Origin of the sequence: Pelagihabitans pacificus (assembly GCF_009371985.2) — a bacterium.
GTDB classification, from domain to species: Bacteria; Bacteroidota; Bacteroidia; order Flavobacteriales; family Flavobacteriaceae; genus Pelagihabitans; species Pelagihabitans pacificus.
The window spans coordinates 288,358-346,028 of the sequence record NZ_VIKU02000004.1 but is presented as its reverse complement, the minus strand read 5'-3'; the positions used below and the strand labels follow the sequence as shown (position 1 = coordinate 346,028).

The 57,671-nt window shown below is 45.0% G+C and carries 49 protein-coding genes (2 of these 49 only partly in view); 46 read left to right on the top strand and 3 right to left on the bottom strand.

Features of this window, described 5'->3' with window-relative positions; all coding sequences use genetic code 11:
- From FK220_RS14640 to FK220_RS14620, 5 genes are all read left to right on the top strand, one after another.
- Window positions 1-1,076 carry the end of a SusC/RagA family TonB-linked outer membrane protein gene (locus tag FK220_RS14640; RefSeq protein ID WP_152575086.1) on the top strand. 2,038 nt of this gene lie to the left of the window's left edge, so the window shows 1,076 of its 3,114 coding nt (coding positions 2,039-3,114); its start codon lies beyond the left edge, outside the window; its stop codon occupies window positions 1,074-1,076.
- Window positions 1,077-1,104: 28 nt separating this feature from the next.
- Complete coding sequence (locus tag FK220_RS14635) at window positions 1,105-2,634, top strand: RagB/SusD family nutrient uptake outer membrane protein (RefSeq protein ID WP_152575085.1); 1,530 nt, start codon at window positions 1,105-1,107, stop codon at window positions 2,632-2,634.
- A 305-nt stretch (window positions 2,635-2,939) separates the two neighbouring features.
- Complete coding sequence (locus FK220_RS14630; protein WP_166204935.1) at window positions 2,940-6,440, top strand: VCBS repeat-containing protein; 3,501 nt, start codon at window positions 2,940-2,942, stop codon at window positions 6,438-6,440.
- Between the two features lie 2 nt (window positions 6,441-6,442).
- Complete coding sequence (locus tag FK220_RS14625; RefSeq protein WP_166204933.1) at window positions 6,443-9,949, top strand: VCBS repeat-containing protein; 3,507 nt, start codon at window positions 6,443-6,445, stop codon at window positions 9,947-9,949.
- Complete coding sequence (locus tag FK220_RS14620) at window positions 9,933-11,261, top strand: vanadium-dependent haloperoxidase (RefSeq protein ID WP_238719037.1); 1,329 nt, start codon at window positions 9,933-9,935, stop codon at window positions 11,259-11,261. The genes FK220_RS14625 and FK220_RS14620 overlap by 17 nt, the downstream gene beginning before the upstream one ends.
- Window position 11,262: 1 nt before the next feature.
- Here the strand turns inward: FK220_RS14620 and FK220_RS14615 are convergent, their stop codons facing one another.
- Window positions 11,263-12,276: a GntR family transcriptional regulator gene (locus tag FK220_RS14615; RefSeq protein WP_152575081.1), complete on the bottom strand. Its 1,014-nt coding sequence runs from the start codon at window positions 12,274-12,276 to the stop codon at window positions 11,263-11,265.
- A 444-nt stretch (window positions 12,277-12,720) separates the two neighbouring features.
- Window positions 12,721-13,053: a single-stranded DNA-binding protein gene (locus tag FK220_RS14610; protein ID WP_152575080.1), complete on the bottom strand. Its 333-nt coding sequence runs from the start codon at window positions 13,051-13,053 to the stop codon at window positions 12,721-12,723.
- Window positions 13,054-13,618: 565 nt separating this feature from the next.
- Between FK220_RS14610 and FK220_RS14605 the strand changes: the two genes are divergently transcribed.
- The 3 genes from FK220_RS14605 (at window position 13,619) to FK220_RS14595 (ending at window position 16,556) form a co-directional block, all read left to right on the top strand.
- On the top strand, window positions 13,619-13,930 hold the full coding sequence (locus FK220_RS14605) for a hypothetical protein (protein ID WP_152575079.1): 312 nt from the start codon (window positions 13,619-13,621) through the stop codon (window positions 13,928-13,930).
- 632 nt (window positions 13,931-14,562) lie between these two features.
- Window positions 14,563-15,855: a serine hydrolase domain-containing protein gene (locus FK220_RS14600; RefSeq protein ID WP_152575078.1), complete on the top strand. Its 1,293-nt coding sequence runs from the start codon at window positions 14,563-14,565 to the stop codon at window positions 15,853-15,855.
- 95 nt (window positions 15,856-15,950) lie between these two features.
- The gene (locus FK220_RS14595; RefSeq protein WP_152575077.1) at window positions 15,951-16,556 is read left to right on the top strand and encodes a hypothetical protein; all 606 of its coding nucleotides are present in this window, start codon (window positions 15,951-15,953) and stop codon (window positions 16,554-16,556) included.
- Window positions 16,557-16,628: 72 nt separating this feature from the next.
- On the opposite strand, the gene FK220_RS14590 is transcribed toward FK220_RS14595, so the two are convergent.
- On the bottom strand, window positions 16,629-17,882 hold the full coding sequence (locus tag FK220_RS14590) for an NAD(P)/FAD-dependent oxidoreductase (RefSeq protein WP_152575076.1): 1,254 nt from the start codon (window positions 17,880-17,882) through the stop codon (window positions 16,629-16,631).
- Window positions 17,883-18,070: 188 nt separating this feature from the next.
- Here FK220_RS14590 and FK220_RS14585 point away from each other — a divergent pair, with 188 nt between their 5' ends.
- From FK220_RS14585 to FK220_RS14400, 38 genes are all read left to right on the top strand, one after another.
- Window positions 18,071-19,606 carry an HAL/PAL/TAL family ammonia-lyase gene (locus FK220_RS14585; protein ID WP_152575075.1) on the top strand — a complete coding sequence of 512 codons (1,536 nt, stop codon included), beginning with the start codon at window positions 18,071-18,073 and terminating at the stop codon, window positions 19,604-19,606.
- On the top strand, window positions 19,603-20,733 hold the full coding sequence (locus FK220_RS14580; protein ID WP_152575074.1) for a WG repeat-containing protein: 1,131 nt from the start codon (window positions 19,603-19,605) through the stop codon (window positions 20,731-20,733). Before FK220_RS14585 ends, FK220_RS14580 begins: the two co-directional genes overlap by 4 nt.
- A gap of 26 nt (window positions 20,734-20,759) precedes the next feature.
- Window positions 20,760-21,512: a 3-oxoacyl-ACP reductase FabG gene (gene fabG / locus FK220_RS14575; RefSeq protein WP_152575073.1), complete on the top strand. Its 753-nt coding sequence runs from the start codon at window positions 20,760-20,762 to the stop codon at window positions 21,510-21,512.
- Between the two features lie 17 nt (window positions 21,513-21,529).
- Window positions 21,530-22,756, top strand: a complete 1,227-nt coding sequence (locus FK220_RS14570; RefSeq protein WP_152575072.1) for a beta-ketoacyl-[acyl-carrier-protein] synthase family protein — start codon at window positions 21,530-21,532, stop codon at window positions 22,754-22,756.
- Between the two features lie 2 nt (window positions 22,757-22,758).
- Window positions 22,759-23,001, top strand: coding sequence for an acyl carrier protein (locus FK220_RS14565; protein ID WP_152575071.1), 243 nt, complete (start codon window positions 22,759-22,761; stop codon window positions 22,999-23,001).
- Between the two features lie 22 nt (window positions 23,002-23,023).
- Window positions 23,024-23,911 carry an LpxL/LpxP family acyltransferase gene (locus FK220_RS14560; RefSeq protein WP_152575070.1) on the top strand — a complete coding sequence of 296 codons (888 nt, stop codon included), beginning with the start codon at window positions 23,024-23,026 and terminating at the stop codon, window positions 23,909-23,911.
- Window positions 23,908-24,828 carry an NADPH-dependent FMN reductase family protein gene (locus FK220_RS14555; RefSeq protein WP_152575069.1) on the top strand — a complete coding sequence of 307 codons (921 nt, stop codon included), beginning with the start codon at window positions 23,908-23,910 and terminating at the stop codon, window positions 24,826-24,828. The genes FK220_RS14560 and FK220_RS14555 overlap by 4 nt, the downstream gene beginning before the upstream one ends.
- A gap of 97 nt (window positions 24,829-24,925) precedes the next feature.
- Window positions 24,926-26,059, top strand: coding sequence for a beta-ketoacyl-ACP synthase III (locus FK220_RS14550; RefSeq protein WP_152575068.1), 1,134 nt, complete (start codon window positions 24,926-24,928; stop codon window positions 26,057-26,059).
- On the top strand, window positions 26,060-26,497 hold the full coding sequence (locus FK220_RS14545) for a hypothetical protein (protein WP_152575067.1): 438 nt from the start codon (window positions 26,060-26,062) through the stop codon (window positions 26,495-26,497). It abuts the gene before it with no gap.
- A gap of 63 nt (window positions 26,498-26,560) precedes the next feature.
- Window positions 26,561-26,956, top strand: coding sequence for an ABC transporter permease (locus FK220_RS14540; protein ID WP_152575066.1), 396 nt, complete (start codon window positions 26,561-26,563; stop codon window positions 26,954-26,956).
- 19 nt (window positions 26,957-26,975) lie between these two features.
- Entirely contained in the window at window positions 26,976-27,386 is a 411-nt protein-coding gene (locus FK220_RS14535) for a hypothetical protein (RefSeq protein WP_152575065.1), read from the top strand.
- Entirely contained in the window at window positions 27,383-28,378 is a 996-nt protein-coding gene (locus FK220_RS14530; RefSeq protein ID WP_152575064.1) for a BtrH N-terminal domain-containing protein, read from the top strand. The genes FK220_RS14535 and FK220_RS14530 overlap by 4 nt, the downstream gene beginning before the upstream one ends.
- Before the next feature lie 53 nt (window positions 28,379-28,431).
- Window positions 28,432-29,175 carry an ABC transporter ATP-binding protein gene (locus FK220_RS14525; RefSeq protein ID WP_152575063.1) on the top strand — a complete coding sequence of 248 codons (744 nt, stop codon included), beginning with the start codon at window positions 28,432-28,434 and terminating at the stop codon, window positions 29,173-29,175.
- A complete protein-coding gene (locus FK220_RS14520) occupies window positions 29,168-30,436 on the top strand; it encodes an ABC transporter permease (protein ID WP_152575062.1) in 1,269 nt (422 codons plus the stop codon). Before FK220_RS14525 ends, FK220_RS14520 begins: the two co-directional genes overlap by 8 nt.
- Window positions 30,426-30,863: an acyl-CoA thioesterase gene (locus tag FK220_RS14515; protein WP_238719036.1), complete on the top strand. Its 438-nt coding sequence runs from the start codon at window positions 30,426-30,428 to the stop codon at window positions 30,861-30,863. Before FK220_RS14520 ends, FK220_RS14515 begins: the two co-directional genes overlap by 11 nt.
- Complete coding sequence (locus tag FK220_RS14510; RefSeq protein WP_152575060.1) at window positions 30,856-32,007, top strand: beta-ketoacyl-[acyl-carrier-protein] synthase family protein; 1,152 nt, start codon at window positions 30,856-30,858, stop codon at window positions 32,005-32,007. Before FK220_RS14515 ends, FK220_RS14510 begins: the two co-directional genes overlap by 8 nt.
- Window positions 32,004-32,609: a 3-oxoacyl-ACP synthase gene (locus tag FK220_RS14505; RefSeq protein WP_152575059.1), complete on the top strand. Its 606-nt coding sequence runs from the start codon at window positions 32,004-32,006 to the stop codon at window positions 32,607-32,609. Before FK220_RS14510 ends, FK220_RS14505 begins: the two co-directional genes overlap by 4 nt.
- Complete coding sequence (locus FK220_RS14500; protein WP_152575058.1) at window positions 32,606-32,863, top strand: phosphopantetheine-binding protein; 258 nt, start codon at window positions 32,606-32,608, stop codon at window positions 32,861-32,863. Before FK220_RS14505 ends, FK220_RS14500 begins: the two co-directional genes overlap by 4 nt.
- 158 nt (window positions 32,864-33,021) lie before the next feature.
- Window positions 33,022-34,221 (top strand): beta-ketoacyl-[acyl-carrier-protein] synthase family protein, encoded by a 1,200-nt coding sequence (locus tag FK220_RS14495; protein ID WP_152575057.1) that lies wholly within the window; start codon window positions 33,022-33,024, stop codon window positions 34,219-34,221.
- On the top strand, window positions 34,221-35,285 hold the full coding sequence (locus FK220_RS14490; RefSeq protein WP_152575056.1) for a beta-ketoacyl synthase N-terminal-like domain-containing protein: 1,065 nt from the start codon (window positions 34,221-34,223) through the stop codon (window positions 35,283-35,285). The genes FK220_RS14495 and FK220_RS14490 overlap by 1 nt, the downstream gene beginning before the upstream one ends.
- Window positions 35,279-36,055, top strand: coding sequence for a polysaccharide deacetylase family protein (locus FK220_RS14485; RefSeq protein WP_152575055.1), 777 nt, complete (start codon window positions 35,279-35,281; stop codon window positions 36,053-36,055). Before FK220_RS14490 ends, FK220_RS14485 begins: the two co-directional genes overlap by 7 nt.
- Entirely contained in the window at window positions 36,048-36,713 is a 666-nt protein-coding gene (locus FK220_RS14480; RefSeq protein ID WP_238719035.1) for a LolA family protein, read from the top strand. Before FK220_RS14485 ends, FK220_RS14480 begins: the two co-directional genes overlap by 8 nt.
- Window positions 36,694-37,299: a hypothetical protein gene (locus tag FK220_RS14475; RefSeq protein ID WP_152575054.1), complete on the top strand. Its 606-nt coding sequence runs from the start codon at window positions 36,694-36,696 to the stop codon at window positions 37,297-37,299. The genes FK220_RS14480 and FK220_RS14475 overlap by 20 nt, the downstream gene beginning before the upstream one ends.
- A gap of 16 nt (window positions 37,300-37,315) precedes the next feature.
- Window positions 37,316-37,684: a hotdog family protein gene (locus FK220_RS14470; protein WP_152575053.1), complete on the top strand. Its 369-nt coding sequence runs from the start codon at window positions 37,316-37,318 to the stop codon at window positions 37,682-37,684.
- A complete protein-coding gene (locus tag FK220_RS14465) occupies window positions 37,684-38,184 on the top strand; it encodes a hypothetical protein (protein WP_152575052.1) in 501 nt (166 codons plus the stop codon). The genes FK220_RS14470 and FK220_RS14465 overlap by 1 nt, the downstream gene beginning before the upstream one ends.
- A 188-nt stretch (window positions 38,185-38,372) precedes the next feature.
- Window positions 38,373-39,536, top strand: coding sequence for a DUF2062 domain-containing protein (locus FK220_RS14460; RefSeq protein ID WP_152575051.1), 1,164 nt, complete (start codon window positions 38,373-38,375; stop codon window positions 39,534-39,536).
- A complete protein-coding gene (locus FK220_RS14455; RefSeq protein WP_166204931.1) occupies window positions 39,529-43,215 on the top strand; it encodes a 1-acyl-sn-glycerol-3-phosphate acyltransferase in 3,687 nt (1,228 codons plus the stop codon). The genes FK220_RS14460 and FK220_RS14455 overlap by 8 nt, the downstream gene beginning before the upstream one ends.
- A 5-nt stretch (window positions 43,216-43,220) precedes the next feature.
- Window positions 43,221-44,030: a sulfurtransferase gene (locus FK220_RS14450; RefSeq protein ID WP_152575049.1), complete on the top strand. Its 810-nt coding sequence runs from the start codon at window positions 43,221-43,223 to the stop codon at window positions 44,028-44,030.
- Window positions 44,031-44,102: 72 nt separating this feature from the next.
- Entirely contained in the window at window positions 44,103-45,650 is a 1,548-nt protein-coding gene (locus tag FK220_RS14445; RefSeq protein WP_152575048.1) for a phytoene desaturase family protein, read from the top strand.
- A gap of 109 nt (window positions 45,651-45,759) precedes the next feature.
- Window positions 45,760-46,629: a cupin-like domain-containing protein gene (locus FK220_RS14440; protein ID WP_152575047.1), complete on the top strand. Its 870-nt coding sequence runs from the start codon at window positions 45,760-45,762 to the stop codon at window positions 46,627-46,629.
- Between the two features lie 84 nt (window positions 46,630-46,713).
- Window positions 46,714-48,390: a C45 family autoproteolytic acyltransferase/hydolase gene (locus FK220_RS14435; protein ID WP_152575046.1), complete on the top strand. Its 1,677-nt coding sequence runs from the start codon at window positions 46,714-46,716 to the stop codon at window positions 48,388-48,390.
- The gene (locus FK220_RS14430; RefSeq protein ID WP_238719034.1) at window positions 48,387-49,679 is read left to right on the top strand and encodes a phenylacetate--CoA ligase family protein; all 1,293 of its coding nucleotides are present in this window, start codon (window positions 48,387-48,389) and stop codon (window positions 49,677-49,679) included. The genes FK220_RS14435 and FK220_RS14430 overlap by 4 nt, the downstream gene beginning before the upstream one ends.
- An 85-nt stretch (window positions 49,680-49,764) precedes the next feature.
- Entirely contained in the window at window positions 49,765-51,057 is a 1,293-nt protein-coding gene (locus FK220_RS14425) for a Zn-dependent hydrolase (RefSeq protein WP_152575045.1), read from the top strand.
- Window positions 51,058-51,063: 6 nt separating this feature from the next.
- A complete protein-coding gene (locus FK220_RS14420) occupies window positions 51,064-51,507 on the top strand; it encodes an SRPBCC family protein (protein WP_152575044.1) in 444 nt (147 codons plus the stop codon).
- A gap of 67 nt (window positions 51,508-51,574) precedes the next feature.
- The gene (locus tag FK220_RS14415) at window positions 51,575-53,128 is read left to right on the top strand and encodes a M20/M25/M40 family metallo-hydrolase (RefSeq protein WP_152575043.1); all 1,554 of its coding nucleotides are present in this window, start codon (window positions 51,575-51,577) and stop codon (window positions 53,126-53,128) included.
- A gap of 27 nt (window positions 53,129-53,155) precedes the next feature.
- Window positions 53,156-54,154 carry an aromatic ring-hydroxylating oxygenase subunit alpha gene (locus tag FK220_RS14410; protein WP_152575042.1) on the top strand — a complete coding sequence of 333 codons (999 nt, stop codon included), beginning with the start codon at window positions 53,156-53,158 and terminating at the stop codon, window positions 54,152-54,154.
- A 41-nt stretch (window positions 54,155-54,195) separates the two neighbouring features.
- On the top strand, window positions 54,196-57,339 hold the full coding sequence (locus FK220_RS14405) for a VPS10 domain-containing protein (RefSeq protein WP_152575041.1): 3,144 nt from the start codon (window positions 54,196-54,198) through the stop codon (window positions 57,337-57,339).
- A gap of 102 nt (window positions 57,340-57,441) precedes the next feature.
- Window positions 57,442-57,671, top strand: partial view of a pentapeptide repeat-containing protein gene (locus FK220_RS14400; RefSeq protein ID WP_152575040.1) — the 5' end (the start) only. It continues 343 nt past the right edge of the window; 230 of the gene's 573 nt are visible here — the first part of the coding sequence; the start codon lies at window positions 57,442-57,444; its stop codon lies off the right edge, out of view.

Sequence of the window (57,671 nt, the reverse complement as noted above, 5' to 3'; positions counted from 1 at the left end):
CGAACCGTGCTATCGGCTGGGAGACCTCGAAACAAATTGATATTGGCCTTGACTTTAGCTTGCTAAAAGGTAAAATTACAGGGGTTTTTGATTACTACAAGAAAACCAATGAGAACGCATTGGTTCAACTTCCGTTACCTTTTACCAGCGGGTTTTTCCTTCCGGCACCTACGAACGCCGGAGAAATCACCAACTCTGGTATTGAATTGGCTCTCAATTACCAAAATAAAATTGGGGATCATTTTGAGTATGGAATCGGTGCTAACTTGACGACCGTAAAAAATACGGTCCAAAGTCTCGGTCCGGTAGAGCAGATTATTGCGGGTGTCGGGGGTGCCCAATCACACAGAACGATCGTTGGGGAGAGTTTGGGTCATTTTTTTGGCTACAAGACCGATGGCCTCTATCAAAATGATGCGGAAGTGGCCGCCGCCTTGCCTGATGCCAATGGAACACCTTCCCCAGGTGATATCAGATTTGTAGATATCAATGGGGATGGTCAGGTGAATGCCGATGACCGAACTTTCTTGGGTAGTCCGTATCCTGGTTTTTTCTATGGTGTCAATTTGCAGGCCAAATACAAAGGTTTCGATTTTTCAGTGTTGTTGAGAGGTGTCGGAGATCGTCAAATTTATAACTCCTCCAGAATTACTTTGGAAGGCATGGTAGGCACCAACAATTTCAGTACCCAGGTGGTAAACAGATGGAATGGGGAAGGCTCTACAAACTCAAGTTCCAACCCACGGCTGGCTCCCGGAGATCCAAATCAAAACAATCGACTTTCCGATAGATTTATCGAAGATGCCGACTATTTGAGAATTCAAAACATTCAGTTGGGATATACGCTACCTCAAGATCGGCTGCAAAGCTGGACAGGGGGTTTTATCTCAAACATGCGCTTTTTCGTAAGTGCCCAAAACTTGGCTACCTTCACGGGATATTCGGGATTTGACCCAGAGGTCGGTAGGGCGCAGAGCTTCCAAAAGGGAAACAACCCGCTTGCAACAGGTCAGGACGACGGGCAGGCACCGCTGCCAAGAATTGTCCAACTCGGATGGTCGGTTAGTTTTAAGTAAAATTGTTATATTAAAAGAAAAAGGTATTATGAAAGCAAAAATTTTAATTCTTACAGCAATCCTCTCCTTGGTGACGTTCTCATGCAGCGATGAATTGGACCTACAGCCTTTGGACAGTATCACAGTGGAGTCATTTTATAAAACCAGGGGTGATTTTGACGGGGCTATGTTTGCTGCCTATTCGTCTATCCAAGATTTCTGGGGCACCAGTACCGAAACGCTATCCGAAAGAGGTGAGTTTTGGAAGTTATCGATGGTCATTACCGATGATGTTGCCGCCGACCCCGTGACCGCGGCCGGCGACCAAATATCCCTTGATATCGATAATTTGCAATTGAGGGCTGCGGATACCCCCTATGCAGCGGTTTATACACAGATTTATGAGGGGATTTACCGGACAAATCTGGTATTGGGAAATTTGGATGCCGAAAATGAGTTGACCGCCGAGGACAAAACGGTTCTGGAAGCAGAGGCGAAATTTTTGAGAGCTTGGTTTCACTTTCAAGCACTCAAAATGTTCGGCACCCCGCCTATTGCCGATAAAGTATTGACGGATATCAATGATCTTGCATTGCCCAATGCAACGCAGGAAGCCCTTTACGACTTCATATTGGCAGATTTTAACACCGCGGCCTCGGGTTTACCAGAGTCTTGGGATTCGAGCAATACCGGTAGGGCCACTTCTTGGGCGGCGAAATCATTTATTGGCAAGGTGAACGTTTTTAGGGAAGACTACCAAGCCGCGATTACGGCTTTTGAAGACGTGGTCAACAATGGACCATATAGTCTGGTACCCAGCTACGAAGATGTCTTTGCCTTTACCAATGAAAACAATTCCGAATCTATTTTTGAGGTACAATATGGTGGACCACAATCGGATGACAACCTTTGGGTTTTTGATGATACACATTCGGAGAATTTCAAAGCTTCCCAAGGCACAGGTAGGGGATGGTATTGGGATGCTGGTAATGGAGCGCCGGGCGGTAAATTAGGCTGGTGGGCACCTACGCAGGATTTGGTAGATGCTTTTGAGGAGGGTGATGAAAGACTCAGTACCATCCTCTATCAAGATGGGGATACCTATTTTACCACTTTCACTTCACTACCCTACGACATTACTTGGTCATCTACCAACTATACCCTCAAGAAATACCGAGGCGAAGTAAATATCGACCCCGCTAACCATGCGCCCAATCAACAGGCCGATTTTAACAACGAGCGCTGGTTCCGCTTCGCAGAATTGAAATTATTATACGCTGAGGCTTTAATCCTTGGTGGCGGGGATTTGGGGCTCGCAAGAACCCAAATTGATGACATCAGGCAAAGGGCCGGTCTTGCTCCCACCACTGCGGCCGATGGGGACTTATTGATGGCCATGATGCAGGAAAAAAGGGTGGAACTGGCCTTGGAACCGCATCGATGGTTCGATATCGTACGTTGGAATTTGGGCGCCACCATTTTCGGCAGTGCTTGGAACGACAACTATAACGTATTCCCGTTTCCTCAATCCGAAGTAGACCGCTCCGGAGGGCTATTGACCCAAAATCCCGGATACTAGAAAACGAACTAGGGGCCTTCGTCCGCCGTCCGTGTGTCGCCATAGCCTTAGCGGAGGCACAAACGGCTACGTGAAGGAGTGACAAGCCCACGAGGTATTAAAAGGAATTAACATAGATTCCGACCCAGGCCTGGCCTGACACCTGTCGTAGGGACGTCGGAGCATTTAAATCTCGTTTATCGAGTAAAATTTTGTAGTTTGTTAAGGGGTCTAATAGACCGTTGGGAATCCAATCTTTTATGAGATTGGATTCCTTTTCTTTAACATGTAGTTGTTATATTCGTTTTATGCTCCAAACCAGAATAATGAGGCGACGACCATTTCATTTTCTTATACCCCTTGCACTAACCCTGGTAGGCTGTAAACATATTGCGGATACTTCGTTCAAGGAAATGTCACCATCGACTACAGGGGTAGATTTCAGTAATACCCTTGTTCTAGGGGGCAATCCCTCAGTGCTCGAGTTCGAGTACATGTATAACGGAGCAGGAGTCGCCGTCGCAGATTTTGACCAAGATGGCTTGCAAGACCTATATTTTACGGGAAATATGGTCAGTAACCGTATGTATCGCAATCTGGGTGACTGGAAATTTGAGGATGTTACCAAATCGGCCAGGGTCGGGTCCGAAAACTGGTCGAACGGTGTTTCCATCGTAGATATTAACCAAGATGGTTATCCCGATATCTATGTATGCAAGGGTGGGCATCGCGGTTCAACCGGAGCCGAACGTGCCAACCTCCTCTTTATCAACAACGGAAACAAAGGGGGGCGACTTGGCTTTACCGAAGCTGCCAAGGAATGGGGCCTTGCAGACGAAAGTTATTCGGTGCAAGCGGCTTTCTTCGACTACGACGGCGACGGTGACCTGGACATGTACCTTTTGAGCAATGCCTTGGTCGATTTCAATCGCAATACCCCCAGACCCAAAGACCGCACCGGGAAAGCCCCCTCTGCCGACAAACTTTTCCGTAACAATGGCGATAACACCTTCACCGATGTTTCCAAGGAAGCAGGAATTTTAATCGAAGGGTTCGGTCTAGGGGTCGAAATATGCGATATGAATACAGATGGTTGGCCCGATGTATATGTTTCCAATGATTTTCTAACGGATGACCTTCTCTATATCAATCAAAAAGACGGGACTTTCTCGAACGAGGCCTCGTCTTACTTTAGACACCTGACTTTTAATGGAATGGGCAACGACATTGCCGACATCAACAATGATGGCCATCCGGATGTCGTGGTCTTGGACATGCTTCCGCCCGATAACAAACGCTGGAAGCTCACCATGATGGGCAATAATTACGACGAATTCCAAAACAGTATTTCCGATGGATATCAGCCCCAATACATCCGCAATACCCTTCAGTTGAACAATGGAAACGGTTCCTTCAGCGAAATAGGGCAAATCGCAGGAATTTCAGCGACCGAATGGAGCTGGAGTCCTCTTTTGGCCGACTACGATAACGATGGCCTCAACGATCTTTTTGTGACCAATGGCTATCGCCAGGACATTACCAATCTCGACTTTATGGTCTATGGCAACAATGTACTCACGATGGGAACGGAAGAAGCAAATAGGGAACAACGATTGAACGAGTTGAACAAACTACCAGGAATCAAGATACATAATTTCATGTTCAAAAATAAGGGGGACCTAAGCTTTGAGGACATCACCGAGGAAAGCGGATTCTCAAAACCCACCTATTCCAATGGCGCCGTTTATGCCGATCTGGACAATGACGGGGATTTAGACCTGATCATCAACAATATCGATGACCCGGCCGGTCTCTACCAAAATACCGCGGAAGGTGGAAACGACAACTACATCCGATTCCGTTTCGAAGGAAAAATGCCTAATAGGCAAGGGATAGGAAGTCAAGTGGAAATCTTTTACCAAGGAAAACGACAGAAAAAATACTATACCCCTTACCGTGGTTATTTGTCGACCGTGGAGCAGGCACTTCATTTTGGCCTGGGAGCCACCGCCCGGATAGACAGTCTAAAGGTCATTTGGCCAGATGGAAAAAAGCAAAAAATAGGTCCTTTACGGGTTAATCAAGAGCTGGTTCTGCGTTACCAGGATGCACGAACTGCCCCGAACATAGCCGAACCGACCCGAATGACCACGCTGTTTCACGCGTTGGACAGTATTGGACTCGATATCGCCCATGTTGAAAACGAATTTGTCGATTATAAAATTCAACCCCTTCTACCACACATGCATTCCCGCAATGGCCCGGGTATAGCGGTCGCGGATGTAAACAATGACGGTTTGGAAGACATGTACGTAGGGGGCGCAAGAGGGCAGTCTGGCAGCATTTTACTACAACGACCCAATGGCTCATTTGAACAGAATGCAATGGCCGAAACCGAGACCGAAGATATGGGCACCCTATTTTTCGATGCCGATAACGATGGCGATCAGGACTTATATGTGGTCAGCGGGGGTTCGTCCCTTCCGAATAACGATTCGTTATACCGAGATCGGTTCTATCAAAATAGCGGCTCAGGAATATTCGTTTTGTCGGATGCGCTTCCAAAATCGTTTGTAAGTGGTTCGGTGGTCGCCGCATCGGATTACGATAAGGATGGCGATCTCGACCTGTTCGTGGGGGGTCGCATACGGCCAGGGGCATATCCCCTGCCGTCTGCAAGCTGCCTTCTAAAAAACCATAGTGCTGACGGCACGATTAAATTTGAGGCCGATCCGCAGCCCGTTGACCTTGAATTTGACGAACTCGGCATGGTTACCGATGCCATTTGGACCGACTTTAACAACGATACATGGCAAGACCTAATCGTTATTGGGGAGTTTATGAAAATTCACCTATTTGAAAACAAACAGGGAATACTGAATGAGATTACAGATCAAACCGGCCTTGAACATACTACTGGATGGTGGAATAGCATCAGCTCGGGTGATTTCGATAACGACGGCGATACCGATTACATCCTCGGAAATCTAGGGTTAAATAGCCGATATAAGGCAAGCGCCAAAGAGCCTTTATGTGTGTACGCCAGTGACTATGACAAAAACGGACAGATCGATCCGGTGATGTGCTACTATATTGATGGAGAAAATTATCTTGCCCACTCACGAAACGACCTCATCGATCAAATCAATGCCATGCGCATACGTTTTCGCACTTATTCCGATTATGCCGAAGCAACCTTTGAAGAGTCGTTCTTAAAGGAGGAGCTTGCCGATGCCTATGTTGTGAAGAGCGAGACGTTCGCCAATTCTTATTTAGAGAATCTGGGGTCAGGCAAATTCAAACTGTCCGAATTGCCCATGAAGGCACAAATAGCACCGATCTATGGGATGCTCATAAAGGACTATACCAACGACGGCAATCTGGACATACTGGCCGTTGGTAATTTTTACAGTGGGGAAGTCTTCTCGGGCCGCTATGATGCCTCCATTGGTTGGCTACTAAAAGGTGACGGAAAAGGGGGCTTCTCATCGGTCGATGTTTCCGAAAGTGGATTCTTTGTGACGGGAGATGCCAAAGGAATGGTAGCGCTGCAAACCGACAAGGGTCCGCTGACCGTGGTGGGCATCAACGACGGTACATTGAAGGTTTTCTTAGGCCCTAAAACGAATAGAACCTACACGCCCGAACAAAATGAAGTTGGTGCGCTTATAGAATTCAAAGATGGCAAAAGACATAAGGTAGAATTTCACTACGGCGGAGGATATCTTTCGCACTCCAGTCGTACGCTTCAAATACCTGCAGATGCCACCTCGGTGAAAATCATTGATAGCAACGGGGATCAAACGGAAATACTGCCTATCCTATGAAGATGTTCAAAACATACCTGCTTATTGGTTTGGCGATACTAGCGGGTGGGTGCAAACAAACTAAACCGCAACGTTTTGAACTATTACCAGCCTCACGAACCGGAATCGACTTCCGAAATACTATCATTGAGAACGACAGCATCAATGTATTTCAATATATGAATGTCTATACGGGAGCTGGTGTGGCAGTAGGGGATATTGACAATGACGGCCTTGTAGATGTCTATTTCGGTGGAAACATGGAGTCGGGTAGACTATATCGTAATTTAGGGGATTTTAAGTTCGAGGATATCACTGCAACATCCGGATTATTGAACAACAGATGGGAAACGGGGGTTACCATGGTCGATATTAATCAAGATGGTTTTCTAGACCTTTATGTGTGCGTTTCCGGAGGTGGCAAGATTTCGGAAAGAGCCAATTTACTTTATATCAACAATGGCGATTTGACCTACACGGAAAAAGCTTCCGAATACGGCTTGGACGACACCCGGCAAAGCATGCATGCCGCCTTTTTCGATTATGACAGAGATCAGGATTTGGATATGTATCTACTGGTCAACCCGGCGGCCTACGAATATAAGGTAAATGTGAGTAAACCGAGGGAGCTCAATGGCCAATCTGTAAGTAATGATCGCCTGTACCGAAACGAGGGGGACGGAACTTTTGTCGACGTCTCCTTGGAAGCGGGGATTTTAGTTGAAGGGTATGGCCTGGGAGTAGGTATTTCGGATATCAATGGCGACGATTGGCCGGACATCTATGTGTCAAACGACTTTATTGGAAACGATATTCTTTATATCAACCAAAAAGATGGTACGTTCAGAGACGGGATTACCGAACATATCAAACACACCTCCTATGCCGGCATGGGTAACGACCTGGCCGATATCGATAATAATGGGAATCCTGATATCATGGTGCTCGATATGCGTCCCGAAGACAACAAAAGACAAAAATTAATCATTTCCTCGACCGGTTATGACCGGTTTCAATTGATGCTGAAAGCTGGCTACAATCCGCAGTACAGTCGCAACACTTTGCAGATAAACCAAGGTGGTGGAAAATTTAGTGAAATCGGGTTTTTGGCGGGAATCAGCAGCACAGATTGGAGCTGGAGTCCTTTGTTGGCCGATTATGACAATGATGGCCATAAAGATCTTTATGTGACCAACGGGTTCCTACGGGATTTAGGTAACTTGGATTACATACACTACCAAGGTATCTATGACAATCCATTGGGGACCGCCGAGGCAAAAATCGAACAAAAAAAGAACTCCATAAAAGAGCTTCCAAAGGCAGATTTGGTCAATTATTCCTTTAGAAATAAGGGGAACATGACCTTCGAGAAAGTATCCGAGGAATGGGGATTTGACAAAAAAAGCTGTTCAAACGGAGCTGCCTTTGCCGACCTGGACAATGATGGGGATCTCGACCTTTTGGTCAATAATGTAGACCAACCCGCCTTTGTTTACAGAAATTTAAGTGAACAGAGACCAGGGAACAATTTTTTAAGACTGGCACTAAAAGGAAAAGTCGGAAACCTTCAGGGTATCGGGACAAAGGTTAAAATTACCACAGGTAACACAAACCAATATTACCAACATTTTCTAAGCAGGGGGTACGAGTCAAGTGTAGACCCCACCATACATTTCGGATTGGATACTTTATCCACCGTTGATCTTATCGAAGTCTGGTGGCCCGACGGAAGCTATCATTCAATCAAAAAACAACCTGCCAATCAACTGCTGATCATCGACCAATCGGAAGCTTCCCAACGGCGTCCCATTCAAAATCCGACCAGGGAACCGCTTTTTGTGGAGGTGACCGACAGTCTAGGAATCGACTTCTCCCACCAGGAAGACGAACTTGTAGATTTCAAGCTACAACCCATACTTCCACATATGCACTCTCGAGGCGGTCCGGGTATCGCGGTGGCGGATGTGAATGCGGACGGATTGGAGGATTTTTTTATCGGGGGGGCTTTCCAGCAGTCGGGGCAACTCTTTCTACAGAAACCGGAAGGAAGTTTTGAACCCAACCACGTTTTTGATGACCAATATGAAGACATGGGCGCATTATTTTTCGATGCGGATGGCGATGGGGATAAAGATCTATATGTAGTCAGCGGCGGTATCGCCCCCTCTGACTTTAACCCCTATCAAGACCGTCTGTACCTCAATGATGGGCAAGGGAATTTTTCATTGGGCGAGGCCCTCCCCTTGATAACCTCCAGCGGCGCCTCCGTTATCGCTTCCGATTATGATAAGGATGGTGATTTGGATTTGTTCGTAGCAGGTCGAATCGACCCGGGAAATTATCCGATGCCTGCCAAAAGCTATCTCCTGGAAAATCGTTCCGATGGAAATCCAGCTAATTTAAAATTTGTGGATATTAGTGACACGATCACGGATTGGGAGCAACTTGGCATGGTCAGTTCCGCACTCTGGACGGATTATGACCAGGATGGTTGGACCGATTTGATCGCAGTAGGGGAATTTATGCCCATTACTATTTTCCGAAATGAAAAGGGACACTTGAAACCCCCTGACCAGATTATAGGACTAGAAAAATCGGAAGGTTGGTGGAACAGTATCAATGGAGGCGATTTTGACCAAGACGGCGATACCGATTATATTTTGGGCAATCTTGGACTCAACACCAAATACCGTGCTACAGCCGAAGAACCCCTCTGTATCTATGCCAATGACTATGACAAGGATGGACGCCTGGATCCCGTGATGTGTTATTATATCGATGGCGAAAATCATCTGGCCCATTCCAGGGACGAGATCATCGGCCAAATCAATGCGATGAGAGGCCGATTTCGCACCTATGAATCCTACGCGGAAACCTCTTTCCAAAAATCGTTCTTACCGGAAGAGTTGGAAGGAGCCTATGTCGTAAAAAGCCATAATTTTGCCAATAGTTATCTAGAAAACCTTGGGCAAGGGCGATTTGAACTACAATCGTTACCGCTAGCCCTGCAGACCGCTCCAATAGAGGGAATCGTGGTAAAGGATATAGATGGTGACGGAATACAAGACCTTCTACTCACCGGAAACTCATATGCCACCGAGGCGGCAACAGGACGATACGATGCCATGATGGGTAGTTTCCTCAAAGGGAAGGGCGATGGAACATTTGAAAATATCGAATGGGAAGCCAGTGGCTTTTTGAACGATTTGGATGGTAGCGGCCTGGCCGTCATGCAAAGCGCTCGAGGAGGATGGTATGTCTTGGCAGCCAACAATGATGGTCCGTTAAGGATATTCGAGTCCAATGTCCAAAACGCTGCACGAAAGGCCATTGCTATTGATGGCGATGCACAATTTGCCAACGTAATGCTACATACTGGAAAACAGTATCGAATGGAGTTCTACAATGGTTCGGGCTATTTATCACAAAGTACCGGAAGCTTTACCGTCAACGACCTTATCAAAGAGATTGCGATTACCAATGCAAGAGGAAACACCAAAACAGTGTATGCAGATGAAACGATTCAATAAGTTTGGTATTATTTTAATACTGGCACTATCGGCCTGTAGCCCTAAACACGATCTACAAAAACTTGATGCGTACTTCGAAAATGGGCTGTCGCGCTACAACCGGCAACTAACCGAGGTCATCGTAGCGGATATTTTTACGCCACCGGTGGCCAGCCGTATTTATGCTTATCCCAATATCGCCGCATACGAAGGTATCCGTTTTCTTGATTCGACGAAGGTTTCCTTTGTAGGACAATTGAACGGCCTGGATACCTTACCCCTACCCGATAACGACAAAAATTACTATTATCCGTTGGTATCGATGGTTGCTTTTATGAATGTCGGGGAGGCCTTGGTGTATGATTTGGAAAGAGTAGATCAAGTGGAAAAGGAAATCCTCCAGGAAGCGAGGGAGCTTGGAATCGACAAGGAAATTTATGACAACTCAATCACATACGGAGAAAACTTGGCCGAAGCGATTCTGGGGTGGGCGGCCAAAGACGGATACCTGAGACGTACGGCTTTGCCACGATATAGCGTTACCGACGACCCAGGCCGTTGGCGACCAACGCCCCCGGATTATATGGAAGCGATAGAACCGCATTGGAATACCATTAGACCTTTTGTACTGGATTCCGCAAATCAGTTTGATCCGGGCATGCCGACCACTTTCGATAGTTCCGAAGGCTCCCGTTTCTATCAGGAGGCTATGGAAGTATATGAAACCGTAAAACAACTGGACACGGTGGAAATCGAGATTGCCAAATTTTGGGACTGCAACCCAAATATATCAACGACAAAAGGTCATGTAATGTACTTCCAACAGCAGATTTCCCCGGGTGGACACTGGATGCATATCGCCGCCCAAGTACTGGAAGAACAAAAAGCTGATCCTGTTTTAGCGGCGGAAACCATGTCTATGGTGGGCATCGCGGTGGCCGATGCGTTTATAAGTTGTTGGGATCAAAAATACCGGAGCCAACTCACGCGTCCAGAGACTTTTATCAATGAATATATCGACCCGGACTGGATGCCCATACTACAGACCCCGGCATTTCCGGAACATACTTCGGGTCATAGTGTAGCCTCCAATGCCGCGGCAACCGTGCTGACCCATCTATTTGGTAAGAACTATGCGTTTGTAGATGCCACCGAGGTCCCCTACGGATTACCCGTTCGCAGCTTTTCCTCTTTTCATCAAGCCTCCCAAGAGGCAGCCATTAGCAGATTATACGGGGGAATCCATTATCGTCCTGCCATTGAACTAGGAATCACCCAAGGACAACAAATAGGGCAGCACATCATTACAAAAATAAGGCTCCAAGAAAAGTGAATTACAGGGAACCCCGTTCTATAAGGTTTATGGGAACAATCTCGTGGGTAGGCTCAGGATTCTTAATATAATTAGCGGCCTTGATGGCCATTTCCTCGAAGTCTGCCGAGATGGTGGTGATGCCACCTGAAACAATTTCCTTTACAATATGATCGTCACAAGACAAAATACCAATATCTTTTCCAACCTTATAGCCATGGTTTCCACAATCCTTTAATACCTCCCATAAAAACGAATCTCCAATAAAAAAGTATACATAACCCCTTTTCAAGGATCCCCTTTCATACGTATTTTGAACAGACCCATCAATGTCAAAATCGTTGAGAAAATTTTCAAAGGCCTTAACTGTTCCCGTAGGATAATAACTTTCATCGGAAGCGATAAGCACCAACTTCTCGTAATTTGTTAGCTTGGGCAACAATTCAACAAGCCTGCTGTACATACTGTCTTCAAAAACCTGGGAAATATAGGAATAGGACTCAGGTAAGGAATAAAACCGATCAATAATCAATAATTTGGAAGGTTCAATGCCCATTAACAAGGGTCGAATCGATGGATCTGGAATAGGGGCTACAACATACATTCCATACTTACCCGTTATATTATTGAATATGGTTTCGAAAACGGCCACATTGTTATGATGGAAAAAAACATCTATTTGAAACCTTTTTCCCAGTTCTTTTCGGAAGGTATTGTAAAATTCCTCCTGGAATTTCTGAAACGCAAACAACAGTAGGGCCACCTTTAAGGTCACCTTCGTTTCTTGACTTATAATAAAATAGCCCTTTAACTTCTTTGACTCTACCAACCCCCTGTCCTTCAATTCTTCATAGGCCTTGACAATCGTCTTTCTAGCATATCCCAAATCGGCTACCATTCGGTTGATTGAGGGCAGCTGGTCGCCTGAAACCAAAATACCGGAATCGATAGCCTCAATTACCCCATGCACCAACTGTTCATGTTTTGAAAGTGTTTTTATGTTTTTTAAGTCGTTGATTTTATCCAGTAAGGACATAATGGGATTTTATATAAAATTCAAGCCCCTAATATTACAAAATATAAAGCTATTTACAGGGTTTAATCGTTGCAAATGCCCTATTTACGGGACAAGGCGATACATTTTGGTAAAATTGGCAAAAGTATTGCAGTATTTTAGTCGAAGACCATTACGTCATTTTCGACACACTTGGATGCCCATCGAATTTTCCAATAAGGTCGCCGTTCCTTGGCGTACCCAAAATAGGATTTACATCCGATGCATTGGATAATCGACCCACTGCCTGTTTTGCCTAATCGATTTCGTTAGTAGCAGGGATTTCCGCAAATTGAGGGCCTCTAAATGTATAATGGAGAGTACTTTTTTCATAAGGTTCCTAGTAAGACAAAGCAACCTGCCGACCTTGAAACAAGCGTCTGGCAGGTTGCCCATATGTGAAGATAACAATATACTAATGGGGTCCTACTTCCCCAACATCAACAGTTCATTACATTTAATTTCGGTGATGTATCGCTTTTCCCCTTCCTTGGTTTCATATGACCGGTGAACCAATTTTCCTTCAATGGCTACCTGTTTGCCTTTTACAAGATAATTCTCGACGATTTCGGCGGTCTTCCCCCATGCAACGATATTGTGCCATTGGGTGTCCTCCACTTTTTCCCCCTGGGCGTTCCTGTAACTCTCGCTCGTGGCGATGGAGAATTTGGCAAGCTTGCTACCATTGTCCAAGTTTACGATTTCTGGGTCTTGGCCCAAGTTTCCAATCAACTGTACTGAGTTTTTAAGTGCGTTCATACTAAATATTTTAATGTTAAACAGTTAATACTATCAAGCCTCCTTGACTTGACACTGCAAACCTATATCAGTGCCCAAATGGTATTCGGTTGGGAAGTACTTACTTTCGTTTGTAAACGTTTGTTGTCGTTTGTAAACGTATATGTAACTCATTATCAGAGGTTAACAGAACACTTGCACTAAAAGAAAAGTTTGGTTTCGGATAATTACTAAGGGAACTATATAGCTTATGGAACAAGAATAGCAGGTAGTTGGCCGAGTATCCCAGATGGTATTCTTTCTATTTTGAATACACATTTCAATAAATACCATCGGTTCTTGCCAACATCGAGCGCTTTAAAAACCGTGCCAATCATGTAATTTTCGTCCGTGTACGTTGAGAGGCCAAGGTTATCCCATCGAAAACACATTGAAATGAGACCCTTTTCAATTCGTATCCGATACTTGTTTTCATGGCTATGACTACCTTTGCAACAAGAAGTTTTTCATAGCATTCTACCTAATGACTACATTCTTTTTACCGTGCAAAATCCAGGAATTCAGGTGAACTAATTGAACTAATCATATGGGCGAAAAAAAGTATAGAATCTGCCAGAATTGTGGAACAACGAATTTAAATCGCGACTACTGTAAAAAGTGTGGAGAACTAATAAATATAAATCTTAAGAGGCGATTACAAAGAGAACAAAGTGCAGTCGAAAAGAAAGCCTCTATTGAAAAACGGCCAAAAAACCGTATCACCGTTTTCTTTGAGAAGGCGACAAAAAACGAAAATCCGCTCATACGCCTCACCGCTAAATTTTTCTATTCAATTTGGGTAATAATTATTGCAATAGGCTCATTTTTGGCATTTATCATTGGTTATGTGGCCGCTTAAAAATAAACCATCCAATGCTATCAAAATAAAGGGCGCTATCCTTTTGAAAGGTTGGTACTTTCCCTTTTTTGTTTCCCTGGCAACCTTCATTTATATCTTACAACAGGTCGGATATCCCCTCCCACAAATGGTCAATAACCATTTAAACGATTTCCTTTGTATGCCCCTTGTTCTTAAGACAATTCAAAAGGCAGCGAGTTACATCAAATCTTGTGACAAAATCACCCTTCCCCTACCTGCCCAAGTCATCGTTACAGTGCTGTTCTGTTTTTACTTTGAATGGTATTTGCCAAAAATCGAGTTCCGGTATACGGCAGACTGGCTCGACGTCGTCGCCTATTTTCTGGGGTTTGTTCTTTTTAATCTTTTGGAACGTAGGGGGAGGTGCAATTTCACTTAAGGGTAGGAATTTGCAGTTAGCTAAAGTAACCGCACAAACACTTTGTACTAATTGCCAAGAGGATGAATCCAAAACCAATCCTTCCCAAGTAGTGTCGCCTTATATTGATGATACAGTTGTTAAGACCATGTACTTACCATCCTCTCTAAATTTTTTTTGAAACGATTTTTTTTTACCTTGTTAAGCCTGGTTGACGGATGTCGTTTCCAAGTATTTTAATCAAAAAAACCTTATGCAAAATAGACTTGCAACCTTATTGTTATGCTTTTTTGTCTTTACGACAACGGCCCAAACCCCCTCGCAACAAAAATCACCCACACTTTCCGAAGCGGACCCGACCGAGGTAGGAATGTCTCCCGACCGTTTGGCAAAAATCGATGGCATGTTACAAGAAACCATCGATAAAAACGAACTCCCGGGTGCAGTGGCCCTTATCGCCCGGAACGGTAAAATCGTCTTTCACAAGGCATATGGAATGGCCGACAACAGCGCCAAAAAGTCCATGGAAAAGAATACGATTTTTCGCATCGCCTCCCAGACCAAGGCCATTACCTCCACGGCGGTCATGATGCTTTGGGAAGAGGGGAAATTTCGTTTGGACGACCCGATCTCGCAATACATTCCCGAATTTGGGGAAGCACAAATCCTAGACAGTTTTTACGAAACCGATTCTACCTACACCACCAAACCGGCAGAAGATCAAATAACCATTCGGGATTTGATTACCCACACTTCGGGTATTGGTTATGGTGTCATCGACGGCGACGAGCGCTTCAAAAAAATCTACACGAAAGCAGGTATTACCGATCTGTTTACAACCAAAAACATCAGTATCGAAGAAAGCGTAAAAAAATTGGCAAAACTTCCATTGCACCATAATCCAGGTGATCGATTCACCTATAGCGAAGGGCTCGACATACTTGGCTACCTCATCGAAGTAGTATCGGGCGTGCCCTTCGATCAGTTTTTAAAAACCCGCATCTTTGATCCCTTGGGCATGAACGATACCCGGTTCTACCTTCCGCCAGAAAAGTACGGCCGATTGGTCACCGTACAACACAAGGTAGATGGCGAGTGGCGGAAATATCCAATTACCTTCTACGATACCGACTATCCTATCAAAGGGGCCAAATGCTTTTTCTCCGGCGGGGCGGGACTTTCGAGTACTGCAAAAGACTACGCCACTTTTCTTCAAATGTACCTCAACGGGGGAGAACTCAACGGCACCCGGATTTTAAGTCGAACCACCGTAAGAAGTATAATGGGGAACCAGACCGGAGAAAAATTCACCGAAGGCACCAAACACTACGGTCTTGCGTTCGGCGTGGTCACCCTACAGGGGCAGGATGCGGGCGGTGAAGGCAGCGCCGGGACCTTCGATTGGGGCGGTTATTTCAATACACAATATTTCGCCGATCCCCAGGAGAATATCATCGGTATTTTAATGAAACAGACCCAGGGGGAGGTTAAAGACGATACCGGATGGAAATTTCGGCAGATGGTATTTGCTGCAGTAGATGACTGAAATAACTACGGTAATTTTTGTCTTTTTTTGAATGTTTCCGTTAACTTCAGTGCCTTAAAGACATTAACCAATAGTAAAATCAAACACATTATCCCATGAAAAAGCTAATTACTCTTTGTACATTCCTTGCTTGCTTCGCGGTACAGGCACAAAAAATGAAAGTCGAACAAGGCGGTTTCGATTTCATAAAAGGTCAAAAGGAAATCAACGTAGAATTCGTATACGACAACATGCGCTTGATGAAAGACAATCTCACCAATGAGGAATACGTGACCAATCGCTCGGCCGACCTCGAGGAAAAAGCGAGGGGAAAGGGAAAAACCTGGGAAAAAGCATGGGAAAGCAGCCCCACCCTCATTTGGCAGCCAAAGTTTCTCGAACTAATAAACAAATACCTGGGCAATGAACAAGACATTTACTTTGCCGAAGATCTTTCGGATACCCCGTATACCTTAATCGTAGAAACGGTATGGCTTTATCCCGGTTGGGATGCAGGGATTATGAAGCAGCCTGCGAAGGTGACGACCAATCTTAAATTCGTAGAGACTTCCAACAAGGACACTATTTTACTGGAGGTCAGTAGCAAGAATGCACCTGGAGATCAATGGGGCAATAACTATAGCAATGAAAGCAGGGTCGGGGAAGGCTATGCCAAAACCGCAAAGTCGTTGGCCAAACTCATTTCGAAGAAAGCATTTTAAATTCAGATAGAACAAAAAAACGGACCACTCGATTTAGGTGGTCCGTTTTTTTGTACATGGTTCGAACGATATTTAGGAATCAAGGGTCCTTTCCATCTCCATATCGGCGATGTGGGCCACGGTTTTGACCAAACGGTCATGGTTTTTTACAAACGGATTGCTAAGGTCCCAAACATAGCCGGCCAATACAGCACAAATCTGCGCTTTGATACCGGTGTTCACCGTACTATGGAAAAAGATTTTCTGCAGATTGCCTGTATACCATTCCTTTACATAGGTCGAAAATACGTTGACTCCGTACATAATATAATTGGTGTATTCCTCTTGCCAATTTACGGTTTCCCCTTTCAACTCCCTCGCGATCAATTGGGCCGACAAATGGGCAGATTCTGCGGCAAAAGTTACCCCGGACGAAAATACGGGGTCCAAAAACTCCGCACTGTTCCCTGTAAGCGCATAACCATTACCGTACAATTGCTTGACCGATGCCGAATAACTCTTAATCGTTCGGGGTTCAAAAAGATACTCCAACCCGTCGAAACGATCAAAATAATACGTTGAAAGCCTCATCATTTGCTGAAGCTTTTCCGTAGGGGTTCCTTCAAAGGAGTCCAAATATTCAATAGTACCTACATACCCTATACTACAATCCCCGTTCGAAAAGGGAATCACCCATAACCAGGTATCCGTATCGATTACATCAAAAGTAATCATGGTACCTTCCCGGCCTTTGGGTCTTCTGGTGTCTTTAACGTGCGTGAAAATGGTAGCGTGTTCGGGTATCTCGGAAGGCTTGTTCAAATCAAGTAGACGTGGCAATACCCTTCCCCATCCACTGGAATCTATGATAAACTTGGCGTCAATGGTGCTCAGGTTTCCGTTTACATCCTTCAGGGTGGTTGTCGAGGAGCCATCCTTTTCAAAATCAACTCCAACCACCTCTTTTTCAAAATCAATGGCTACACCCCATTTCTGTAGTTCATCAGTGAGGGTCATATCAAAATCGGCTCGAGGTACCTGCCAGGTCCAATCCCATCCATCCCCATGCTTTTCGCTAAAATCGAACTCGCAAATCTCTCCCTTGTTATTGATAAAGCGAGCCCCACTTTTGACTTCGAAGTTTTTGGCCTTCAAACAAGGTAGCAGCCCCACGGCATCGAAATGGTCCATACAGCGAGGGATTAGACTCTCCCCTATAACGAAACGTGGAAAGCGGTTTTTTTCGACTACCTTAATTGACAATCCCTGTTTATGAAGATAGGCAGCGGCCACTGAACCGGAGGGTCCGGCGCCTATAATCAACACATCAACATTTTCGCTTTGCATGAACTGGTTTTTAGCTGGTTACAAGTGACCGAGAAAAATGGTTTAATTACAAGGTATGCGACGGATAACTTTTACTTCATTCCTTTTAAAATTGGGGAATAGATTCACCAATTATTATAAATTTGCCAACCAAAATCCCTATTTTTATTTACTAAAGTATCACTTATACCCGACAGAATCAACCATACATGCCGAAAATTAAAGGAAAGCTAGGAATAAAGGAATTTTACAGTGTTATTTTTGACGAAGAACCAATCGAGGTTGATAAGGAAGTTTTCAAGACTGTTCAAAAGAGTTTTGATTTCTTAAAGGAGTTTTCCAAGAATAAGATCATTTATGGGGTAAATACAGGTTTCGGACCCATGGCCCAGTACAAAATCAAGGATTCAGAAACCATTCGGTTGCAGTACAATCTGATTCGCAGCCATGCCTCGGGCACTGGAAACCCTATTCCCCCCAAGTACGTTAAGGCAGCGATGTTGGCAAGGCTTAATACGCTTAGTCTAGGGAATTCAGGTGTCCACAAATCGGTAATCGAGGTAATGACCTCCTTGATCAACAAGAATATAACGCCGCTTATTTATGAACATGGGGGTGTGGGGGCCAGCGGGGATTTGGTTCAATTGGCCCATTTGGCCCTGGTCCTTATAGGAGAGGGAGAGGTTTTTTATGAAGGGAAGAGACAACCTACCGCAACCGTATTCGAGAAAGAGGGAATAAAACCGATACATGTTGAATTACGCGAGGGCCTAGCTTTGATCAACGGCACTTCGGTGATGACCGGTATCGGCGTGGTCAATACCATCTACACCCGTAGACTGCTCGAATGGATGATTTGCTGCTCCTCTGCCATCAATGAAATTGTTCAGGCCTACGATGATCACTTGAGCCAGGAAATCAACGAAACCAAAAAACACTTGGGTCAGCGTGAAATAGCAAGGTCGATGAGAAGCCATCTTAAGGATAGTACCTTGACGAGGAAAAGGGAACATCATTTATATGTGGCGACCGATGAAGTACAAGTATTTGAGGAAAAGGTACAAGAGTATTATTCCCTGCGATGTGTGCCCCAGATCCTGGGGCCGGTTCTGGACACGTTGAACGATGTGGAGCGAATTATGATCGAGGAGGTAAACTCTGCCAACGACAACCCCATAGTGGATCTCGAGAAAAAGAACGTTTACCATGGCGGTAATTTTCACGGTGACTACGTTTCCCTTGAAATGGACAAGTTAAAAATCGTGGTTACTAAAATGGGCATGCTTGCAGAGCGGCAGTTGAATTATTTATTAAATTCGAAGTTGAACGATATTCTACCCCCTTTTGTAAATCTGGGAACCCTGGGTCTGAATTTTGGGATGCAGGGTGTTCAGTTCACGGCGACCTCGACTACTGCTGAAAATCAAATGTTATCGAACCCCATGTATGTTCATAGTATCCCCAACAATAACGACAATCAGGATATCGTGAGTATGGGCACCAATGCAGCCCTAATTACCAAAAGGGTGATTGAAAATGCATTTGAAATTATAGCCATCGAAATGATTACGGTGGTGCAGGCCATTGAATATCTCGGCGTACAGGATAAGGTATCGACCAAGACCAGGAAAATGTACGATGCAGTCCGAAATATAGTTCCCCCATTCAAAGAGGATCTGATTATGTATCCTTATGTAAATGCTGTTAAGAACTATATTATCAACCATCAAAATAAGAAATCATGAGAAAAATTTATGCGATTCTTTCCCTTGTACTATTGACAGTTGTGTCTTCCTATGCCCAAGAGCTCGCTTTGGTGCGCGAAGGCGACCGTTTCGGTTATATCGACAAATCGGGGAACTATGCCATAGAACCCCAATTCAAAAAGGCCAAGAGTTTCTCCAATGGTCTCGCAGCAGTCGAAAAAGACGATAAATGGGGCTATATCGATGCTTCCGGTAAGTGGGCCATTGAACCTCAATTCGACAAGGTAAAGTATTTCGATTCCGGAATTGCGCTGGTCAACAAAGACGACCAGTGGCAGTACATCACAAAATCTGGCGAGGTTTTGGACGTACCCGCTACCGATAAGTACTACGATTTTAACGATGGGGTAGCCATTTATAGAAAAATGGATAAAGTGGGCCTTTTGGGCACCGACGGTAAATTGGTAGCGGAACCTGCCTACGAGTCCATCAAAAAGTTCAGAAATGGTCACGCAAAGGTTCAAAAAGGGGTGTATTGGGGTATGATCAACAACAAGGGAGAGGAGATAATCCCCGCAGAATATGAAGAAATAGGAAATACCTATCATCCCGCAGGGGTATATGCCAAAAAGAACGGTGTTTTCGGAGTGGTGGCCGATGGAACCTTTCATCCCGTTGAAGGCGCCGATAAGGTATGGAACTTTCACGGAGACTCTGGTTTGACCTATGCCCGGAAGGATAAGAAAGTAGGCTTTGTAAACAGCAAGGGGGAATGGGTAATCGCCCCGACTTTTGACAAGGCAAGGGCGTTTTCAGGCGGTCTGGCACCAGTGGCAAACGGTAAATTATGGGGCTATATCAACGACAAAGGGGAAACCGTTGTTGATTTTAAATATCGGGATGCGGAGATCTTTGCCGAAAATGGACTGGCACCTGTTAAGGAAAAACGATGGGGCTTTATCGACAAGACCGGAAACTTGGTAATCCCCATGGAGTACGACATCACCGCGGGCCTTGCCTTTTTAAAAGGTGCGGAGGAAAAAGGGTTTGTCGATGGAATGGCCCGTATCAAATCAAAGAAAGGATGGGGTTTTCTAAATGAAAAAGGAGAGCTTCTCGGAAACAAGTGGTTTGAGAACGCGGAACCATTTGTTAGCGTGAAATAGCCTGCCAATGTGGTAAAAGTATCGATATGTCCGACAAATTGGAAAAAAAGAAATACGCTTTGGTTACCGGGGGATCGCGCGGAATAGGTCGCGCCATCTGCGAGCAGTTGGCAAAGGATTTGGACTATCAGATCCTGATCAACTATAACAGTAGTAAGGAGGCGGCCGAGGAAACCCTTCGCTTGGTAGAAGCGGCCGGAGGCAAAGGGGAATTGATCCAGTTCGATGTGGCGAACACGGAGCAAGTAAAATCGAGTTTGGACAACTGGCATGAAAACCATAAAAATGGGGTCATTGAGGTAGTGGTGAACAACGCCGGCATCACCAAGGATGGATTGTTCATGTGGATGCCACCAGAAGATTGGTCCGATGTCATCAACACCAGCCTAAATGGATTTTACAATGTTACCAACCCGTTGATTCAAAAACTGTTGGTCAACAAATATGGCCGGATCATCAATATGGTTTCGGTCTCCGGATTAAAAGGCACTCCGGGTCAAACCAATTATTCAGCGGCAAAAGGGGCGGTTATTGGGGCGACTAAAGCACTTGCACAAGAAGTTGCAAAAAGAAACGTTACTGTAAATGCCGTTGCACCAGGATTCATCAAAACCGACATGACCAGCGAATTGAACGAAGCGGAATTAAAGAAAATGGTGCCCGCCAATCGTTTTGGGGAAGCCGAGGAGGTAGCACATCTCGTATCGTTTCTGGCTTCCTCTAAATCAGGATATATCACAGGGGAGGTAATCAACATCAACGGCGGTATTTATTCGTAACATCCTACAAAAAAGCAATGAGGAGAGTTGTCATTACGGGAATGGGCATTTATTCGTGCATCGGCAAGAATCTAGACGAAGTGAAGAAATCGCTCTATGAAGGCCGGTCGGGAATCGTATATGACCAGGAGCGTGCTGATTTTGGCTATCGTTCGCCCCTTACCGGTGCCGTGGAAGAACCAGACCTAAAAGGATTGCTTAACAGAAGACAGCGCATTAGTATGGGCGAGGAAGCCCAATATGCCTATGTAGCCACATTGGAGGCCCTGGAAAACGCCAAGATAGATCAAGACTACTTGGATAGGAATGAAGTAGGTATCATTTATGGGAATGACAGTACTGCCCGATCGGTCATTGAATCGATAGATATTATGCGGGAGAAAAAAGATACCACCCTGGTGGGTTCGGGAGCCATTTTTAAGGCCATGAACTCTACAGTGACCATGAACCTTTCTACCATTTTTAAGCTAAGGGGCGTAAATTTCACGATTAGTGCCGCCTGTGCAAGTGGATCTCACTCGATAGGTACGGCCTACCATTTGATAAAAAGTGGCCTACAAGAATGTATCATCGCCGGGGGTGCCCAAGAAGTAAATCATTTGGCTTTTGGTAGTTTTGACGGCCTCGGTGTATTCGCCATGCATGAAAATGACCCTCGGAAAGCCAGCCGACCGTTCGATAAAGACAGAAACGGGTTGGTACCCAGTGGTGGTGGGGCAACCCTAATACTGGAAAGTTACGAGTCGGCCGTACGACGCAAAGCACCTATTTTGGGTGAAATCATAGGGTATGGTTTTTCATCGAATGGGGACCATATTTCCACGCCGAATGTTGAAGGTCCGGCAAGGGCGATGAACCGGGCTCTGGACCAAGCGAATATAGAGGCTGCCAATGTCGATTATGTCAATGCCCATGCCACTTCCACACCAGTGGGCGATGCCAATGAGGCCTCCGCCATTTTGGAGGTTTTTGGTGCCAGTAATCCCTATGTTAGTTCGACCAAATCAATGACGGGCCACGAGTGTTGGATGGCCGGAGCAAGCGAAATCATCTATTCGATACTCATGATGCGGCATTCGTTCATAGCACCGAATATCAATCTGGAAAACCCTGATGAGATTTCGGCCAAATTAAACATCGTTAAGAAAACGTTAAATAAAAAAATTGACGTATTTTTGTCCAATTCATTCGGATTCGGTGGTACGAATTCCGCTTTGATCGTAAAAAATGCTATTGAAAGATGATAATGACCAAACAAGTTATTGTTGAAAAAATCGATGCCTTCCTTATCGATGAATTTGAAGTCGATCCCGAAGAACTGGTCCCTGGTGCAAATCTGAAAGAATCCGTCGGGTTGGATAGTCTGGATTTTGTGGATTTGGTGGTTGCCGTTGAAAGTAACTTCGGAGTGAAGTTAGTGGGCGATGACTTTGTCAACATAGTCACCCTCCAAGACTTTTATGACTTGATCGAAAGAAAGCTGGACTAATCGATCAAAACAATGACAATGAATGGCAGCGGAGTGGGAAGGAAAATCCAAGGGAACCGTATTAGGCTATAAGATATATATCTTTTTCATTAAATATTTAGGCCTTAACGCATCGTATCTCTTACTGCACTTCGTCGTTTTTTATTACTGTATCTTTTCGCTTAAAAGCTCTAGGGCAATCTACTATTATCTTCGCAAACGACAAGGCTACTCAAAGACCAAGAGCCTTTTCAGCATCTATAAAAGCTACTACGTTTTCGGACAAACGCTTATTGACCGCGCTACGATTTCCGCAGGTCTTAGGGAACGCTTTACTTACGAATTTGATGGTATCGAGAACATAGAACGACTGTTGGTACAAAAAAAAGGAGGCATTCTTTTAAGTGCCCATGCAGGCAATTTCGAGGTTTCCGAATATTTCCTGGAAGACGTAAGTGAAATATCGCAGATAAGTGTGGTAACTTGGGATACCGAACACGAGCAGATCAAGTCGTACATGGAGACCGTTAAGGCCAAATCGAACGTAAAGTTTATTTTGGTCAAGGAAGATCTGTCCCACATTTTTGAAATTCACGATAGCCTGAGCAAAGGGGAGTTGGTCTGCTTTACCGGGGATCGTTTCTTAGAGGGTTCAAAGTTTCAAGAAGAATTATTTTTAGGAAAAAAAGCCAAGTTTCCCTTAGGACCATTTTTACTGGCCTCCCGGCTGAAAGTACCTGTCTTGTTTGTTTATGTCATGAAGGAACCCAAAAAAAAGTACCATCTTTATGCCAGAACTTCGACCGCAAAAAAACGGGATGCCGATGCGTTACTAAAGGAATACACAGAAAATCTGGAATGGATTCTGGAGAAGTATCCCTTACAGTGGTTTAATTATTTTGATTTTTGGAACGACAAGAGCCAGCAATGAAAGAAGTTTTAGTGGTGTACTATTCCCAAACGGGACAATTGTTCGATATTATCAACAATATTGTCTCGACCCTAAAGGACGAAAATATCAACATCACCTATCATGAGATCATTCCCAAAAAACCGTTCCCTTTCCCTTGGAAAGAAGAAGATTTTTTGGATGCCTTTCCGGATTCATTTCTTCAGACTCCCCATGAAGTCCATCCACCGAGACCCGAGGTAATGGGTAAAAAGTACGACTTGGTCATTCTAGGACACCAAGTTTGGTATTTGTCGCCCTCAATTCCACTAAATTCATTCCTGAAATCCGATGCAGCCAAAAAATTACTGCACGACACCCAGGTCGTGACCGTGATCGGCGCCCGTAATATGTGGTATCAATCCCAGGAAAAATTGAAGAGGCTTTTAATCAATTGCAAGGCGAAGCTGGTTGGTAATATCGCCCTGGTCGATAGACATATCAACCACCTTAGCGTAATTACCATTCAGCATTGGATGCTCAGGGGCAAGAAAGACCGTTACCTCGGTATCTTTCCCAAACCGGGAGTCTCAAAAAAAGACATTTCGGAGGCAAAAAAATTCGGGCGGCCTATCAAAGCATGCTTGCTTTCAGGAGATTTTAGCAAACTTCAGGATGAACTTCTTGGATTGAACGCGGTAACGATAAAACCGGCTTTGATTCAAACCGATAAAAGAGGGAACGTTATCTTTTCGAAATGGGCTGCATTGGTAACCAAAAAAAGTAAAGCGGGTACCGCTAGCAGAAAACGATGGCTTAGGGGTTTCAAATACTATTTACAATTTGCTATTTGGATTATTGCCCCTATCGTTTTTATCGTATTTTTGCTGACTTACGTACTTTTCTATAGAAAAATACAAAAGGATATCAAGTATTACTCCTCGGTTGATTTGAAGTAGGATGTTACATTTGATTACGAATAAAAGGTTCGTAAGAAATGAGGATGCAGACCGAAAGATTTTTTACAAATGACCACAAAAGCAGGGGCATTGTCTTATGAAAGATGTTTACATTACTAAAATAGCCAAATTTTTACCCAACGAACCGGTCGACAACGACCAAATGGAAGAGCGCCTGGGTCTTTTAAATGGTAGACCGTCAAGGGCGAAGAGCATTGTGCTTCGTAGTAACCAGATTAAAACGAGATACTATGCCATTGATAAAAATGGGGAGATTACCCATAACAATGCCCAATTGACCGAACAGGCCGTACGAAACCTATGCAATGACCAATTCACTCTCAACGATATTCAATTGCTTTCCTGCGGCACCTCGAGCCCTGATCAATTGTTACCCTCCCACGCGGCCATGGTGCATGGTTTGTTAAAGAATGGAAATCTAGAAATCAATTCGGCCTCCGGGGTTTGCTGCTCTGGTATGAATGCGCTTAAATTCGGATATCTTGCGGTGAAATCGCAGCAGGTGGATAATGCTGTCTGTACCGGCTCGGAAAGATCCTCATCAAGAATGGGGACCAATATTTTCGAGGAGGAAATAGCCACACTGAAGCAATTGGAAGCCAATCCTATTTTGGCATTTGAAAAAGACTTTTTAAGATGGATGCTATCTGACGGGGCAGGTGCCGTTTTGCTCGAGAACCAGCCCAAAGGAGCGGTTTCCTTGAAAATCGAATGGATGGAAGGATATTCCTATGCCTTCGAAATGGAGACGTGCATGTATGCCGGCGGCGAAAAACTAGCGGACGGTAGTTTAAAACCCTGGAGCGATTATCCGGCAGATCAGTGGGGAAAACAATCGCTTTTCGCGGTAAAGCAAGATGTGAAACTGCTGGATGAATTCATTCTCCAGAAAGCTGTCGATAGTTTAAAACAGGCTTATGCCAAACACGGCATTTCACCAAAAGAAATCGACTACTATCTGCCCCATATTTCATCGAACTACTTCAAGCAGGGATTTTATGATGAGATGAAAAATGAAGGCGTGGAAATGCCCTGGGACAAATGGTTCTTGAATCTAGAAAAAGTTGGGAATATCGGAGCTGCTTCGATTTACGTGATGTTAGAGGAACTCGTGGATTCGGGAAGACTCAAAAAAGGAGACAGGATTCTACTGTTTGTTCCCGAAAGTGCCCGTTTTTCTTATACATATGCCTATTTAACGGTACACTAAATGAATCTATTGGAAAAGGATATTACGGATGTCGACTTTCTTCAAAGCCTCATTCCGCAGAAACCACCCTTTGTGATGGTAGATGCCCTTTATCATTTCTCCAAGACCGAGATTGTCTCCGGCTTCACCATTCCAAACAATCATCTATTTGTTTTCCAAAATCGATTCCTTGCTCCCGGACTCATCGAAAATATGGCGCAAACCGTTGCACTGCACACGGGATATAAATGTTTTTTGGAGAAAAAGAAAGCGCCAATAGGATATATCGGCGCCATCAAAAAAGCCGAAGTACTTTCGTTGCCCGAGGTGGGCTACAGATTGGAGACCTCTGTGGAAATACTTCATGATATTATGGGTATTACCTTGGTGCGGGCGAAGGTTAGCTGCGATGGGGTAGTTCTTGCGCGAAGTGAAATGAAAACCGCATTGGCAAATTAAGTGAAGGGAATAAGGCGTAATATCGATTTAAGAAAATATCTGCCACATAGGAAACCGATGCTCATGACGACTTCGATGCCGTATCTCGATGCCTCCTCGGTAGAGACTTGTTTCGACATCGAACCGGACTGTATTTTTGTTCGGAACGATTTGCTCTCTGAATCGGGACTTATCGAAAATGCTGCGCAGAGCTGCGCTGCCATTGTTGCCCAGAGCTATGTATACGACGATGAAAACAACCAAAAAATTGGTGACGCAATTGCCTATATCAGTGCCATCAAAAAAATTGAGGTCAAGAAATTGCCATCGGTAAATGAACGTATTGTCACCAAGGGAAAACTACTGTCTCGATATGACGATGAAAGCTTTAGCCTTTGTACCATGGAAGCTACTACTTTTAGAAAAGGAGAATTAATCGTAGCTTGTACTTTTAATTTTTTAATCCACGGAATACGATAGCCGTTAAACCCTCCAAGGAGTGAAAAAGGAAGAAGTACCTCAGGACAAGAGTTTTTTCAGGGAAGAGCATGGCAAGGAACTCTGCTATGCGGTAGACGATAAAGGCAACTACACTACGGCACTGAGTTCTGGATGGGAGGCGAAAACCATTGCGCTCGACAATGCCTTAAAAGCGATTGAAGAACGGATTGCCGATGCCAAAAAAAGAGTATTGGAAAACAAGACCAGCCCTATCGAATACTATATGGAGGTTTGTAAAATGGAGCCTGCCATACTCGCTAGTTACGTAGGAATGTGGCAATGGCGGGTAAAACGACATTTTAAGCCCTCGGTCTTCAAAAGGTTGAGTCAAAAAACCCTTCGGAAATACGCCGAGGTGTTCGATATAAGTGTCGAGCGACTTAAAAACATAGAGAGTACCGATATATGAAAATAGACTTCGAGCACCAACAATCGGCCCATTGTGAAAATGGAGTGGTTTCCAACCTAATGAGGCACAATGGCTATCAAGTAAGCGAGCCGATGGTGTTCGGCGTTGGTTCCGGACTCTTGTACTGTTATATCCCCTTTCTAAAGATCAACTATGCACCCCTGATTACCTACAGGGCCTTAGCCGGCTATATTTTCAATCGCTTTGCCAAAAGAGTAGGCGTTGAAATAAAACGGGAAAAATTCAATGATCCCAAAAAGGCGAAAGCAAGACTCGATGAAAATCTGAGGAATAACAATCCGGTAGGGCTACAAGTAGGCGTGTATAACCTGGTCTATTTTCCCGACGAATATCGATTTCACTTCAATGCCCATAATCTGGTGGTCTACGGTAAGGAAGACGATACTTATTTGATCAGTGATCCCGTGATGCAACATGTGACCACCCTTACCGAAGAACAACTGGAAAAAGTGCGCTATGCCAAAGGTCCTTTTGCCCCGAAGGGCCACATGTACTATCCTGTCTCATTTCCCGAAACCTTCGAATTGGAACCGGCAATCAGAAAGGGAATCAAACACACTTGCCGGGATATGTTGGCCCCAGTTCCTATTGTGGGGGCCAAGGGAATACGAACGGTTGCGAAAATGATTCGTAAATGGCCCGAGAAACATGGAAGCAAAAAGGCCAATCACTATTTGGGTCAGATAGTGCGCATGCAAGAGGAAATCGGAACAGGAGGGGGTGGTTTTCGATACATTTACGCTGCTTTTTTACAAGAGTCCAGCAAATTATTGAATAATAGCATGCTTTTTGAGCTTTCCCAAGAAATGACCGAAATCGGGGATCAATGGCGCGATTTTGCCTTGGATGCCTCTCGAATTTATAAGAATCGAAGTGTGCAAAACGACGCTTACAACAAGGTGGCCGATCAACTTGAAGCCCTTGGCAAAAGGGAAGCTGATTTTTTTGGGAAGTTGAAACGAGCCGTATAGAAGGCGTCAAACAGTAATTAAGAACCATCCCTCCGGATGAATTCAGCAATGCAATGATTCAAATAAACCAACTTTCCAAAAAATATAAAGGCGCTACCGACTATTCAGTATACAATTTGGACCTAACCGTTGAAGAAGGTGAAATTTTTGGGCTCCTAGGACCAAACGGAGCGGGGAAGACCACCCTAATATCAATGCTTTGTTCCTTGCTGAAACCCTCCTCGGGAAGTTTCACCATCAACGGACTGGATTACCACTCCCATAAAAACCAGTTAAAACGGCTCATTGGTATCGTTCCCCAAGAATATGCCCTGTATCCTACCCTGACCGCCTTTGAAAACCTTACATATTTTGGCTCGATGTACGGTTTAAAAGGAAAATCACTTAGAGATACTATCCAAAAACAACTCGAAATCCTAGGGCTTACCGACTTTGCCCAAAAAAAAACAAAAACCTTCTCTGGGGGAATGAAAAGGCGCCTGAATCTAATTTCGGGAATTTTACACCGTCCGAAAGTGTTGTTTCTCGACGAACCTACCGTAGGGGTCGATGTACAATCCCGGACCGTTATCATAGACCATCTACGAAAACTGAATACAGATGGTACTACCATTGTATATACCTCGCACCATCTAAACGAAGCTGAACAATTCTGTACCAGGGTAGCCATTATCGACCACGGGATAATCATCTGTCAAGGGCGACCTTCGGAGCTAATTGCGAATCAACACGAAATACGACATCTGGAGGACCTATTCCTGAAACTGACCGGTAAAGCCATGAGAGACCATGCATAAACTCTGGGCCTCCACATACAAGGAAATACTATTACTAACCAGAGACCTTGGGGGCTTGGCAGTTTTGTTTTTAATGCCCCTCTTGTTAGTCATCACCATCACCACCATTCAGGACAGTACTTTTAAGACCTTGGAGACATCAAAGATTCCAATATTGCTCATTGATAAGGATGAAGGGACGGTGTCCGAAAGCATCCTTGCGAATTTGGATGCTTCCGACCTTTTTGAGGTGGTAAAAGGCACTGATGAGGAAAAAGCCCAAGAGCACGTGCAAAAAGGCCTGTATCAGTTGGCTATCGTAATCCCACAAGACCTTTCGAAAGACTTGGCACAAAAAGTAGCCGAAAATGTCGAGAATATCCTTTCGAGATTCGGTATGGAGGAAGAAAACATTCCCTTGGTCAGATCAAAATATAAGCCGAAAGAGGTGCGGCTCTATTTCGATCCCGCTACCCAACAGTCTTTCAAAAGCTCGGTACGTAGTAACATCGACCAAATGATTTCAAAAATAGAGAGCGAAACCATCTACAAAGCTTTTCAAGAGCAGCTGACCGATGACGAATCGGAAGTGATTTTCGATACGCAACATTTCATTACTTTTAGGGAAATCGATCCCAGCAACAACCAAAAACCGGTTGTTCCGAATTCCACGCAACACAACATTCCTGCATGGACACTTTTCGCTATATTCTTTATCATCTTGCCCTTGGGCATTAACATGGTAAACGAAAAGAACCAGGGCACCTTTGTACGCCTTCGCACCCAACCAGTGCCGTATGCCACCGTCTTGGGTGGAAAAACAATCGTTTTTTTATCGGTGGCCCTTGTCCAGTTTGCGTTGATGCTTTTAGTAGGCCTCTATCTTTTCCCGTTAATAGGGTTGCCCAAGCTTGAAATCGCCAATAAGTTGCCTCTTTTGTTTGTAGTTGCCTTTTTTGCGGGACTGGCAGCGGTAGGGCTCGGACTCTTATTGGGCACTATCGCGAAGACACAGGAGCAATCGGCCCCCTTTGCAGCAACTTTTGTGGTGATCCTGGCGGCAATAGGCGGTGTGTGGGTACCGGTGTTTGCCATGCCTAAGTTCATGCAAACGGTATCCAATCTCTCCCCCATGAATTGGGGACTCAATGCTTTTTATGATGTATTTTTGCGAAATGTGGGCTTCTCGGACATCATACCCGAACTAGCCCTTTTAGGTGGCTTTTTCATCGTAACCACCCTTATCGCTATCTATTATTATGCAAGAAAAAATGCCGTCTAAAACCAAAAGAGAAATCAGCTTTACAAGTAAGGTAAGGGTGCGATTCGCCGAAACGGACCCACTGGGAATTGTATGGCATGGCAACTACATACAGTATTTTGAAGATGGCCGGGAAGCCTTTGGCCGCCATCACGGCATCTCTTATCTCGACCAAAAAGCACATAATTTTTCCACTCCCATCGTAGAATCAAGATGCGAGCATAAGTTGCCGCTGACGTACGGCGATGTGGCTACAATAAAGACTACTTATATTGACACCGCAGCCGCAAAGATGATTTTTAAATACGAAATCAAAAATCCCGCAGGACAGGTCGTCTGCATGGGAAAGACTGTCCAGGTTTTCGTTGAACTTGGAGGGGAACTCTCTTTGGTTATTCCCGAATTCTTTATGGAATGGAAGAAAAAAATGGGCCTTCTCAGTGAATAAGGTGTACCTTTCATATAATAACATTGTTTCAGGTTATGGCTTCGATACGGCGGCCGCGGTCGAAGGCATCAAAAAAGAAGATGCCTGCCTGCGACAAATTCATGATAAGCATCTACTCCCTAATCATTACTGTGCTTCCAAAGTAGCTAGCGAAACACTGGAGGAAGCCTATGCCCAACTTCGACCAAAGGAAGCACATACGCACTTGGAAAAAATGCTACTCGTTTCCCTCGAAAAAACCATTAGGGCCTCTCAACTCGAATTAACCGACCGAGTAGGCCTGATCATTTCTACGACCAAAGGAAATATCGATGTGCTGGAGCCTGAGAACCCCTTTCCCAAGAGTCGCGCCTATCTCGGTCAATTGGGTGAAAAAATCAGACATTTTTTCGGTTTTCAAAACGAAGCCCTCGTGCTTTCCAACGCTTGCGTATCGGGAGTATTGGCCATCGCGATCGCGAAACGTTTTATTCTACAAGGCACCTATGACGAAGTATTCGTGGTAGGCGGCGATTTGGTCACCAAATTTATCCTATCAGGATTTAATGCTTTTCAGGCACTAAGCGATGAACCGTGCAGACCCTATGATAAAAACAGGTCGGGAATCAATATCGGAGAGGTCGGAACCAGCGTTTTGGTAACAAAAAAAACCACTCATTTAGCGGAAGAATCGGTGGTATTGCTGGGGGAAGCCTCCTGCAATGATGCCAATCATATTTCCGGCCCTTCACGAACAGGAGAAGGCCTTTACAGGAGTATAGTGGCCGCCCTGGCCCAGTCGGAACTGAATGCAGGCAACATCGACTGTATTTCGGCCCATGGAACGGCGACCTTGTTTAACGACGAAATGGAAGCCATCGCTTTCAACCGGTCTGGCTTGCAAAATACCCCTATGAACAGCCTAAAAGGTTATTTTGGCCATACGCTTGGGGCCTCCGGACTATTGGAAACGATCATCGGTATGCATTCCCTTCATCAAAATACGTTGTTCGCCTCCAAAGGATTCCAAGAGTTGGGGGTATCGGAGCCTTTGAACATCATTAAGAAAACAACCCCCAAACCGATCGAAACCTTTTTGAAGACCGCCTCCGGTTTCGGGGGATGCAATACGGCGGCTATTTTTAAAAAAGTAGCGGAAAAATGATGGAAAAATATCACATCGAGAGTTACTGCCGCATCAAAGATCAGCGAATTTCGTTAAATGGTGCTACGGTCTTTGAAAGTGCCGAAACCAATTTTTTACCGTTTATAAAAGAAGCCTATAAGACTCTGGACACCCAATACCCCAAGTTCTTTAAGATGGATGCCTTGAGCAAGCTTGCCCTGATCGCTTCCGACCTGCTCCTGAAGAATATGACCGAGAAAAACATCGCCTTGGTCTTATCGAATCGTGCGGCAAGCCTGGATACAGATCGTCGACATCAGCAAAGCATTGAAGAGGCGGATCATTATTATCCGAGTCCGGCCGTATTCGTCTATACCTTACCCAATATCTGTCTGGGGGAAATTAGCATTAAGCATCGACTATTTTCCGAAAATGGTTTTTTTGTATTTGAGCAATTCAGGGCGGACCCGTTGGTTGATTATGCCGATGGTCTACTCAAGATGCAGAGGGCGGAAAAGGTGTTATGCGGATGGATGGACCTCGATAACGAAAAATATGATGCCTTTTTGTACGTTGTGGCAAAGAATGGTATTTTTACCCATTCGAAGAAGAAGATAAACCAATTATACCAGACTTCATGACCGATTTAAAATTAGAATTAAAGGAGAAAATCATTGAGCAACTTAATTTGGAAGATGTATCGGTCGATGACATTGGGGACAGCGATCCCCTTTTTGGTGAGGGCCTTGGTTTGGATTCTATCGATGCGCTGGAGCTCATTGTGATGCTCGACAAAGACTACGGCATCAAATTGGCCGATCCAAAGGAAGGTCGGCAAATCTTTGAATCGGTCGAAACCATGGCGACCTACATTACACAACAAAAAGGAGCTTGACCCCCAATTTCTTTCTTCTCAAAGATCTGTTCTTTAAGTAAACACCTGATTGCTATTTTTTGGAAGATATCCAGAATCAAAAAGCTACCTGTCAAAACTTCGATTTAAACATCGGATATTCGTATTTTTACGGCTGAAAATTTAGATGAAGCGTTCGTATGGGTAAAGGGGTAGCAATTACCGGTATGGGAATTATTTCCGCCATCGGTGAAGACGTGGCGGAAAATTATCGATCGCTCATCTCCGGGCAAATCGGTATTTCGAAGATTTCCCAAATAGAAACTGTACATAAGAACGAGATCATGGTCGGCGAAGTCTCCCTGACCAATTCCGAATTGGAAGAACGACTCGGGCTTCCAAAGAATTCGTGGTCCAGAACTTCATTATTAGGTGTTATCGCCGCAAAGGAGGCGGTAGCGCAAGCAGGAATATCGGACATCAACAAAGAGCGAACCGGCCTTATTTCCGGAACTACCGTCGGTGGAATGGACAAATCCGAACAATACTTTTACGAGTATTTTGAGAACAACGATGCCTGGCATCACATCAATGGGCTCCATGCAGGGGATTCAACCCAAAAGATTGCCCGTAACCTGGGATTGGAAGAAAGTTTCGCCACTACGATCAGTACCGCTTGCTCTTCCGCCGCCAATGCCATAATGTTGGGTGCCCGCATGATCAAATCGGGACAACTAGATCGAGTCGTGGTCGGTGGGGCCGACTGTCTCTCAAAATTTACCATCAATGGATTTAAAACCCTAATGATCTTATCGGATACCTACAACACTCCTTTTGATGAGAACCGAAAAGGACTCAATTTGGGAGAGGCAGCGGCTTACTTGGTCCTGGAATCGGACAGCTTGGTCGAGAAAGAAGGCAAAGAGGTCTTGGGTTATGTGAAAGGATATGGCAATGCCAATGATGCCTTCCATCAGACGGCATCCTCTGACTATGGGGATGGCGCGGTCTTGGCGATGGAAAAGGCCCTAAAAGTGGCAGGTTTGACGCCCGAAGCAATCGACTATGTAAACGCCCATGGCACGGCTACTCCTAATAACGACCTTTCCGAAGGTCGTGCCATGCTTCGTATTTTTGAAGGAAAGGTACCCAAATTCAGTTCTACCAAGGCGTTTACGGGCCACACTTTGGCAACCGCCGGTGCTGTCGAAGCCGTATACTCGGTACTGGCCTTGCAGAACGATACGATTTACCCTAACCTGAATTTCAAAACGCCTATGAAAGAGTTCGAACTGGTACCGGAGACCGAACTCAGAAAAGAACAATTGAATGTCATCCTATCAAATTCCTTTGGTTTCGGAGGTAACTGTACCACCCTGCTATTTTCCAAAAAAGCATAATGAAAGCGGTTTATATTAATAGCGTCGGCTCGGTTTCTGCCCAGAAAACCTTCAACAACGAGGACTTTTTGGAGGAAATCGTCACCTATAATGATACCACGATTCGGGTGATCGAGCCCGACTACAAGGCATACATTACGCCCGCAGCCGCTCGTAGAATGGCCAAGGGCATCAAAATGAGTACCGTAAGTGCCAAAACGGCAATGGAGGAGGCCGGAGTGGAAAATATAGACGCCATCATTGTAGGTACCGGACTCGGTTGTATCGGGGATTCGGAGAAATTCGTGAGCGCCATCATTGACAACAAGGAACAATTCCTAACCCCTACCCGCTTTATACAATCATCCCATAACACTGTTTCGGGACAAATAGCCTTGGGAGTCGGCTGCAAGGGCTATAACTTCACCTACGTACATTCCGCGATCTCTTTCGAATCAAGTCTGCTCGACGCCCTGATGCAGATTCGAAATAAGGAAGCCACTAATATTTTGGTCGGTGGAGTCGATGAGCTGGTAGACCACCACGTGGATACCCATAGACTCATCGATCATATTAAGCACAAACCGGTGGATTCTAGCCAATTACTGCAATCAAATTCAAAGGGCTGTGTCATGGCCGAAGGTGCTCACTTTTTTGTCCTTTCCGGGCAAAAACAGTCTTCTACTTATGGGGAATTGGTTGCTATAACTACCTACAATACCTTATCCAAGAGTGTGCTCTCGGAAAAGGTATCCCAATTTTTGGGACAGAACGGATTGACCCCCGAAGAACTCGATTTGGCGATATTTGGCAACAACGGCGACATCGACTTTGATTCCTATTACGAACTGTTGGGCAAGGGTATTTTCAAAAACACGCCTCAAGCCTATTACAAACACCTTTCCGGAGAATTTGATACAGCCAGTGGTTTCGGTTTTTGGCTGGCCGCCAAAATCCTGAAAAGCCAAACCGTTCCCACAGCAGTGAAACTGAATCAATTGGAAGTATCCCGACCTAAGACGATCTTATTATACAATCAGTATCGTGGTGAAAATCACAGCCTGGTACTACTCCGCCGATGCTAAAACGACGTGCCTTAAATACATTGACCATTGGTGTCCTTACAACACTTGCCATTACTAGTTTTTTCGTTCCCGTTTCATGGTGGTGGTTTGTCCTGACGGTTTTTTCGTGGTTGGTAATTACCCTTTTTGGCTCTTTTTTGATACGTTGGAACTATCATTTAAAGTCATACCACTCCAACAAGACAATTGATGAAAACTGGGTCTCGATTACCTTTGATGACGGTCCGAATACCGAGTTTACGCCAAAAGTGTTGAAATTGTTGAAACAATACAATGCCAAGGCCACCTTCTTCTGTATAGGAAAACAAGTAGAAAAGCATCCAACAATCTTACTGGATATCATCGATCATGGTCACAGCATTGGCAACCACACCTATTCCCATTCCAAATCGTTCGGCTTTTTTGGGCTGAACAGGGTGATTGAAGAGTTAAGGAAAACGAACATGCTTGTCAAGGACCTAACGGGGCTCGAGATGAAACTCTATAGGCCTTGCTTTGGGGTAACCAATCCCCAGATAGAAAAAGCGGTCAAGGCCCGGGAGCTTTATTCCATTGGTTGGAATGTACGCTCGCTGGATACGACCCCACGAACTGCCTCCAATATTCTAAAACGAATTACTTCCAGAATTTCAAAAGGGGATGTCGTATTGCTTCACGACACCAGCGAAAAAACAATCGCCGTTTTGGAACAGTTATTGTTATTTTTGCAGGAGAACCATTTACAATCGGTCCCGGTGGACAAATTGTTGCAGTTAAAAGCGTATGCGTAACCCTTTCCCCTTTTTGAACTCTGTTCCCAAGAAACTGTTCATCCCAATCGGATTTTTGTGGCTATTTCTATTTTCCTTGCCACTTGGTGCGCAGACCAAAATGAACACTGGGGAAGCAAGTGCACTGAGAAAGAAGGTCAAAGCCGTCGCCAAGGCCACAAGAACGATCAGCAGCGACTTTACACAGTACAAGCATTTGGACTTTTTGTCGAACGACATCATATCAAAAGGGACCTTGGCCTTCAAGGCACCCGATTGGGTAAAGTGGGAATATACCGAACCCTTTTCCTATGCTGTCTTGTTCAAAAATCAGACCCTCTATATTAACGACGATGGTAAAAAGAGCAATATGGATTTGGGAAATAATAAAATCTTTAAGCAACTTAACCAACTGATTGCGGCCAGTATAAGAGGGGATATGTTCGACGATGCCACTTTTGATATTTCCTATTATAAAGAAGACAATGGCGACTTGGTACATTTTATTCCTAAAGACCCGCAGTTTGCAGAATTTATAAGTGCTTTTCACATTACCTTCAGTACGGTCGGAGAGGTCGAGGAGGTCAAAATGATTGAACCTTCCGGCGATTATACCCAGATCATCTTCAGCAACCGAACACAGAACCAACCCCTCCCCGATGCGGTTTTTACTCAGTAGTCTCTTTCTTTTATTGGTAGGCTGTGCCTCTTATCCAAAGAAAAACGGATACGTGGCTTCAAAGGTCCAAACAACCGTAGTATGCAACCCTTACTTTTCAAATCCATCCATAGATTATGTATATAAATCGAACATAGAGGTGTTCGACCGTTCGTTCGGTGGTATTTTGGTCATTAAGAAGTTAGGCCAAGACCACCACCGTATAGCGTTTACGACCGAAATGGGGAATACCCTATTTGATTTTTCCTTAAAGGGAGATAACCTGACCATTAATAGAATTATCAAGGAACTCGATAGGAAAATCTTGGTCAGTGTGCTCAAAAGAGACTTCCTGGCCCTAACCACGGAAAGTATTCAAAGTATCGAAAATTTTAGCAAAGCCTCCAAGATGCTCAAAAAGGCTTCGATTTTGGGGAAAAACCATTATTATGTGTTCGAAAATGACCGATTACTACAAATCATAAGAGCTAAAAATGGAAAGAAAAAAGTAGTTTTCCTTTTTTCGGGAATAAGTAATAACATTGCAAAGAAGATTGACATCCAGCACCACAACTTCAAACTGAAAATTAGCCTTAAAGCTATTTAAACCTTAAATTGCGACCATGCTGATAAAAGGATTGTATTCCATTGTAAGTTTCGAACAAGAGGTGCAAAAAATCCTGGTTTCGGTAAAATTGCATAAAGAGCATGCGGTTTTTAAAGGACACTTTCCCGGAAATCCCGTAATGCCCGGGGTATGTATGATTCAAATGATAAAAGAACTCACCGAAAAGGCCACCGGGAAAGAGCTTTTTTTATCGGTAGCCTCCAATATCAAGTTCATGGCCATCATCAACCCGGAAAAAAACGACACGATTCAACTGATACTGGATACATCCGAAGAGGAAGATTTCGTAAAAGTAAAAAGTTCTGTAAGTTTTGAGGATACTTTGGCACTAAAACTAAGTGCAACCTTTAAAATAGTCGGCTAGTGATGAAAGTGGCAGCGTTGATTGTTGGATTACTATTCTCTATCCTACCCGTTCCGGATATCTCCGAGGTGCGGCAAAGCTATCGTGAAGCTTCCACGGATGGGGAGGCCGCGACACGGTTATATCAAGATCTTTCAACTATTTCAAAAGGGGAAGATGATGTGCTCATCGCCTACAAAGGCGGAGTGACTACGATGCTGGCCAAATATGCGAAAACGGTAAAAGAGAAGAAAATGTTTTTTAAGGAAGGGATAACATTTTTGGAATATGCGGTAGAGAAAGCCCCCAACAATATCGAAATCAGGTACGTTCGCCTCAGTGTAAAGGAAAATGCCCCAAAGATTACAGGCTACAAAAAGAATCTGGACGAAGACAAAGACTTCATTCTCAACCACCTATCAAGTGTTGAAAACCCGGAGATAAAAAAATACATCAAAGGTTATATTTCGCAATCGAAGATATTTAACGAGTCTGAAAAGCAATCGGTCCTTGACGACTAGGGCAGATTTATAGCCTACCCAACCGGTATACGCCACCCATAATATAGAAATCCGGCCTTCAAAGCATTCCCTTATTTGCTAGCACTACAAATTAAGCGGTGTAATCGTATCTTTGGGAAAAATTGTGGCTTCCCAGTCACCTAGTTATTTTAACCGTGCCGACCGTTACCCCATCGATACAAGAAACCATGAAACGGCTCCATTGTTGTGTGCTGGTACCGACCTATAATAACGCAGGCACCTTACAAAAAGTCTTGGATAATATTTTAAGGTTGACCTCCGAAATCATTGTGGTCAATGATGGCGCAACCGACGGCACCGCGAATATCCTTAAAAACTACAAACAAATTCATCAAATACGGCTCCCCGAAAACAAAGGAAAGGGAAACGCCTTAAAGGTAGGTTTTAAAAAGGCGTTGGATTTGGGGTATGAATATGCCATCACCATCGATTCCGATGGGCAGCATTTTCCAGAGGACATTCCGGTTTTTTTGAAGACCTTGGAGAAGAGCGAAAGCAAAAATATCTTGTTGATTGGCGCGAGAAACATGGACCAATCCGACGTGCCCGGAAAAAGTAGTTTTGGAAACAAGTTTTCCAATTTTTGGTTCTGGTTTGAAACCGGCAAGCGGTTAAAAGACACCCAATGTGGTTTTCGTTTGTATCCTTTAAAGGAAATCGAAAAACTAAGCCTACGAACCCCCAAGTTCGAATTCGAAATCGAGGTCATCGTAAAAGCGTCCTGGAACGGCACCTTGGTAGAAAATGTTCCGGTCAAAATCTCCTATGATGAAGACGAACGGGTCTCCCATTTTAGGACCGTACCCGATTTTGCGCGTATCAGTGTGCTTAACACTTGGTTTGTCATTGTGGCCTTATTCTACATAAAACCACGAAATTTTTTTCGAAAAATTCGAAAAAAGGGATTTAAAAAATTCTTGATTGAAGACGTATTACATCATAACGATTCTCCTAAAAAAAAGGCCTTATCCATTGCTTTGGGCGTTTTTATAGGCGTTAGTCCGTTTTGGGGTTTTCAGACACTTCTTGTATTGTTCTTAGCAGTTTTTTTAAAATTGAACAAAGCCATTGCCTTTGCTTTCTCGAACGTAAGCATACCACCATTTATTCCCTTTATTGTTTACGGAAGCGTACAATTGGGCATGCTACTGACCGGGGAACAGCTTTCTTTTTCTATGGACAATCCCAAGTTGGATTTCGAGGTGCTCAAACACTTGAAAACCTATGTCATCGGAAGCTTTGCCTTGGCAGCTATTGCGGCTGCCTTATTTGGTTTTATAGGATATGTTACCCTCATGGCAAAAAGAAAAATGGCGATTGACAATGGGTAGGTTTCTTCTTCGAACATACCAAGTGATCCGTCAAAAAAGTTGGGCAAGTCTTCTGGGTCTTTTGTTGATAATTCTAGGGTTACTGGCCATTGTTCGACAAATTCAATTCGAAGACGATATTACCTCCCTGATTCCCGCCAACGATGAAGCAAAACGCATTCAAAAAGTACTGAAGTCGATTACCTTCACTGACAAAATCGTAGTCAATGTCCAGAGAGATGATAAAGGTACCGTTGAAGACCTTACCCAATATGCAACGGAGTTTTTGGATAGCGTTCAAAAAAACAACGCTGAATTCATCAAAAATATCCAGGGCAGGGTGAATGAAGACGACCTGCCCATAACCTTGGACCTCATTTATAACAACCTGCCGCTATTTTTAGACGAGGGCGATTATCAACAGATACAACAAAAGCTCTCATCGGATAGTATTGCAAAAATTACCGAAAAAAACTACCGGACACTTATCTCACCCTCTGGAATCGTCGCTAAAAAAACCATTCTGAAAGATCCCTTCGGGCTATCGTTCGTCGCTTTAAAAAAATTGCAGCAACTCGGAATCGGAGATGATTTTAAATTGAAAAACGGATTTCTACTCGACACCAGAGAAACCAATATCCTACTCTTTATTACCCCTACCCATAGCTCGAACGCCACCGATAAAAACCTTCCCTTTTCAGACCAACTATATGCCTTGCAAGAACAACTGAATACTAAATACCAAGGTAGAATCCAAAGTGAATACTACGGTGCGGCGCTGGTGGCTGTCGCCAACGCCAAACAAATCAGAAAGGATATCCAGTTTACCGTAAGCATTGCGATGACCTTGCTTTTGATACTTATGATTTTCTTCTACCGCAAATGGGCACTGCCATTGATCTTGTTTACACCTACCCTATTCGGTGTGTTGCTTGCCGTGGCATTCCTTTGCCTTATCCGAACAAAAATATCGGTTATCTCCCTAGGCATCGGGGCGGTCTTACTGGGGGTTACCTTGGACTATGCCTTACACATACTTACACATATTCGAAATGGTAAGAGTCTGGAAAGCCTATATTACGATGTGGCCCCGTCGATCATGATGAGCAGCCTTACGACCGCGTCGGCCTTTCTGTGCCTCTTGTTTTTGGAATCCCAAGCGTTGCAAGACCTCGGCATCTTTGCCGCAGTGAGCGTTACGGGAGCCTCGGTATTTGCGCTATTGTTCATTCCACAAGTATATAGAACGGTCAAGGCTCCTTCCAAAAAAACACTGCTCGATCGGTTGGCGGCGTACAACGTGCATCAGAGCAACTGGAGCATTCTTGGAGTTATTGCCATAACGATTATTAGTATGTTCACCTATGGGACCGTTGTTTTCAACCAGGATTTGACCAAACTCAACTACGAACCCGAGATACTTTCAGAGGCGCGAAAGCGATTGGAAACACTTACCGATATCAGTTCCAAATCGATTTATCTTTCTACCTACGGGGATGATCAAGAGAAGGTATTACGTAAAAACGATTCGCTGTATGCAACTTTGGAGCAATTGCAACAAAAGAATGAGATCATAAGCTTTAGTTCCATTGGTGCCTTGGTGCGGTCGAAACAGGTACAACAACAAAAAATCCAGGCTTGGAACGATTTCTGGCAGGCTGAAAAAATAACCACGACCAAGGAAAATCTCATCGAAAGTGGCGACAGCCTTGGCTTCAAGGAAAATACCTTCCGAGAATTCTATGAATTGTTGGAAGCGGATTTCGAACCCATGGAAATCAACGATTTCGAAGTTGTCAAATCCTTTGCGGTCGACGATTACATCGTTCAAGATGAAAATGGCACCACCATCACCTCTTTGGTAAAGGTCGATGAAGCACATATTGATGCCATAAGAAATCGTTTTGCCGGTGAACCAAACACATTACTCATAGATCGGCAGCAGGTTAACGAAACCTTTTTGGGCAATCTTAAAAACGATTTCAACAGCCTCATCGGGTATTCGTTGATCGTCGTATTATTGATTTTGCTTTTTTTCTATCAAAGCTTGTCATTGACCTTGGTGACCAGCATTCCCATTTTCCTGACCTGGTTTTTGACCGTGGGTATCATGGGCCTTTTCCATATCGAATTCAACATCTTCAACATTATCATCTGTAGCTTTATTTTTGGTTTGGGGGTAGATTACAGCATATTCATCACTAATGGACTCCTAACCGAGTACCGCTCCGGGGAGCGGACCCTCACCACCCACAAGACTTCTATCATTTTATCGGTCATCACCACCATTGCCGGGGTGGGGGTAATGATCTTCGCCAAACATCCGGTGCTCTACACCATTTCGGTGGTCTCGCTGATCGGTATCCTTTGCGCGGCTTTCGTAGCCTTTACCATTCAACCACTGTTACTTCGATTATTTATCGGAGATCGTAAAAAGAGGCCGATTTCCCTGCGTTACTTGGTTCATTCGATCCTATCGTTCGGTTATTTTGGGATAGGCGGTTTCTTGCTTTCGATGTATGCGTGGGTCGTATTGACAATTTCCCCAAAAAGCAGGATGAAGCAGAACCACGGGTTTCATACCATCGTTTCCAAATTAATGGGTTCCGTTTTGTACACCAACCCCTTCGTCACCAAGAAAATCAATAATCCACACAATGAAAACTTCTCGGAACCCGTGATGATCATTGCCAATCATACATCGTTTTTAGATATTCTTTCGATTGGTATGCTACATCCCAAGATTGTTTTTCTGGTAAACGATTGGGTCTACAACTCGCCTGTTTTTGGTTGGGCCGCCAAGTTGGCCGGCGCTTACCCCGTCTCAGGAGGTATTGAACACGGGGAGAGCTATCTGAGGAAAAAGGTGAAACAAGGGTTCAGCTTAATTGCCTTTCCGGAGGGCACCCGTTCTACCAGCAACAAAATCAAACGTTTTCATAAAGGGGCATTCTACCTAGCGGAAGAAATTGGTCTCGATATCCTCCCGGTCCTGATCCATGGTAACTCGGAAGTATTGCCCAAGGGAAGTTTTATTATCAGGGATGGAAGCATTACCATCGAAATACTTCCGAGAATTAAGGCCGATGATCCAAGCTTTGGCAGGACCTATTCGGCACGAAGCAAAGCTATCGGGACCTATTTCAAACAACAGTTCCGCAGGCTACGCAATACGGTAGAAACCGAAACTTACTGGCACAAGACCATTTTGGAGCATTATAGGTATAAGGGCAATACGATTTACAGCGCCGTTAAGAACGATTTAAAAAAACAGGCGAACACCTATTACCAAATTGCAAAAGAACTCGGGGAAAAAGACCGAGTCGTACATCTTTCGAAGAACTATGGCCAGTTCGACCTTTTGTTATCGTTGGATGCAATCGATAGGAAAATTTCATTGTACCTTGAAAAGATGGAAGCTAGGGAAATTGTACAAAACAACTTTCTAACCCATCAATACAGCAAGATTAGCGTAGTGAATTCACTCGAAGAAGTACTTAGCGTGAATCCCAACGTACTGATCATCGATACCGACAGCATTGACCCCACGTCCCTACCGGAATCTTTTATGACGGCGATCCATATTTTGATTATTTTAAAGGATGGAAAGTCGATGACGCCACAAGATGCCATGGCATTCGGTTTTGAACCGGTTGTTCAAGGTGAAGGGTATCTCTCCTATAAACGAAAAAAGATTTGAGCAAAATGAAACATATCATCAGCGCAGCCGATCTGGAAAGACGATTGAACGAACCCGACCTCGTTATTCTGGACGCCACCATTCCCAAAGTGGCAGGTTCGGTATCGACCAATGAAAAGCGTCGTATCAAAGGGGCCCGGTTTTTTGATATCAAGAAGACGTTCAGCGATGCCACCAGCGCTTTTCCCAACACCCTCCCCACGGCGGAGCAGTTTAAGCGGGAATGCCGAAAATTGGGAATCAATACCACTAGTTTCATCGTGGTCTATGACGATTGGGGTATCTATTCCAGTCCACGGGCATGGTGGATGTTCCGAACCATGGGACATGACAAGGTTGCCGTTTTGGATGGCGGACTGCCCGAATGGGAAAACCAGGGGTATGAAACCGAACCGGTTTCGGAACAAAAATATGTTTCCGGAAATTTTAAGGCAACTTTGAATCCAGCAGCCGTAAAGGATTTTGACTTTATTCGAAGCAACATCGAGGAAAACAAGGCCCTGGTCATCGATGCCCGCTCTTCCGATCGTTTCCATTCAAGGGTACCCGAACCAAGAGCCGACTTGCGAAGCGGACATATCAAAGGAGCTATCAATATTCCGTATACCGAAGTACTGGAAGCCGGGAAGTTCAAGTCGAAAGAACAGCTAAAAGAGGTGCTTCGAGGATTGGAAGGGGAAACAAAACCCTTGGTTTTTTCCTGTGGATCGGGCATTACCGCCTGTATCGTAGCCCTAGCCAGCGAATCGGTTTTAGGAAATGACAAAGCCATTTATGATGGCTCCTGGACCGAATATGCACAGTTGACCAACTAGCTAATTAAACCCATTTCGTTCCTAAAGGACAAAATCATAACTTTATAGCCTTAAAAAAATTGCAAAAAACGCATGAAGGAGCACTATGATGTAGTGATTATCGGAAGCGGTATGGGCGGACTCGTGGCGGCAAACATTTTGGCCCGAGAGGGAAAGTCGGTCTGTGTGCTCGAAAAGAACAACCAATACGGGGGCAATCTACAAACCTTCGTCCGTGAGAAAACCATTTTCGATACGGGGGTGCACTATTTGGGTGGGCTCTCCAAAGGGCAGAACCTGTACCGATATTTTGAGTATTTGGATATTTTAGACGGCCTTGAGTTTATTCAGCTCAACGAGGATGGTTTTGACATCATTACTTTTGACAACGATCCCAAGGAATATCCCCATGCACAGGGCTACGAGAATTTTGAAAATAGCTTGATCGCCCAGTTTCCTGAAGAGGCCGACGCAATCAAAAAATATACGGCCAAACTACGGGAAACCTGCGAAAAATTTCCACTTTATAATCTAAAAGTCGGGAAACCCTATTATGAGGATTCCGATATGTTCGCCACTCCGGCAAAACCCTATATCGACTCCCTTACGGAAAACGAAAAGTTGCGGGCCGTCCTAGCAGGATCGAACCTCTTGTATGCGGGTGATGCCGAAAAGAGTCCCTTTTACGTACATGCGCTCTCCGTCAATTCCTATATCGAAAGTGCGTATCGTTGTGCCAATGGCGGTAGCCAAATCACCAAAAGGCTTATCCGGAAATTAAAAGAACATGGCGGTGAGGCCTATAAGCATCAAGAAGTGGTCGATTTTGAGGTTGTAGATAAAAAAGTCGTTTCAGTATCGACCAAAAAAGGCGATGTGGTCAAAGGGAACCTTTTTATCTCGAACATAGAACCTAAGACTACGGTAAAATTAGTGGGAGAGCAACATTTTAGAAAATCGTATGGCAAGCGTATAGAGGAAATCGACAGCACAATCTCGGCCTTTAGTGTCCACATCGTACTGAAACCGAAGACCTTCCCGTACCTGAACAAAAACTACTATCATTTTAAGGACTACAATGCCGTTTGGAACGGCCATCAATACACGGAAGAAAGTTGGCCCGAAACCTACATGGTCTCTATGGGCGTTCGTAAAAACCAAGATGAATGGGGCGACCAGCTGACCGCTATCAGCTATATGCGTTACGAGGAAGTAGCGCCTTGGACCGATACCTTCAATACGGTGGCGAACAAGAACAGTCGTGGGGAGACCTACGAAGAGTTTAAAAAGGTGAAGACCGAAATCTTTCTGGATGAACTGGAAAAGAAGTTTCCGACCATACGGGAGTGCATTCAATCGGTGCACACCTCAACACCTTTATCATACAGGGATTATATCGGTTGTAACCGGGGGTCGATGTACGGCTATGTGAAAGATGTGGCCAATCCGTTGAAATCGTTCATTTCGCCCCGTACCCGAATTCCAAATCTGTTTTTCACGGGCCAAAGCCTTAACATGCACGGTATTCTAGGGGTGACCATTAGCGGCGTGCTTACCTGCTCCGAAATAGTAGGCGGGGAATACCTGTTGAATAAAATTACGAAAGGAGTAGAATTACCGGAAACAACGTTGGAAGAGTAGAAAGAGAACAGAAAATAGAGAAGAGAAAAAAGACTTTACTACGTGGTTTGAAATTGTATTTGACTTTTGAATTTGTGTTTGTATCCGAACTTGACACTTGAACTTGAAAATGGGACAGTTTAAAATCAGCCCGGTAACGCGGGTAGCGCATATTTCGAAAAAAGACTTTGTAGAAAATTTCTACAAACCCCAAATCCCTGTATTGATTACCGGTCTTACCAAAGATTGGCCTGCTTATGAAAAGTGGAAACTTGACTATATACAAGAACGTGCAGGGGGCCAAATCGTACCTTTGTACAATAACGAACCGGCCAAGGATAAGCAGAGTGTCTATGCCCCGGCCGAAGAGATGAAACTATATGATTATATCGAGATCCTTAAGACCCAACCGACAGACCTTCGCATTTTCTTTTACAACATCTTGAAGGAAATGCCAGAGCTCCTCAAGGATTTTGAGTATCCGGATATCGGTCTCAAATTCTTCAAAAAGCTTCCTGCCCTATTTTTTGGGGGAGGGGAAAGCAAGGTTTTTATGCACTACGACATTGACCTCCCCGACAGCATGCATTTTCATTTTGACGGTGATAAGACTGTAACGCTGTTTTCACCTGCCCAGACCAAGTATCTGTATAGAGTGCCCTTCTCGATTCACAACATCGAAGACATCGACATGGACAATCCCGATTTTGACAAATATCCTGCCTTACAATACGCAGAAGGCATTCGGGCCGAAATGAAACACGGGGATGCCTTGTATATGCCAAGTGGTTACTGGCATTCGATTCGGTATCTAAACGGGGGCTTTTCGATGACATTACGAGCCCTCCCAAGAAAGCCGGCCCGTTTTGCGACCATGTTGTACAACGTATTGATAATGCGAAATATCGATAATTTCACCAGAAAGTATTGGGGTCAAAAATGGTTGGATTATAAAGAGGAGCTTGCAATCAAAAGAACCGAGAAAAATATGGCCTCCTGATCATGCGATGCCTCCGAGCCCAAAGAAGCCCTTGGAAAGGGTAAAAAAAACGGCCGTACATTCAGATCGTTATTATTTGTAGTGATGCCAAACAGGGTCATAAAAGTTATTGTTCAATTCGTAGGAATCTTTTTCCTACTGACCTCTTGTGGGGTAAAAAAATCACTGCAAGACCTGCCCGATACAAGTCAATACCAGATCCAAATCCCAAAGCGCCAACAACTCAACGATTCCACCTTTACCTTAGGAAACAACTTCCTGACCAAAAACGAACAAGGACTGTGGGAACTCTATGTCGATGGCAATCCATTTGAAATAGGTTTGAAGACCGGAAGCCTTACACAAGAGCTCTTTCAATTTCAAGAGCGAACTTTTATAGACAAAATCAATGAGTTGGTTCCCTCAGAGGGGAAGCAAAGACTCCTTAAAAAGTTTTTGGCGTGGTACAATCGAAAGATGTATCTCAACATAGACGAACAGTTCAAAACCGAGATTTACGGACTTTCACAATACGCCTCCGAGGGCTACGATCATGTAGCGGAACCCTACCTACGGGTCCTTTATTTTCATGGGGCACATGATATCGGACATGCGCTACAGGACTTGGCGTTGGTGGGTTGTTCCTCGTTCGCAGCTTGGGGAGACAAGACGGAAGATGGGAAATTACTTATCGGCCGTAATTTCGATTTCTACGCTGGGGACGACTTTGCCAAGAACAAGATTATCGCCTTTGTTGCCCCCGATGAAGGGCACAACTTCATGTCGGTTACCTGGGGAGGCTTTATCGGGGTGCTTTCCGGCATGAATGACCAGGGGTTAACGGTGACCATCAATGCCGGCAAGTCTTCCATTCCTTTGGTGGCCAAGACTCCCATCTCCATCGTAACCCGTGAAATACTGCAATACGCCTCCACCATCGAGGAAGCCATCACTATTGCCAAAAAACGTGAGGTCTTTGTCTCGGAATCTATCTTCGTAGGAAGCGCGAAGGATAAAAAAGCGGCTGTCATCGAGGTGTCACCGAAAAAATTCGGGGTTTACGAAGTGGAAAACTCCGACCAACTAATCTGTTCGAACCACTTTCAAAGTGCCGCCTATGCCGATGACAAGGACAACCAAAAACATATTTTGGAAAGTCACTCCCAGTACCGTTACGAACGTATGGAAGAGCTACTGGAAGAGCAATCCAAAATGACCCCGGAATCAGCGGTAGACCTGTTACGGGACCGTGAAGGCCTCGATGAAAAAGCCATTGGTTATGGTAACGAAAAGGCCTTGAACCAGCTAATGGCGCACCATGGCATTGTTTTCCAACCTGAGGACCTATTGGTATGGGTATCGGGCAATCCCTATCAATTAGGGGAATTCGTTGCCTATGATTTGAACGAGATCTTTAAGAAAAGAAACACCAATCCGCAAGTAAGTTCAGTTGCCAGAAACGAATTGAATATTCCCAAGGATCCCTTTCTCGAAACAGAGGCCTATCGCGACTACGAGCGCTATCGAGAACTATCCCAACTGGTGACCAAAGCCATAGGAACCGGCACCCGTTTGGAAACATCGGTTCTCAAGGCCTTTGAAGAAAGCAATCCCGAGTTCTGGGAAGTACATTATCTCATCGGGCTCTATAATTATAATAGAGGCTACGATACGCTGGCGTTTCAAGCATTTCAAAAGGCCGAAACCAAAGAAATTACCACTATTCCCGATCGAGAACGGGTAGAACGCTATATTCGTAAACTAAAACGACGGTTACATTGAGTATTCCTGAAATTGAACAAGCGACTCCCTCCGAAATCAAATCCTTCCAAGAAGAAAAGTTAAGAGAGGTACTGCACTATGTAAGTGCGCATTCCCCTTATTATCGAAGGCTTTTCAAACAACACAAAATAAACATCTTGGACATCCAATCCTTGGAAGACCTCACCGGAATCCCGACCACGACCAAAGATCAATTGCAAAGGTACAATGATGACTTTTTGTGCGTACCCAAGTCAAAGATCATCGATTTTGTGACCACTTCAGGGACCCTGGGCGAACCTGTGACCATTGGTCTCACAGATAAAGACCTAGATCGTTTAGCTTATAACGAAGCCATTTCGTTCGCCTGTGCCGGTATAGGAGAGAGCGACATTTTACAGCTTACCACCACCATGGACCGCCGATTTATGGCAGGCCTCGCTTACTTTTTAGGGGTACGGAAACTGGGAGCGGGTATCATCCGGGTCGGTGCGGGCATTCCCGAATTGCAATGGGATACCATCTTCAAATTTCACCCGTCGTATCTGATCGTAGTACCTTCCTTTCTTCTAAAACTCATCCAATACGCCCATGCGAATGGCATTTCGTTATCCGATTCCGGCATAAAGGGAGCCATCTGTATCGGGGAACCGTTGCGAAACCAAGACTTTTCGCTAAACACGCTGGGAGCGAACATCAAATCACATTGGGATATCGACCTCTATTCGACCTACGCCTCCACTGAAATGAGTACCGCTTTTACTGAATGCATCGCCCAACAAGGAGGACACCAACATCCCGAATTGATTATTGTGGAAGTACTGGACGAAAATGAGAATCCCGTTCCCAACGGAAAGGAAGGTGAATTAGTGATTACCACCCTGGGAGTGCAGGCCATGCCGCTGATCCGTTTTAAGACGGGGGATATTATCACCGCCCATACCGACCCCTGCATCTGTGGTCGTAACAGCCTACGGTTGGGACCGGTGCTCGGGCGAAAAAAACAAATGATCAAATACAAGGGCACCACGTTGTATCCACCGGCGATGCATAATGCATTGAACGATTTTACCGAAGTGGATAGTTTTGTAATCGAAATCTATTACAACGAAATCGGAACGGACGAAATACGCATCAAATTAGCTACAAAAAAACCTTCCAACGATCTGTTGCACCGAATCAAAGACCATTTTCGTTCCAAGCTTAGGGTCACCCCGGGCATTGAATTCCGACCGATAGAGGAGATCCAGAAGTTGCGGTTGTCGAAATTGGGCCGAAAACCGATCAGCGTGATCGACCTGAGAAATTAGGTTAAGGCAACCGGAGATATTTGGTTATTGATAGCAGTCTTACACTAAATTTTATTTCATACTTTAAGGGCAAATTATCCAACCCATGCCTTTACGCTTGTTTTCAGTACTGTTATTCTTCGTTGGTAGTACCCTTCTTGCCCAAAAATCCAAACCCTTGATCAATCAAGGACGTTTGGAAAACCGCATCCTGGAACTTGCGAGTTATGGACTTCAAGAAAACGGGGAAACCGAGAGGGTGGCATTTAGCGATGCCGATATCGAGGCTCGACAGTGGGTGATGAACACCATGGTCAACCTGGGCTTGGAAACCCATATCGACTTCGCCGGAAACATCGTTGGCACCCGAAAAGGAAAAAAAGACCTCAAACCCATTTCCTTTGGTTCCCATATCGACCGCGTACCGAATGGAGGCAATTACGACGGTTGTGTAGGATCGATGGCCGCTTTGGAGGTCGTCGAGACCCTCAACGAAAATAACATCCAGACCAAACATCCCTTGGAAGTCATCATCTTTTCCAATGAGGAAGGCGGGGTCATGGGAAGTCGGGCCATAAGCGGGCATCTGAGCGAAAAAGCGTTTGAAGTAGTCAATAGTACGGGTTACTCCATGGGCGAAGGTATCATGCGTCTCGGAGGGGACACCACTCGAATTGCGGAAGTAAAACGCGACGAAGGGGCGATGGCCGCCTTTCTGGAACTGCACATTGAACAGGGTGGAATTCTGGAGCAAAAAGGTATTGATATCGGTGTTGTGGAAGGCATCGTCGGACTCAAATGGTGGGATGTGGAATTTACAGGCTTTGCCAACCACGCCGGCACCACCCCTATGAACGCCAGACAGGATGCGCTTTTAGCCGCTGCGAAATTTATAGTTGCCGTGAATGACATCACCAATAGTTTTGAGGGAAGACAGGTGGGCACCGTGGGTCGTATCAAGGCCGAGCCAGGGGCACCAAACGTCATTCCAGGAAAGGTCGTCACTAGCCTGGAGATTCGAGATCTTTCTTCCGAAGTTATTGAAGAAGTGTTCCAGGCAATCAAGAAAAAAGGGGAGGAAATTGCCGACGCTTCCCATGTCAAAATCGAATTTCGACCGCTCGATACGACGGCCGATCCTGCCTTGACCGATCCCTCCATTCAAGAGGAAATCAAAAAAGCAGCTGAAAAATTGGGGCTGTCCACCAATCAAATGCCCAGCGGCGCGGGGCACGATGCACAGGATATGGCGACCATCGCTCCCACGGGAATGATTTTCGTTCCCAGTAAGGGGGGTATCAGTCATTCCCCAAAAGAGTACACCTCCCCCGAAGATATGGCCAAAGGGGCCAACGTTTTATTGTATACCCTGTTGGCGCTGGACAAGACATTAAAATAAAATCGTATGAAACCTCCCATACCCGTGGTGGTTACACAGGAATTCGACACCCCTTTGGAAAATATCTGGACAGCCATCACCGAGGTAGATCAAATGAAGTGCTGGTATTTTGATAACATTCCCGCCTTTAAGCCCGAGGTGGGCTTTGAAACCCGATTCAACGTGCAATCGAATGGACGGGATTTTTTACATATTTGGAAGGTAACCGAAGTTCGGCCACCCACACAATTGGTATATAGCTGGTCTTTCATGGGGTACGAAGTCGATTCTTACACTGTTTTCGAGCTTGAACAAAAAGGCGAAAAATCGATCTTGACCCTCCGATGCTATGGTATCGAAAGCTATCCCGACGATGTTCCCGAATTTACACGGGAAAGTTGCACCGCAGGATGGAATTATTTTATTAAGGAAAGCCTACCTAGCTATATCGATTCGTTGAAGATAAGATGAAACAGAATCAAGACACTTTCTTAATTGTTATATTTAGTAAAGCAGATTGCGTAAAATGACCCATATTATGAAAAAAAGATTACCAATTGCCATTTTATTTTTACTACTCACAAGCACCTTTTCCCCTGCACAATCTACGGAGGAAATTGTCGCACAAATTCAAAAAGAAGCCACCGAGAATTCCCAACTAGAACAGCTTGCTTATGAATTGATGGATGTGATCGGCCCCAGATTGGTCGGCACCCCCCAAATGAAAAAGGCCCATGAATGGGCGGTTCATACGTACTCGAAATGGGGTATCGAAGCAACGAACGAAACTTGGGGCGAGTGGCGTGGTTGGGAACGGGGCATTACCCATATCGATTTAGTTGCGCCCCGTGTGGTTTCCCTAAGCGGAATGCAGTTGGCATGGAGCCCAAGTACTTCAAAAAAAGGAATTACCGCCGCACTGATCACACTCCCTGAAGTATCCGATTCTGTGGCCTTTTCGAAATGGCTGCCTGCTGTTAAAGGAAAGTTCGTTCTTGTCTCAATGAACCAACCTACGGGCCGTCCCGATTACAATTGGGAAGAATTTGCTACGCCGGAATCCTTGGAAAAAATGAAAACCGCCCGAGAATCCCAAGAAAAAGCATGGCGTCAAAACCTTGAGAATACGGGCTATACCGGCAGAACCATCAATGCTGCATTGGAGGAGGCCGGAGCCGTTGGTATTGTACAGTCCCGTTGGTCCGATGGGTTTGGTGCGAATAAAATCTTTAGTGCCCGTACCAAAAAAGTCCCAGTGGTGGACCTTTCCTTGGAAGATTACAGTATGCTCTATCGCATGGTAGAGCATGGTGAAAAACCACTTATCAAAGTAGTAGCCGAATCGAAGGAACTAGGCACCGTACCCACATTCAACACCATAGCAACCATTCCCGGCAAGGAGCTACCCAATGAATACATCGTGCTATCGGCCCATTTTGATTCTTGGGACGGTGCTACGGGAGCCACCGACAATGGAACAGGTACCATCACCATGTTGGAAGCGGCACGCATTCTTAAAAAAATATATCCCAACCCCAAACGCACCATCGTTATCGGCCATTGGGGAAGCGAGGAACAGGGACTCAACGGTTCGCGGGCCTATGTGGAAGACCATCCAGAAGTCGTGGAAGGCCTTCAGGCTTTGTTCAATCAAGACAACGGTACGGGACGGGTAGTACGAATCTCAGGACAAGGATTTTTGCATTCGTATGACTATTTGGGCCGTTGGTTGGAAGCGGTCCCTAAAGAAATCACCCAGCATATCGAAACTACCTTTCCAGGGAATCCGGGTCGTGGAGGTTCCGATTACGCCTCTTTTGTAGCCAAAGGCGCTCCTGGTTTTTCGTTGAGTTCCCTCAGCTGGAGCTACCGGGACTATACCTGGCATACCAATTTGGACACCTATGATAAAATTGTATTCGACGATGTTCGAAACAACGCCATCCTTACAGCTGTCTTAGCCTATATGGCTAGTGAAGACCCCGAAAAAACGTCTCGGGAAAAAGCAGTGCTAGGCATCGATCCACGGACCGGAAAAAAAGGCGTTTGGCCCGAACCAAGATCAGCCAACAGGGATGGCGGAAAGGATTGACCTTCCAAAGGAGAAAACATTAAATTGATGACGCCACTGACCCGTACTTTTCCAGAAAAACTTTATTCCTGCTGGCATCCGGTGGGCTATAGTCATGAAATTGGCGATACTCCCTATGGCACTTTTTTACTGGACCAAGCGGTGGTCATTTGGCGAAGCGTCGACGGTATGGCCCATGCCATGCGGGACCTATGTGTTCATCGAGGTACCGCCTTATCATTGGGCTGGATCAGGGAAAATTGCCTGGTATGCCCTTATCATGCTTGGGAATATGACCAAAACGGCGCTTGCGTGCACATTCCACAGGCACCCGATGCCGAAATTCCAAAAAAGGCAAGAACGCCCGTATATCACTGTCAGGAAAAATTCGGTTTGGTCTGGGTAGCCATTAAAGACCCGATATACGCTTTACCCGATATACCCGAATATAAAGATGATGAATGGAAATGGGTAAATACAGGTCCGTTTGAGTGGAAAAGTGATGCCTCGCGCCAAGTGGAGAACTTTACCGACTTCGGGCATTTTCCATGGGTACATCCCGGGTTATTGGGCGATCCCGAACGGCCCCTAGTCCCAGATTACAACGTAGAAATTAAAGAGGGCGTATTGTATTATTCAATAGTACGGCCAGAGGCAAGCAACAGTGAAGATTATCCTGTTTTTGCCAATGATGACGTGATACGACCAGAACGACGGAGCCTATACCGTTTATATCTCCCCTATACCATCGTACTCCGTTTGGGATGGGGTGGAGAGGAAGGGATGATCTATTTTTTTGTTTCCCAACCCGTTTCTGCCAATAAGTGCCGTGGCTACTGCGTGATCGGCCGCAACTATGACCTAGGGGATCCAGATACCATCTTACAGGATTTCGAACAGGTCATATTCGATCAGGACAAGCGAATCGTAGAGTCGCAACGACCCGAGCAGGTACCTTTTGATTTTACCGAGGAATTACATCTCAAGTTTGACGCCGTCGCCATGAATTATCGCCGTGCGATGAAAAAAGAAGGGCTTGCCAATTAAAAAATCGAAAATATTCAAATCACCGACTAATTCAAATAGCCATGAAACCATTTAAACTAGTATTGATTGCTTTACTCATAGTTCCTCTGTCCCTACAAGCCCAGCGTAAAAAGAAGAATACGTCACCGACGCTTGTTGTCGAGGATTCCCTGTTCCACGGCCTCAAATGGCGAAATATCGGACCGTTTCGCGGGGGGCGTAGTGTCGCTTCCTCCGGCGTCGTCGGGCAACCGATGACCTATTATATGGGTACCGTTGGCGGGGGTATATGGAAAACCGTAGACGATGGTATTACTTGGAAAAACGTCTCTGACGGATTTCTAAAAACAGGTACCGTAGGAGCTATTGCCGTTTCCGAAAGCAATCCCAATATCGTCGTCGCGGGGATGGGCGAACATGCTGCCCGTGGGGTAATGACCTCAATGGGTGACGGCGTCTACAAATCGACCGATGCTGGAAAAACATGGAAGCACATCGGTTTGGATTACACAAGACATATTTCGGATGTCATCATCCACCCGACGAATCCCGAGATTATTTTTGTGTCGGCCCAAGGGGCACAGTACGGCCCTTCGACCGAACGCGGCATCTATCGTTCTACTAACGGTGGTGCCAATTGGGAAAGAGTGCTCTACGTAAATGAAAATACAGGGGCCTCCTCCCTTTCGATGGATATGAAAAATCCTCTGATTCTTTACGCCGCTATGTGGCAACATCGTCGCTATCCCTGGATTATGGAATCGGGTGGGAAAGATTCGGGATTATACAAATCGGTCGATGGTGGAAGCACCTGGAAAAAAATGAAAGAAGGCCTTCCAAAGGAATTTGGGAAAGCGGGCATCTCGGTATCAAGAGCCAACAATGAACTCGTATTTGCGGTCATAGAAGCCGAAGGCACCAAAGGCGGCGTGTACCGTTCCGACAATGCCGGAAAGAAATGGACGCAGGTGAACAAAGACCGCATCAACATCGCCCGTTCGTGGTACTATATGGAAATCTTTGCGGACCCCCAAAACGAACATGTGGTCTATGTCCTGAACGCCCCGGTCACTAAATCGATCGATGGGGGCCGCACCTTTACTCCCCTCCCAACCCCGCATGGTGACAACCACCATCTATGGATTCATCCACACGACAACCAAAAAATGATCAATTCGAACGACGGAGGTGCCAACATTTCGAATAATGGGGGCAAAAGCTGGAGTACCCAACAAAACCAAAATACGGCCCAATTCTATCGCGTGATTACCGACAATTTGGTTCCCTATAATGTCTACGGTGGCCAACAAGATAATTCTACCGTTGCGATTGCCAGTCGCACCAATGATCAAGGCATTGATTGGAAAGATTGGTATGCCGTCGCTGGTGGGGAAAGTGCTTTCTTGGCCTTTGACCCCGACAAGCCCGAAGTAATCTACGGAGGCACCTATCAAGGAAATATTGACAAGTGGGATGCCAAATCCCGCGAATCGAAACCCATTAAAGAGTATCCGGAACTTGGTTTGAGCATTGCTCCCAAAGATTCAAAATACCGCTACAATTGGAACGCCCCGATCATCACCTCTCCCCACGCCCGTAGTACTATCTATCATGCGGGCAATGTGGTGTTCAAGTCTTCCGACGAGGGCCAGACCTGGACGGTCGTAAGTCCCGATCTGACCAAAAACGAAACGGACAAGCACGGTCCTGGTGGAGGTCCGTATACCAATGAAGCGGCAGGAGGTGAAAATTATAATACCATTAGTTATTTGACCGAATCGCCGCATGAAAAAGGAGTGCTATGGGCGGGAACCGACGACGGCCTACTACACGTGACAATAGATGGAGGCCAGAATTGGGAAAATGTGACGCCACCTGGAATTCCAGAAGGTATTGTCAACAGTATTGAAGTATCACCTCATGATGCCGCTACTGCGTACGTGGTCGTGATGCGGTATAAGTCAATGGATTTGAATTCCTATATTTTCAAAACAACCGATTACGGAAAAACATGGACCAAAATCGTTAATGGCATTAATGGCGACCATACCTTTACGCGCGTAGTTCGGGAAGATCCCAAGCGAAAGGGACTGCTCTATGCGGGAACGGAAACGGGCCTTTTTGTCTCTTGGAATGATGGATTACATTGGCAACCCTTTCAATTAAACCTTCCGGTAGTGCCTATCAACGACCTGACCATCCAGGACAACGATTTGGTAGCGGCTACGGCCGGACGCTCCTTTTGGATTTTGGATGACCTCGGTGCGGTACAGCAATTGGAAACTCCCAAGGCCCCGGTGAAGATATTCGAACCAAAAGACACCTATCTTCTCTTTGGTGGCAGCAGCGATAAACCCCGACCCGGGCTGGGAGATAACCCCAAACAAGGAGTAACCTTCGATTACTATTTGGATACGAATGCGGATAGCCTTGATTTGACCCTTGAGGTGTATAAGGATAACAAACTGCTACGGACCTATTCGAACCAAAAACCGAAAGATTTTAAATCCTGGCCGGGTGGACCTTCGAAGCCAAAAATACTTCCTTCAAAAAAGGGCTATAACCGCTTCACCTGGGATTTTAGACGGGAAAATCTCCCTTCGATCGATAAGGTATTCGTATTCGGGGGCCATGCCGGATCTAGTGTCGGCCCTGGGGAGTATACCTTAAAACTGACCTTGGATAAACTCACTTCCGAGACTTCCGTCAAAATACTGCCCAATCCCAACATACAAGCCACCATGGAAGAATATGAAGAGCAACAGGCATTGCTGCAAGACATTGAACGTACCGTTAGAAACATTCATGAATCGGTCAACACCATGCGTTCGGCCAAGTCGCAATTGAAAGGTTATGCCAAATTATTGAAAGACAATGAGAAGGCCTCCGAACTTTTGGAGAAAGGAAAATCACTCATAGAACGCATCGATACCTGGGAGCAGAACCTCATCCAGCCGAAACAAAAGACCTTTCAAGATGTCATCAATTTTAACAACAAACTGAACGCCCAGCTGCTGCATCTAAAAGGCTATATAGATGTGGCAGAACCCAAGCTCACCGAAGGAGCCAAGGAACGCTGGAGCGATTTACAAAAGCAGTGGAAGGAGTTCGAGACCGAACGAAATGCGATTGTCGATGAGGAAATGGTAGCCTACAATACCATGTACAAGGACTTGGGGTTGCCGGCGATACTCATTGAACAGTAACCGTTCAGTGTCATTCCAAATGAAATGAGGAATCTCCCTAAACTTTCAAGAAATTCCTCGAGCCTCGGAATAACAATGACAAATGATCACCAATAACAAACCATGAACTTGGAATTCATCACCGACCAAACCTTCAAGGGAATCGACTACACCGAAAATAGGCTTCCCAAGGCGGAGTATGAAAACTGTGTGTTCGAGGGCTGTGATTTTTCCAACGGTTATGTGGACAATCAGAACTTCATGGAGTGTGAGTTCATCGATTGCAATTTGAGCAATGCGAACCTGGCCCATACGATCTTTAAGGAGGTCACCTTTTCACACTGTAAGTTGCT

Bases quoted from the DNA above. Each gene is read 5' to 3' on its own strand.
- FK220_RS14495 (WP_152575057.1), top strand. From the start codon at position 33,022: ATGGGTAAAGGGGTAGCAATTACCGGTATGGGAATTATTTCCGCCATC.
- FK220_RS14620 (WP_238719037.1), top strand. From the start codon at position 9,933: ATGAAACGATTCAATAAGTTTGGTATTATTTTAATACTGGCACTATCG.
- fabG (WP_152575073.1), top strand. From the start codon at position 20,760: ATGTCCGACAAATTGGAAAAAAAGAAATACGCTTTGGTTACCGGGGGA.
- FK220_RS14450 (WP_152575049.1), top strand. From the start codon at position 43,221: ATGAAACATATCATCAGCGCAGCCGATCTGGAAAGACGATTGAACGAA.
- FK220_RS14580 (WP_152575074.1), top strand. From the start codon at position 19,603: ATGAGAAAAATTTATGCGATTCTTTCCCTTGTACTATTGACAGTTGTG.
- FK220_RS14625 (WP_166204933.1), top strand. From the start codon at position 6,443: ATGTTCAAAACATACCTGCTTATTGGTTTGGCGATACTAGCGGGTGGG.
- FK220_RS14490 (WP_152575056.1), top strand. From the start codon at position 34,221: ATGAAAGCGGTTTATATTAATAGCGTCGGCTCGGTTTCTGCCCAGAAA.
- FK220_RS14455 (WP_166204931.1), top strand. From the start codon at position 39,529: ATGGGTAGGTTTCTTCTTCGAACATACCAAGTGATCCGTCAAAAAAGT.
- FK220_RS14420 (WP_152575044.1), top strand. From the start codon at position 51,064: ATGAAACCTCCCATACCCGTGGTGGTTACACAGGAATTCGACACCCCT.
- FK220_RS14555 (WP_152575069.1), top strand. From the start codon at position 23,908: ATGAAAGAAGTTTTAGTGGTGTACTATTCCCAAACGGGACAATTGTTC.
- FK220_RS14605 (WP_152575079.1), top strand. From the start codon at position 13,619: ATGGGCGAAAAAAAGTATAGAATCTGCCAGAATTGTGGAACAACGAAT.
- FK220_RS14475 (WP_152575054.1), top strand. From the start codon at position 36,694: ATGCGGTTTTTACTCAGTAGTCTCTTTCTTTTATTGGTAGGCTGTGCC.
- FK220_RS14415 (WP_152575043.1), top strand. From the start codon at position 51,575: ATGAAAAAAAGATTACCAATTGCCATTTTATTTTTACTACTCACAAGC.
- FK220_RS14435 (WP_152575046.1), top strand. From the start codon at position 46,714: ATGCCAAACAGGGTCATAAAAGTTATTGTTCAATTCGTAGGAATCTTT.
- FK220_RS14565 (WP_152575071.1), top strand. From the start codon at position 22,759: ATGACCAAACAAGTTATTGTTGAAAAAATCGATGCCTTCCTTATCGAT.
- FK220_RS14560 (WP_152575070.1), top strand. From the start codon at position 23,024: ATGGCAGCGGAGTGGGAAGGAAAATCCAAGGGAACCGTATTAGGCTAT.
- FK220_RS14445 (WP_152575048.1), top strand. From the start codon at position 44,103: ATGAAGGAGCACTATGATGTAGTGATTATCGGAAGCGGTATGGGCGGA.
- FK220_RS14635 (WP_152575085.1), top strand. From the start codon at position 1,105: ATGAAAGCAAAAATTTTAATTCTTACAGCAATCCTCTCCTTGGTGACG.
- FK220_RS14520 (WP_152575062.1), top strand. From the start codon at position 29,168: ATGCATAAACTCTGGGCCTCCACATACAAGGAAATACTATTACTAACC.
- FK220_RS14480 (WP_238719035.1), top strand. From the start codon at position 36,048: ATGCGTAACCCTTTCCCCTTTTTGAACTCTGTTCCCAAGAAACTGTTC.
- FK220_RS14530 (WP_152575064.1), top strand. From the start codon at position 27,383: ATGAAAATAGACTTCGAGCACCAACAATCGGCCCATTGTGAAAATGGA.
- FK220_RS14500 (WP_152575058.1), top strand. From the start codon at position 32,606: ATGACCGATTTAAAATTAGAATTAAAGGAGAAAATCATTGAGCAACTT.
- FK220_RS14485 (WP_152575055.1), top strand. From the start codon at position 35,279: ATGCTAAAACGACGTGCCTTAAATACATTGACCATTGGTGTCCTTACA.
- FK220_RS14545 (WP_152575067.1), top strand. From the start codon at position 26,060: ATGAATCTATTGGAAAAGGATATTACGGATGTCGACTTTCTTCAAAGC.
- FK220_RS14525 (WP_152575063.1), top strand. From the start codon at position 28,432: ATGATTCAAATAAACCAACTTTCCAAAAAATATAAAGGCGCTACCGAC.
- FK220_RS14595 (WP_152575077.1), top strand. From the start codon at position 15,951: ATGAAAAAGCTAATTACTCTTTGTACATTCCTTGCTTGCTTCGCGGTA.
- FK220_RS14630 (WP_166204935.1), top strand. From the start codon at position 2,940: ATGAGGCGACGACCATTTCATTTTCTTATACCCCTTGCACTAACCCTG.
- FK220_RS14540 (WP_152575066.1), top strand. From the start codon at position 26,561: ATGACGACTTCGATGCCGTATCTCGATGCCTCCTCGGTAGAGACTTGT.
- FK220_RS14405 (WP_152575041.1), top strand. From the start codon at position 54,196: ATGAAACCATTTAAACTAGTATTGATTGCTTTACTCATAGTTCCTCTG.
- FK220_RS14425 (WP_152575045.1), top strand. From the start codon at position 49,765: ATGCCTTTACGCTTGTTTTCAGTACTGTTATTCTTCGTTGGTAGTACC.
- FK220_RS14615 (WP_152575081.1), bottom strand. From the start codon at position 12,276: ATGTCCTTACTGGATAAAATCAACGACTTAAAAAACATAAAAACACTT.
- FK220_RS14460 (WP_152575051.1), top strand. From the start codon at position 38,373: ATGAAACGGCTCCATTGTTGTGTGCTGGTACCGACCTATAATAACGCA.
- FK220_RS14470 (WP_152575053.1), top strand. From the start codon at position 37,316: ATGCTGATAAAAGGATTGTATTCCATTGTAAGTTTCGAACAAGAGGTG.
- FK220_RS14515 (WP_238719036.1), top strand. From the start codon at position 30,426: ATGCCGTCTAAAACCAAAAGAGAAATCAGCTTTACAAGTAAGGTAAGG.
- FK220_RS14440 (WP_152575047.1), top strand. From the start codon at position 45,760: ATGGGACAGTTTAAAATCAGCCCGGTAACGCGGGTAGCGCATATTTCG.
- FK220_RS14570 (WP_152575072.1), top strand. From the start codon at position 21,530: ATGAGGAGAGTTGTCATTACGGGAATGGGCATTTATTCGTGCATCGGC.
- FK220_RS14550 (WP_152575068.1), top strand. From the start codon at position 24,926: ATGAAAGATGTTTACATTACTAAAATAGCCAAATTTTTACCCAACGAA.
- FK220_RS14610 (WP_152575080.1), bottom strand. From the start codon at position 13,053: ATGAACGCACTTAAAAACTCAGTACAGTTGATTGGAAACTTGGGCCAA.
- FK220_RS14600 (WP_152575078.1), top strand. From the start codon at position 14,563: ATGCAAAATAGACTTGCAACCTTATTGTTATGCTTTTTTGTCTTTACG.
- FK220_RS14505 (WP_152575059.1), top strand. From the start codon at position 32,004: ATGATGGAAAAATATCACATCGAGAGTTACTGCCGCATCAAAGATCAG.
- FK220_RS14585 (WP_152575075.1), top strand. From the start codon at position 18,071: ATGCCGAAAATTAAAGGAAAGCTAGGAATAAAGGAATTTTACAGTGTT.
- FK220_RS14410 (WP_152575042.1), top strand. From the start codon at position 53,156: ATGACGCCACTGACCCGTACTTTTCCAGAAAAACTTTATTCCTGCTGG.
- FK220_RS14590 (WP_152575076.1), bottom strand. From the start codon at position 17,882: ATGCAAAGCGAAAATGTTGATGTGTTGATTATAGGCGCCGGACCCTCC.